This window comes from Lentzea miocenica (genome assembly GCF_033949945.1).
GTDB lineage: Bacteria > Actinomycetota > Actinomycetes > Mycobacteriales > Pseudonocardiaceae > Lentzea > Lentzea miocenica.
The window spans coordinates 115,344-171,435 of record NZ_JAXAVW010000002.1 but is presented as its reverse complement, the minus strand read 5'-3'; the positions used below and the strand labels follow the sequence as shown (position 1 = coordinate 171,435).

Here is a 56,092-nt window from a genome sequence, read left to right as displayed (position 1 = left end):
TCGCTCGACCCGAGGATGCGCATCGGCCAGTCGATCGCCGAGGCGATGCCGAGGGGCACAGACCGCAAGGCAGAGGTCGCGAGGCTGCTCGAACTGGTCAACCTCGACCCCGGCCGCGCCACCTCGCTGCCCTCACGGCTGTCCGGCGGGCAGCGGCAACGGGTCGCACTGGCCCGCGCGCTCGCCGGGCAGCCGAAGGTGATCATCGCGGACGAGATCACGTCCGCGCTCGACGTGTCCGTGCAGGGCGCCGTGCTGAACCTGGTGCGGGACCTGCAACGGCAACTCGGGCTGTCGATGCTGTTCATCTCGCACAACCTCGCCGTCGTGCGGTACGTGAGCGACCGCATCGCGGTGATGCAGAACGGCAAGATCGTGGAAGAGGGGCCGGCCGAGCAGGTGCTCACCGACCCGCGGCACCCGTACACGCGAGAGCTGCTCGATGCCGCACCACAGCGGCACACCAGGCTGGAGGCTTCATGATCGACGACCTGCACGGGCGCAGCGTTGTCGCGGACACGCACAACGACCTGCTGGACGCGATCGCGCATCGGCCAGTCGAGCGGTGGGTGCCGCACTTCCGCGAGCAGTGGTTGCCGCAGCTGCACGCGGGCGGGGTGAACCTGCAGGTGCTGCCGGTGTTCATCGACGACGTGTTCCGGCCGGAAGGCGCGCTGCGGCAGACGCTCCGGATGATCGAGGCCGCCCACCGCGTCGCAGAGGGCAACCCGGACACCGTGCGGCTCTGCCTCAACGGCACCGACATCGACGCCGCGCTCGCCGACGACCGCATCGCGCTCGTGCTGGCCCTGGAGAGCGCGCCGGGCGTCGGTGAAGACGTCGAACTGCTGGAAACCCTGTACCGGCTCGGGGTGCGCATCGCCTCGCTCGCGCACTTCGGCCGCACGGCATTGGCCGACGGCAGCGGCGAGGACGCCACCGGCAGCAGGCTCACCAGGGCGGGCGTCGCCGCGTTCGCCGAGATGGAACGCCTCGGCATGATCTTCGACGTCAGCCACCTGAGCGCGGCCGGCGTCGACCACGTGCTGGAGATGGCGACCCGTCCGGTGATGGCGACGCACTCGTCGGCACGGGCGTTGCGCGACCACCACCGCAACCTGACGGACGCGCAGCTGAAAGGCATCGCGGACAACGGTGGCGTGGTGTGCGTGAACTTCTTCGCGCCGTTCCTGCACGAGTCCGACTTCCGCATCGAGCGGTTGATCGACCACATCGAGCACATCGCGGGCGTCATGGGCGTGCGGCACGTCGGCCTCGGCCCGGACTTCGTCAAAGAGGTCCTCGAGGACGTCACGCCGCCGTGCTGTGAAGCCCAGTTCATCGAAGGCGTGCCCACGGACCAGTTCCTGCCAGGGTTGGAGGGCCCGGCCGGGTTGCCGCTGGTCACTGAGGCACTGCGGAAGCGCGGCTGGCCGGACGACGACATCGCCCTGGTGCTGGGCCAGAACGTGCTCGACCTGTTCCGTTCCGAGCTGACGAGGGGATCCGCATCGTGACCACCATCGAGGACCTGTACGGCTTCGCGCTGCCGGAGCAGCCCGCGATCTCGCCGGACAGCACCGAGATCGTCTACGTGTTGCGCACGACGGACCGCGAGGACGACCGCGACGAACGGGCGCTGTGGCGGATCGCGGACGACAAGCCGAAGCAGCTGACCAGAGGGAAGTCCGACCAGGCTCCGGCGTGGTCACCGGACGGCAGCCGCATCGCGTTCCTGCGCGCCCAGGACGGTCCGCCGCAGGTCTGGCTGCTGCCCGCCGACGGGGGCGAGCCGGAGCAGGTGACGTCGTTGCCGCTCGGTGCGGGTGCGCCGGTGTGGAGCGAAGACGGCACGAAGCTCGCGTTCTCCGCGCCCGTCGACATCGCGGACGCCAAGGCGCCGATCGTCACGGATCGCCTCGACTACAAGTCCGACGGCTCCGGCTACCTGCGTTCCGTCCGCGCCCACCTGCACGTGCTCGACCTGGAAAGCGGTGAGGTCAAGCAGATCACGGACGGCGACTGGCACGCCGGTTCGCCCGCGTGGTCACCGGACGGCACCAAGCTCGCGTTCCCGGGAGCGCTGGACGAGGACGCCGACCTGACCTTCCGGGTGCCGGTCCACGTCGTCGACGTCGCCGGCCGCGGAAAGCCTGAGCTCGTCGGGCTCGCGGAGGGTCAGGTCGCGACCGTCACCTGGGCCGCGGACGGGTTGCTCGTCACCGGCCGGACCAGCGCGGACAGCGGGCACTTCAGCCTGCTGCACATCCCGTTCGACGGTGAGGTGCGCAACCTCTCGGTCGCGCTGGACCGCAACGTCATGCCCGGCATGTCCGGCTACCCCGGCGGCCTCCCCACCCTCACCGCGGACGGCCGCACCGTGCTGTTCTGCGCACGCGACCGCGGCTGCACCCAGCTGTACGCGGCAGACCTCGAAGGTGACGGGCCGCGACTCGTTCTCGGCGGCGATTCCCGTGTCGTGTCAGGGCTTTCGGTGGGCAACGGCGTCGCCGCGATCGTGCTGAGCAGCCCCACGTCGTACGGCGAGATCGCCACGGTCGACCTCACGAGCGGCGACGTGACCGTCCACACCGAACACAACAGGACCAAGCTGTTCGTCCGCGAAGAGCGCGAGTTCACCATCTCGGACGGCACGGTCGTGCACGGCTGGCTGGTCCGCGACCCCGCCCGCACCGGCCCGTTGCCGCTGCTGCTGGACATCCACGGCGGCCCGCACAACGCGTGGAACGGCACCGCGGACCCGATCCACCTCTACCACCAGGTGCTGGCCGAACAGGGCTGGGCGATCCTGCTCCTCAACCCGCGCGGCAGCGACGGCTACGGCGAGGACTTCTACACGGCGGCGCTCGGCGCGTGGGGCAAGGCCGACGCCAAGGACTTCCTGGAGCCGCTCGACCAGCTCGTGGCGGAGGAACTCGCCGACCCGGACAAGCTGACCGTCACCGGCTACAGCTACGGCGGCTTCATGACGTGCTACCTGACCAGCCGCGACGACAGGTTCGCCGCCGCGGTCGCCGGTGGTGTGGTCAGCGACCTGAGCAGCATGGCCGGCACGTCCGACGGCGGCCGCTACCTGACCGAGCTGGAACTGGGCGGCCCCGGCGAGCACATCGCCGAACTGTCCCCGCTGACGCTCGTCGACCAGGTCCGCACGCCCACGCTGATCTACCAGGGCGCCGCCGACGACAGGTGCCCGGTCGGCCAGGCCGAGCAGTGGTTCATGGCACTGCGCCAGAACGACGTGCCGGCCAAGCTGGTGCTGTACCCCGACGAGTCGCACCTGTTCATCCTCAGCGGCAAGCCGTCGCACCGCGAGGACTTCAACCGCCGCGTCGTCGACTGGGTGCGCGAGCACGCGGAAAAGCGCGTACCGCTGGACGCGAAGCATTGGCAGCGCAGGCTTTCCGCGCTCGCCACGAAGCACGGACTCCCCGGCGCGGCGCTCGGCATCCTCAAGGACGGCGAGATCGTCCAGGCGCACCACGGGGTGCTGAACACGGCGACCGGTGTCGAGGTCACCGACGACTCGGTCTTCCAGATCGGCTCGATCGGCAAGGTGTGGACGACGACCGTGGTGATGCGACTCGTCGACGAGGGCCTGCTCGACCTCGACGCGCCGATCACCGACGTGCTGCCCGAGTTGAAGCTCGCGGATCCCGTGGTCACGCAGAAGGTGACGATGCGGCACCTGCTCACGCACACCAGCGGCATCGACGGTGACATCTTCACCGACACCGGCCGCGGCGACGACTGCCTGGAGCGCTACACCGAGCTGCTCGTCGAGGCCAGGCAGAACCACCCGCTCGGCGCGACGTTCTCCTACTCCAACTCCGGTTTCGTGCTGGCCGGCCGGGTGATCGAGAAGCTCACCGGCAGCACGTGGGACGCGGCGATGCGGGAGAAGCTCTTCGCCCCGCTCGGTCTCACCCGCACCGGCACCCTGCCGGAGGAGGCGCTGCTGCACCGCGCCGCCGTCGGCCACGTCACGCAGGACGAGAAGAAGCAGCCGGCACCGGTCTGGACGCTGCCGCGCTCGGTCGGCCCCGCCGGAACGATCTTCTCGACCACCGAGGACGTGCTGGCGTTCGCCCGGATGCATCTCGACGGCGGGCTGGCACCGGACGGCACGCGGGTGCTGTCGGAGGCGTCCGCGCGGGCCATGACCGAGAAGCAGACCGACGTGCCCGACCCGAACACGCTGGGCGACTCGTGGGGCATCGGCTGGATCCGGTTCGGGTGGGACGGGCAGCGGCTGATCGGCCACGACGGCAACACCATCGGGCAGTCCGCGTTCCTGCGCCTGCTGCCGGAGCACGGCCTCGCGGTCACGTTGCTGACCAACGGCGACGGCGCGCGCGAGCTGTACCTGGACCTGTACCGGGAGATCTTCGCCGAACTGGCCGGCGTCGCCACGCCCGCCCTGCTGGAGCCGGCCGCCGAGCCGCCCGCCGTGGACCACGCGCGCTACACCGGGCGCTACGAAAGGGCTTCCGCGATCCTCGACATCACCGAGGGCGAGAACGGGCTGCGGCTGAAGATGACGGCCACCGGTCCGCTGGCGGGACTCGTGCCCGATCCGCCGGAGATCGACCTCGTGCCGGTCGACGACTCGCTGTTCCTGTACCGGATGTCGGAGAAGGAGAGCTGGGGCTCTCTCGTGTTCTACGCGTTGCCCACCGGTGAGCAGTACGTGCACATGGGTGTCCGCGCCACGCCGAAGGTGTCCTGAAATGACCCTGCTCCACGACATCGAGCGGCTCGTGACCTGCGAGTCGCCGTCCACCGACCTGGCGGCGGTCGCCCGCAGCGCGGACGTCACCGCCGAGGTGGGCGCGGCGCTGCTCGGCGCGCCGCCGGAACGGATCGTGCTCGACGGCCGCACGCACCTGCGCTGGCGGCTGGGCTCGGGGCCGCGCAAGGTGTTGCTGCTCGGGCACCACGACACGGTGTGGCCGATCGGGTCGCTCGCGCGGATTCCGTTCGAGGTGCGCGACGGCGTGCTGCGCGGGCCCGGCTGCTTCGACATGAAGACCGGGCTGGCGATGATCTTCCACGCCGTGGCGTCGCTGGATTCCCCGGACGGCGTCACGGTTCTGGTCACCGGCGACGAGGAGATCGGGTCGCCGTCGTCGCGCGGGCTGATCGAGACGGAGGCGCGGGAGCACGCGGCCGTGCTGGTCACCGAGGGGTCGGCGGACGGCGGCGCGTTGAAGACCGAGCGCAAGGGCACGTCCATGTACGAGGTCATCCTGCACGGCCGTGCGGCCCACGCCGGGCTTGAGCCCGAACGCGGTGTCAGCGCGACGATCGAGGCAGCGCACCAGGTTCTGGCCGTCGCGAGGCTGGGTGACGTTGCCGCCGGCACGACCGTCACGCCAACCGTGTTGTCCTCCGGCACGACGACGAACACCGTTGCCGCGCAAGGGAGGTTCATGGTGGACGTGCGTGTGCGGAACCTCGCCGAGCAACTGCGGGTCGACGAGGCGATGCGCGCGCTCCAGCCGGTGCTCGACGGGGCGAAGATCGAGGTGACCGGCGGCCCGAACCGCGCGCCGATGGAGCTGGAGATGTCCGCCGCGCTGTTCGACCTGGCGTCGGGCATAGCCGCGGAGATGGGCCTCGGCCTGTCCTCGGCCGCGGTCGGCGGGGCGTCCGACGGCAACTTCACCGCGGGAGTGGGAGTTCCGACGCTCGACGGGCTCGGCGCGGTCGGCGGTGGAGCGCACGCGGAGAGCGAGCACGTGCTGGTGTCGGAACTCGTGCCGCGCACCACGCTGCTGGCCGCTCTGGTGAGGGAGCTGACATGACAGTCGTGACGCAGGTCGTCGTCCGTCAGCTCGTTGCTGTCGATGAACTCGTTGCCACGCAACAGCTGTATGAGTCGATCTGGCGAACGAACGGCAACACTCCCCCGGTCACCGCCGAGCTGTTGCGGGCGATGACCAAGGCGGGCAGCTACGTCGCGGGCGCGTTCGACGGCTCCAACCTGATCGGTGCGTGCATCGGGTTCTGCTCGCCGCCCGCTCTCGGCACGTTGCACAGCCACATCGCCGGGGTCGCGGCGGGCGCGCGGGGCCGCAACGTCGGCTACGCGTTGAAGCTCGACCAACGGGCGTGGGCGCTCGAACGCGGGCTGAGCGAGGTCACCTGGACGTTCGACCCGCTGGTGCGCCGCAACGCCTACTTCAACCTGGGCAAGCTCGGCGCCGACGCGACGGAGTACCTGCCCGACTTCTACGGCCACATGCACGACGACATCAACGGCGGCGGCGAGAGCGACCGGCTGCTGATCAGCTGGCGCGTCTCGGCACCCGAGGTGGTCGCCGCGTGCTCGGGGCAACCGCGAGTGGTCGCCGCGAGGGGCGCCGTCGCGTTGGGGATCTCCGACGACGGGATGCCGCTGCGGGGAGTTGCCACCGGTCAGACCGTGCTGGTCGCGGTGCCGCCGGACATCGAGACGCTGCGGGCCACGAACCCGGCCGCGGCGAGCGAGTGGCGTTACGCGGTGCGGGACGTGCTCGGCGGGCTGCTCGCCGCGGGCGCCCGCGTGACCGGGTTCGACAGGTCCGGGTGGTACGTCGTGGAGAGGAACGAGTCGTGAAGCTGACCGGGGTCGAGCTCCGCTGGGTCGAGATGCCGTTGAAGTCGCCGTTCCGGACTTCGTTCGGCACCCAGACCGTGCGCATGCTGATGCTGCTGCGTGCCGTCACGGACGAGAGCGAGGGCTGGGGCGAGTGCGTCGCGATGGCCGACCCGGTGTACTCGTCCGAGTACCTGGAGGGCTGCGCGGACGTGCTGCGGCGGTTCCTGATCCCGGCCCTGACCGGACCTGTCGACGGGGTGTCGGTGGCGCCGCGACTGGCTCGGTTCCGCGGGCACCGGATGGCCAAGGGCGCGCTGGAGATGGCCGTGCTCGACGCCGAACTGCGCGCGCGTGGCGTGTCGTTCGGCCGTGAGCTGGGCGCTACCCGCGACCGCGTGCCCTGCGGGGTGTCGGTCGGGATCATGAACTCGATCCCCGAACTCCTTGACGCGGTCGGCGGCTACGTCGACGAGGGCTACGTCCGGATCAAGCTGAAGATCGAGCCCGGCTGGGACGTCGAGGCGGTGCGCGCGGTCCGCGAACGGTTCGCCGACGTCCCGCTGCAGGTCGACGCCAACACCGCCTACACCCTTGCCGACGCCCGGCACCTGGCCCGGCTCGACCCGTTCGACCTGCTGCTGATCGAACAGCCGCTGGACGAGGAGGACGTCCTGGCGCACGCCGAACTCGCGAAGGTGGTCAAGACGCCGATCTGCCTGGACGAGTCGATCACCTCGGCCCGCTCGGCCGCCGACGCGATCAAGCTCGGCGCCTGCCAGATCGTCAACATCAAGCCCGGACGCGTCGGCGGTTATCTGGAGGCACGGCGCATCCACGACGTCTGCGCGGCGCACGGGATCGCGGTGTGGTGCGGCGGGATGCTCGAAACGGGCATCGGCCGGGCAGCGAACGTGGCGCTGGCGGCGTTGCCGGGGTGCACGCTGCCCGGCGACACTTCGGCTTCTGACCGGTACTACGCGATGGACGTCACCGAGCCGTTCGTGCTGGACGACGGGCATCTCGCGGTGCCGACCGGGCCGGGGCTGGGCGTGACGCCGCTGCCGGACGTGCTGGACGCCGTTACCGTGAAGACGGAGTGGATTCCGGTGTGACCGGCCCGCGTCCCCGCTGGATTCCTCTGTAGACGGTTGGCAGGGTGGTGGCATGAGTCCGCGAACAGGCCTCGCCCGCGTCCTGGACGACCTCGGCACCACGCTGATCGACCTGGTCCGCGGCGATCCGGCAACGGCCGTCGACATCGGTGGCGTGGTGATCCACGACCCGGACGACGACCAGGTGCTGCCGCCGTCCGCGCTGGTGCTGGGCGTCGGCGTGCGGGAACCGGCGGAGATCCTCGGCGAACTCGGCAAGCACGGGGCCGCGGGCCTGGTCGTCCGCGGCCCGGTCGAGGTCACCGACGACATCGCGGACGCCGTCGACCGGTCCGGCGTGGCGCTGCTCGGCCTGGCACCTGGCGCGTCGTGGACCCAGCTCGCCGCGATGCTCCGGTCGTTGCTGGCCGAGGGCGAGGTGGACCCGTCCGAGACGCTCGGCGGCGTGCCGGCCGGCGACCTGTTCGCGCTGGCCAACGCCGTGGCGTCGCTGATCTCCGCGCCGGTGACGATCGAGGACCGCAGCTCGCGCGTCCTCGCCTTCTCCGGCCGCCAGCACGAGGCCGACTCGTCCCGCGTCGAGACGATCCTCGGCAGGCAGGTGCCCGCGCGCTACTCCCAGATGCTGGAGGCGCGCGGGGTGTTCCAGCAGCTCTACCGCAGCGATCAACCCGTCTACATCGAGGGCCTGCCCGCCGACGACGGCACCCTGTGCCTGCCCAGGGTCGCGGTGGCGGTGCGCGCGGGCGACGAGTTCCTCGGCTCGATCTGGGCGGCGGTCCGCAAACCGCTGGCCGCCGACCGGTCACAGGCGTTCTGCGACGCGGCCAAGCTCGTGGCGTTGCACATGATGCGCCAACGGGCGGGCGCCGACGTCGAACGCAGGCTCCGCGCCGACCTCGTCTCCACCGCGGTGGAAGGCGGGGCGGGCGCGGCGGAGGCCGTGCGGCGGCTCGGGCTGGCGGACCAGTCCTGTGTGGTCCTCGCGCTGGCACTGGCCCACTCGCACGGCGACGATCCCGCCGGCCACGCCCGCCTGCTCGCCGAACGGCAGCAGATCGCGGACGCGTTCGCCATGCACCTGACCGCCGTGCACCCACGTGCCGCCGCCGCGCTGATCGGTGACGTCGCCTACGCGATCCTGCCCGCGGAGTCGGAGGACCGGGCGTTGCGCATCGCCACGGACTTCCGCGGCCGCATCGGGAACCACGTGCTCGTGGGCGTCGGGCAGGTGGCGGACGGGCTGACGCTCTCACGCTCCCGGACGGGCGCCGACCTCGTGCTGCGCGTGTTGCGCGCGGGTCGTGCGCGGCACTCGGTGGCGCGAGTGTCCGATGTGCACAGTGAGGGGTTGTTGCTGGAGCTGTCGGATCTGATCGCCGAGCGCGGTGACACGTTGAGCGGACCGGTCGCGCGGCTGATCGCGTACGACCGCAAGCACAGCAGCTGCCTGGTGGAGACGCTCAACGCGTGGCTGGACGCGTTCGGGGACGTGGCGGCCGCGTCGGCTGCGGTTTTCGTGCACCCCAACACGTTCCGCTATCGGCTGCGGAGGTTGTCCGAGGTCGGGGAGATCGATCTCAGCGACCCGGACGCACGGTTCGCGGCGATGCTCCAGCTGCGGTTGTGGCGGCCGGACGACCGCTAGCGTGATTCGCTAGGCGATTCGCGCGAACCACAATCCGCCCGTCGAACGTTGATAGCTGCGCACGCAGTCGGAAGCGTTGCCTTCGATGGTGGTGAAACCGCTGCCGTTGACCGACAACACCCACCCGATGTGCGCGCCGCCCTCGCCGAACAAGTCACCCTGGCGCGGCCGGTTGACCAGCTTTCCGTGTGCCGACGCCCATCCGCGCACCGATTCGACCCAGCCGGGGTTCGGCCACGGCACGCGACGGTTGCGATCCGTCGCGTTGTCCCAGCACCAGGAGACGAAGTACGCACACCACGGGCCGCGCGGCAGGTTGCTGCCGAACCACTGGACGTACCGCGTGTACGGGACACCGCCGTTGTCACCGGTCTCGCACACCCCGCGCCGCAACTCCGCGCCCGCATAGCGAAGGGCTTCGGCGACGCGTGGATCAACGGCCGCGGCGACCGCGGGCCACAAGGGTTCCGCGGCGACATCGGGCACTTCGGCCTCGGGGACGCCGGCGAAGAGGTCGGCGTGCGGACGCTCCTGGACGGCGTCGAACAGCGGCTCCACATCGGCGACGGAGTGCTCCGGCATGGTGTTCTCCCTTGAACGGCCGACCGTGCGGCGGATATGTCGGCCGTCTGGAGCAGCGCGTTACGCGCGGTGGAGGTGCTGCCGAGCCAGCGCGACGAACGCCGCCGTCGACGGATGCGCGGCGGGTGACGGCCATGCCAGGTGCACGGTGATCGGTTCGGCGTCGGTCAGCGGCAGGTAGGTGATGCCGGGGTGCGGGTGGTGATGAACCGTGCCGGCCGCCGTCACGCCGACCGTCGTCCCGGTCGCGATCGACGTCAGCCACTCGACCACGCCGGGCACGTCCACGGTGCGCGGGCGGGCGCCGGACGGCCACAGGTCAGCGGAGGTCGTCGCGGCCGTTTCGCACACGGCGACGCATTCGTTGACCAGGTCGTCGAGCACAAGTGCGTCGCGGCTCGCCAACGGATGATCGTCCGCGATCGCCGCGACGCGGGGTTCCTCGATCAACGCCACGTGGTCGATGCCTGCTTCGGCGGGTTCGGTGCGCAGGACCGCGATGTCCGCCTCACCGCGCCGCAGCGCTGCTTCCGGGTCGTCGGCCTGCCGGATGCGCACGAGCACGTCCGGGTGTTCCGCCCGCCACGAGCGCAGGAACGGGATGGTGAACCGGCCGAGCGCGGCCCAGGCGAAGGTCATGCGCAGGGGTTGCGGCTGGACGGCCTCGGCCAGGGCGGTGTCGAGCGAGGTGAGGATGCGGTGGCTGTGCTCCCACAGCCGGTGCCCGGCGTCGGTCAGGGCGACGTGGCGCGTGGTCCGTTCGACCAGGAGCACACCCAGACGGCGTTCCAGTTGCTCGAGCGTGCGCGAGAGAGCGGGCTGCGTGACGTGCAACGCCTGTGCGGCCGCGGTGATCGACCGGTGGTCCCCGATCGCGGCGAGTGCCCGCAGGTGCCGCAGCTCGACATTCATGACCGCTGATTATAAGTGCTGCACGAACGGCATTTCACAGCCACTGATCGCGCGCCTAGCGTCAACGGCATGAGGATTCTGCTCGTAGGAGCCACCGGCACGCTGGGCACCGCCGTGCACCAGGAGCTCGTCGCACGCAAGCACGACGTCGTGACCGTCGCCCGAAGTGGAGGCGACCTCCAGTACGACGTGACCGACCCGGCCCAGGTGGCCGACCTGTACAAGACCGTCGGCCAGGTGGACGCCGTGGCCAGCGCGGCCGGCAGCGTTCCGTGGCGGCCGATCGAAGAGCTCACGATCCAGGACTACCAGGACGCGGTGACCGGCAAGGTCCTGTCCCAGGTCGCGCTGGTCAAGGAAGGGCTCACGCACGTCACCGGGTCGTTCACGCTGATCACCGGCGTGCTCACGCGCGAACCGGTCGTCACCGGCGCCGCGGCCTCACTGGCGAACGGCGCGGTCGAGGCGTTCGTGCGCGCCGCGGCCATCGAGATCGCACCGCTGCGCATCAACGCGGTCAGCCCGACGGTCTTCACCGAGTCGCTCGACGTCTACGGCGACTTCTTCCCCGGCATGAAGCCGGTGCCGCTGGCCGACGTCGCGCAAGCCTACGTCCGGTCGATCGAGGGACGGCAGACCGGGCAGATCTACACCCCCTGAACCCCTACGTTCCCTGCACCCGCACGCGGCTGAGCAGGCGGTCGACGAGGTCGGGCAGCTGCTGCTCCCCCGCGCCCTCCAGCCACAGCGCGATCCCGGTGCGCACGGTGGCCAGGAACGTCGCCGCCATCAGCCGGGCGATCTCGGCGTCCGGTTCGCGCAGGATCAGCACGGCGGTCAGGTCGCGTTCGAGCGCGACCTGGTCGCCCTGCCGCCGCAGGTGCAGACCATCGTGCACACCGTCTACGGCGACGCGACGGCGCACATCTTCCTGATCTCCGCGGCGGTCGGCGTCGTCGGCGTCATCGCTGCACTGCTCCTCAAGCCGATCACCCTGCGCACCACGATCGACTTGGAGAAGAAGGAAACGGACACCGCGGCAGTGCGCTAGACCAGGGGGCCCATCATGAGCGGCACGGACGTCAACGTCTTCGAATCCACAGTGGACTCGTACGGCCCCCGCCCGGAACCGGCCGCGCGCACCATCCTGGCGGGCGTGGACGGCTCGGACACCGCGATGCGGGCGGCGGCCTTCGCGTTCGGCATGGCCCGCCGCCAGGGCGCGCGGCTGGTCGTCACCTTCGTGGCCTGCCACTCGTCACTGGCCGCGCTGAGCCCGGCGGTGGCGTCGGTGCTCGAGCACGAGGCGACCGTGCGGCTGCACGCCGAGCTGCGCGACCAGATCCGCTCGGCGGCGGAGGAACTGGACGTGCCGGTGACGTTCGTGAAGACGTTCGGCGATCCGTACACGACCCTGCGGGACTCGGCCGACCAGTGCCAGGCCGACATGGTGGTGGTCGGGGCGTCGCGGCAGGCGGGACACCGGTTCGCGGGGTCTGTCGCGACTCGGCTGATCAGGTCGGGCCACTGGCCAGTGCTCGTGATCCCCTGAGGCAACACCTCGGACGACAACGCTCCCACCCTCGGCAGGCGGGAGCGCTCTCCAGCTCTCTACCAGCAGTAGACCGAACGGCATCCACCTCGATCCGTTGCCATAGGTCGGAGCACTGCTACGGTATGCGCGGGCGCAGGGATTACTAAACTTAATTTAGTATTTATTCTTGACGCGCTCGGGTGACCCACGCATGCTGTGGCCACTCGACGACGAGAGGTACGGGTAATGCCGAGAACCCTGCTGACCGTGGCCACCATCGCTTTGACGCTGCTGGCGCCCACCGCTGCCGCCGCGCCCACCACCCCGACAGAACACGCGGGTGTCGACCAGGGCGCGCCCACCTACTACGACTCCGGCATCGCACGCACCCCGTACATGGGGTGGAACTCCTACTTCGCCGTTGGTGCGGCGTCGGAGGAGAAAGTGCTCGGGGTCGCTGACTTCCTCGTCAGCAGCGGGCTGGCGAAGGCCGGTTACAACATCGTGTGGATCGACGGCGGGTGGAACGCCAGCCCGCCGCGGGACGGGAAGGGCTCGCTGCTGCCCGACCCCGCGCGGTTCCCGTCCGGGTTCACGAAGCTCGTGGACACGTTGCACGACAAGGGTCTCAAGGCAGGCATCTACACCGACGCCGGTGCGTCGGACGGCAAGAACTGCGCGGCCGGCAGCGGTGGCGGGTACTACGAGGCGGACGCGAGGCAGTTCGCCGGGTGGAAGTTCGACGCCATCAAGATCGATTTCCTGTGCGGCATCGCGCAGAACATGGACCCGGCGGTCGCCTTCACGCAGTTCTCGGCGGCGGTGCAGAAGGCCGGGCGCAAGATGATCCTCAACCTCTGCAACCCGGTCACCGACGAGTGGAGCGTGCCGCACCGGTGGGACCAGACCGCTTACGTGGCCTACACCTACGGCCCGCGCGTCGGTGACTCGTGGCGCACCAGCACGGACGTTGCGTTCGGCACGCCGTACGAGGGCATCTGGCGTGACGTTCTCCGGAACATGGACCGGAACCTGTACCGGCCCGCCGCGCAGGGGCCCGGCCACTACAACGACCCGGACTACCTGATCCCCATGCGCAGGACGGAACAGGGCACGTACGAGCTGAACGAGGAAGAGTCGACCTCCCAGCTCGTCATGTGGTCGGTCATGGCCTCGCCGCTGATCATCGGTTCGGACCCGCGCACGCTGCCGCCGTCGATGATCGACACGCTGAAGAACCCGGAGATCCTAGCGGTCGACCAGGACCCGCTGGCCATCCAGGGCGTCCGGGTCGCGGGCTCGAACAACGTGGACGTGTACAGCAAGGTGTTGTCCGGCAAGGGCGAACGCGCCGTCGCGGTGCTCAACCGCAACGACCAGCCCGCCGAGTTCACCGTGAACCTCGCGGACACCGGCCTCAAGGGCACGGTCTCCATCCGCGACCTGCGGGCGCGCGCCGACCGCGGCACCGCGACCGAGAAGTACACCGTCACGGTTCCCGCGCACGGAACCGCGTTCCTGAAGCTGCGTGGCGAAACGGCTGTGCCCGGCACCGACGTCGGTGGCGAGACCTCGGCGAGCCCGGCGCTCGTGCGGTGGGACGACCAGAACATGGCGGCGTTCGCCCGCGACAAGTACGGACGGCTCCAGCAGCGGTCGATGGTCAACGGCGAGTGGCGCACCTGGGTCACGCTCGGCGGCCCGAAGAACGGCCAGATCCTCGGCCAGCCGTCGGCGTTCGCGAGCCCGAACGGCCGGATCGACCTCTTCGTCCGCGGCACCGACAACGTGGCCTACCAACGGACTTACGCGAACAACAAGTGGGGCGGCTGGACGTCGCTCGGCGGCACCCTGACCGACTCGGTCTCGGTGGCGTTCACCGGACCGGACAGCTGGAGCCTGTTCGGCCGCGGCGCCGACGGTCGCGTGTGGACGCGCGACAAGAACAACAGCACCTGGACCTCGGTCGGCTCGCCCGGCAACCAGCAGATCTACGGCAGGCCGTCCGCCGCGACGGTGTCCGCCGGCACGTTCGTCACGGTCCGGCTGCAGGACGACTCCGCCTGGTACCGCCGGCGCACCGCGAACGGCTGGTCCGCGTGGACCTCGCTCGGCGGCGTGATCAGCGGCAGCCCGACGGCGGTGGCCAACGGCGACCGGGTCAACGTCTTCGTCCGCGGCAGCGACTACACGCTGTGGCAGCAGGACCTCGTCGACGGCGCGGGCACCTGGTGGTTCAAGCGCGACCAGTTCGTCAGCAACGCGCTCACCGGCGCGGTCGGCGCGGCGGCGGGCGCGAACGGGTCGACCTGGGTCGCCGTGCGCGGTCCGGACAACACCGTGCACGTGTCCACGCTCACCGCCCCCTGACCCGCCTGGCGCAAGGAACACGAACCCATGACAACCCGCCACGCCCTCCCCAAGACCGCCGACCCGACCGGAACACCACGCAAGACAACCCGCCACGCCCTCCCCAAGACCGCCGGCCCGGCCGGAACACCACGAATGACAACCCGCCACACCCTCCCCAAGACCGCCGGCCCGGCCGGAACACCACGAATGACAACCCGCCACGCCCTCCCCGAGTCCGCCGGCACCGCTGGAGCCCACCGATGACCACCCGTCGCGATTTCCTCAAAGCCTCCGGCGCGCTGGGACTGGGCGCCATGGTCCTTCCGACCTTCATCGCACACGCCGAACCCCAGCGACCGAGCGGAAATCCCCTGAACAGCAACCCCACCACCCTCTGGTACCCGGCTCCCGCCGACGAGGCGAAGATCATCGAGCAGGGCCTGCCCATCGGCAACGGGCGCCTCGGCGCGCTCGTCGGCGGTGGCGTCGAGAAGGACTTCCTGTACCTGACCGACGTCACGATGTGGACCGGCGAGCTCAACGACGCGCTGGAGGGCGACGGCCAGCTGCCGTACGACCCGACGCACTTCGGCACGTTCTCGTTGCTGGCCAAGCTCTACATCGAGCTGCCGGGCCACGCCGGTGCCACCGGGTACCGCCGCGCGCTCGACCTGAGCAACGGCATCGTCACCACGAGGTACACGCACGGCGGCAAGCAGTACCGCCGCGAGATCTACTCGAGCCACCCCGACGACGTGGTGATCGTCCGGCTCGTCGGCCCGAACCAGACCGGCACGATCTCACTGGTCGGCGCGCACGGCGAACCGTCCGTCGGCGACGCACCGCACACCGCCGCGCTGTTCACCGGCTCGTTCGCGAACCGGTTGGCGTACAGCGGTGTCGTGACCGCGTTCAGTCCTGATGGGACGGTCGAGGTCGAGGGCGCCACGCTGTCGTTCACCGGCTGCTCGGACCTGGTGATCGTGTTCTCCGGCGGCACGAACTACGTCCCGGACGCGTCCGCCGGGTTCCTCGACCCGCTGGTCGAGCCGGCCAGGATCGCGCTCGACAAGGCGAAGGTCCGCGCGACGGGCGATTCCCTGCTGCGCACCCACGTCGCCGACTACCGCGCGAAGTACGACCGGCAGAAGGTCGATCTCGGCAGGTCGACGGACGCTCAGCGGGCGCTGGACACGTGGGCACGGCTGCAGAACCGGGCGTCGAGCGGTCAGCCCGACCCGGAGCTGGAGGCGAGCTACCTCCAGTTCGGCCGGTACCTCACGATCACCGGGTCGCGCGACAACCTGCCGATCAACCTGCAGGGTCTGTGGCTGTCGAACAACAATCCCGACTGGTACAGCGACTACCACACCGACATCAACATCCAGATGAACTACTGGCTCGCGGACCGAGCCGCGCTGTCCGACACCTTCGAGGCGTTCGCGAACTACTGCGTGGCACAGCTGCCGGCGTGGACGAACACCACGCAGTCGGTGTTCCAGGACCCGCGCAACAGGTTCCGCAACACCAACAACCGCGTGGCCGGGTGGGCGGTCGCCTTCTCCACCAACATCTACGGCGGCAGCGGCTGGTGGTGGCACCCCGCCGGCAACGCGTGGCTGTGCATGTCGTTGTTCGAGCACTACGAATACACGCTCGACCGCGACTACCTGGCCAAGATCTACCCGTTGCTCAAGGGCGCCTGCGAGTTCTGGGAAGCACGGCTGGTCGAGACCCCGCAGGGGCTGGTCGACGACTACGACTGGTCGCCCGAGCACGGCCCGCAGGACGCGCGCGGCATCACGTACGCGCAGGAACTGGTGCACAACCTGTTCGGCAAGTACCGGACCGCGACCGACGTGCTGCGGCGGGACCAGGCGTACGGCCGCAAGATGTCGGGGCTGCGCGACCGCCTGTACCTCCCGGTCGTCAGTCCGAAGACCGGCATGCTGCAGGAGTGGATGTCGCCGGACGACCTCGGCGAGACCACCCACCGGCACCTGTCGCCGCTGGTCGGCTTCTTCCCCGGTGACCGCGTCAACCGCGACGACTCCCCCGCCGCGCTGCTGGACGGGGTGAAGCAGCACCTGATCACCCGCGGCATGGAGAGCTTCGGCTGGGGTCTCGCGTGGCGGGCGGCGTGCTGGGCGCGGCTGAAGGACGCGGACCGCGCCTACGAGCTGCTGACCAAGGTGATCCGGCCGTCGATCGACCACGCGAACGGCACGGCGCCGAACTTCTTCGACATGTACAGCTTCGGCGACCGTTCGATCTTCCAGATCGACGCGAACCTCGGCGCTCCGGCGGCGATGCTGGAGATGCTGCTGTACGCCAGGCCGGGTGTGATCGAACTGCTGCCCGCGCTGCCGTCGGCGTGGAAGTCCGGCTCTGTCACCGGAATCGGTGCCCGTGGCGGCTTCTCCGTCGACCTGGCGTGGCGCGACGGCAAGGTCACCAGCGTGACCGTGCGCAGCGTCGGTGGCACCGAGACCGAGGTGCGCTTCGGCCGCTGGTCGAAGCGGATCAAGCTGAGGAAGGGGCAGTCGGTCACGCTCCGACCCTGATCCAGCCGGTTCGTGGTCACCAGCGCTCTAAGATCGGCTGGTGACCGCGAACCCTGCCGAAGTCGTCCTGACCAGCCGGAAGTCCGCGAAGGTCCAACGCGCGCTCGCCGGGGTCTCGATCGTCGCAGCGCTGGCGGGCGGGGTCGCGCTGGTCTTCTCCGATCAACCGTGGTGGGCGATCGTGCTGTGGGAGCTGGGCATCCTGTTCACCGTGCTCTTCCTGCTGGCGATCTGGTCCTCCGCCGCAAGCGACGCGCAGGAGACCGCCGCGTTGGTCGCCGCCGGGACCAAGGTGCTCGGCGAGGTCGTCGACAACACCCGGTACGACGAGACTGACACCGTTTACCACCTGCTCACGGTTTGGATTCCGTTGCGGGACGGTGGTTTCCAGGCACGTCACCGGTGCGGCCAGGCGGAGTGCACCTCTCTCGAACCGGGCGGACGGCTCACCGTGCTCGTCGACCCCGCGGCTCACACCTGGGCCGTGCTGCACTAGAGAGCAGCGGTCGAGTCCCGGACGATCAACGTCGTCGCCAGCTCGATGTGCAACGCCTCCGGCCGGTGGCCGTCGAGCACGCGCATCAACTGAGCGACGGCGATCCTTCCCATCTCCTGCAACGGTTGCCGCACGGTCGTCAGCCGCGGATCGGTCGCCTCGGCGAGGTCGATGTCGTCGAACCCCGCCACGGACAGGTCTTCCGGCACGCGCAGGCCCCGTTCCCGGGCGGCCTGCAGCGTGCCCACCGCGACTTTGTCGTTGAAACAGACGATCGCGGTCGGGCGAGGTGTGAGATCCAGCAGTTCGGCGGCCGCCTGCCTGCCCTGCGCGGTCGTGGGTTCGACGTGCCGCAGGCGATCGGACGTCAGCAGGACACCGGCTTTCGACAGCGCTGCGCGATGTCCGGCCAGGCGTGCGTCGCCGGCCAGCCATTCCTCCGGTCCGGCGATCACGGCGATGTCGCGGTGCCCGAGGCTGATCAGGTGGTCCGCGACGGCCCGTGCCCCGGACGAGTGCGCGGCCGAGACGGCGGCGATGTCCGGTGGCGGCGGGGTGCGGGGATCGACCACGACGAACGGGAAGCCCTCCAGGGACAGCGCGACCAGCTCGTCGCCTTCCTCCGGCGGCAGGATGAGGATCGCGGCGTCCACGTCGGCCTGGCGCGGCAACGCCTTGAGCGCGTCGCTGTGCTGGCCCGACTCCCCCGCGTCCAGCAGCAGGCGCAGGCCGTGCAGCTTCAGCGTCTCGGCGATGGACGAGACGATCAGGCCGAAGTAGTCGGTGAGCACGTACGGGCAGCGGACGTACACGGTCCTGAGCTTCGTGGGCGTCTCCTGCCGATGCCGTTCGACGGCCTGAAGGACCAGGTCACGGGTCCGTGGAGCCACGTTCACGTGATCGTTCAGCACACGGGAGACGGTCGCGATCGACACACCCGTCTCCGCCGCGATGGCACGGAGACTCGCGCGCTGTTTCACGTGTTCGATCCGGCGTTCCACCAGGTCAATGTACCGGAACTCATCCAGACCATTGACCGTCGCCACGCCCGGGTGTTTCATCCTGAAAGCTGATGTTTCACAGTGATGAACGGGTGTTACATGAGACGAACCGCGATCGTGGCCCTGGTCCTCGGCCTCACCGCCGTACCGACCGCTGAAGCGTCCAGCGCGCCGGAAGCAAGCGTGTGGGTCACCACGCCGGACCGAGTGGAGTTGATGCACGAACGCCCGCGCGTCGCGTTCGGCACCACGCCCTCGACGCATCCGACGATCGTGGTCGACCCGGACCGGAGTTATCAGACCGTCGACGGGTTCGGCGCGTCGATCACCGACTCGTCCGCGGAGGTGCTCGCGGGCCTGTCCCCCGCCGTCCGCGCGGACACCATGCGCAAGCTGTTCGACCCGGTGCGCGGCATCGGCGTGAGCTTCCTGCGCCAGCCGGTCGGTTCGTCCGACTTCACGGCCGCCGCGGAGCACTACACCTACGACGACGTCCCGGCCGGGCAGACCGACTTCGCACTCGAGCACTTCAGCGTCGCGCACGACGAGGCGAAGATCCTTCCGTTGCTGCGGGAGGCGAAGCGGCTCAACCCGAAGCTCAAGGTCATGGCCACGCCGTGGAGCCAGCCGGCGTGGATGAAGACCAACGACTCACTCGTCGGCGGTCAGCTCAAGGACGACCCCAGGATCTACGACGCCTACGCGCGTTACCTGGTGAAGTTCGTACAGGCGTACGCGAAGGCAGGCGTGCCGATCGACTTCCTGTCCGTGCAGAACGAGCCGCAGAACCGCAAGCCGGACGCCTACCCCGGCACGGACATGCCCGTCGCGGCACAACTGAAGGTGATCGAGGCCCTCGGCCCGAAGCTGCGGATCGCCAGCCCCCGCACGAAGATCCTGGGCTACGACCACAACTGGGCCACGCACCCCAACGACGGCACGGCGGAAGCCGACTACCCGTACCAGATCCTGCGCGACAAGGCCGCGAAATGGCTCGCCGGCACCGCCTACCACTGCTACTACGGCGACCCGAGCGCGCAGACCGCGTTGCACAACGCCTTCCCGGACAAGGGGATCTGGTTCACCGAGTGCTCGGGTTCCAAGGGCGCCACCGATCCGCCGGCCAAGGTCTTCAGCGACACGCTGAGGTGGCACGCCCGCAACGTCGTCCTCGGCACCACCCGCAACTGGGCGCGCAGCGCGGTGAACTGGAACATCGCGCTCGACAGCACCGGCGGCCCCCACAACGGCGGCTGCGGCACCTGCACCGGCCTGGTCACCGTGCGGCCGGACGGGTCGGTGGTCACCGACGCCGAGTACTACACCATCGGGCACCTGTCGAAGTTCGTGAAGCCAGGAGCGCGCCGGATCGCCAGCACGTCGTTCGGCACCACCGGCTGGAACGGCCAGATCATGGACGCCGCGTTTCGCAACCCGGACGGTTCCACGGCTCTGGTGGTGCACAACGAGAACGACGACCCGCGCACGTTCGCTGTCAACGTCGGCAACCGGACCTTCGAGTACACGCTGCCCGGCGGCGCACTCGCGACGTTCACCTGGACCACCCAGCACAAGAGCAGGCTCGACCTCGTGCCGCTGACCGGCGCGACCGCCTCCCCTGACGGCGCGCTCGCGATCGACGACGACGCCTCGACGCGCTGGTCCAACAACGCCGCGCAGGCCCCCGGCCAGTACCTGCAGGTGGATCTGGGGCGGCGCAAGGACTTCCGCCGGGTCGCGATCGACAGCGGCGGCAACCTGGGCGACTACGCCCGCACCTGGGAGCTCTCGGTCAGCGACGACGGCACGTCCTGGCGCCCTGTCGCGTCCGGCCGAGGTGTCGGCCAGCTGACCAACATCGACGTCCGCCGCACCAGCGCGCGGTACGTCCGCATCACGTCCACCGGTGCCGCGAGCAACTGGTGGAGCATCGCCGATTTCCGGCTCTACAACTGAAAACCAGCTAACGGGCGCCCGAACCCCTGCAAGGAGCGCTTATGTCAATGACGACAAAACGCCTGCGCGGCATCGCCATCGCGGCCGCCGTCGTGACGGCGGGAAGCACCCTGGTGTCTCCCGCCGCCACCGCGGCGACCAACGCGAGCGTGTGGCTCACCACCGCCGACCGCTCGAACCTCCTGCGCCAGCAGGGAGACGTGACGTTCGGCTCGGGTGGCAGCGGTCCGACGATCACCGTGAACCCGAACTCCACCTACCAGTCCATGGTCGGCTTCGGTGCGTCGTTCACCGACGCGGCGGCGTGGAACATCTTCAACTCGCCGCGCCGCAACGAGATCATGAGCAACCTGTTCAACAAGAGCACCGGCATCGGCATGAGCTTCATCCGCCAGCCGATCGGCGCGACCGACTTCTCGCGCAGCTTCTACACCTACAACGACGGCGTGGCGGACCCGGCGCTCTCGCGGTTCTCCATCGCGCACGACAACGCTTACATCATCCCGCTCCTGCAACAGGCCAAGCAGCTCAACCCGCAGCTCGCCGTGATGGCCACACCGTGGAGCGCGCCGGCCTGGATGAAGAACAACAACAGCCTCATCCAGGGCTCGCTCAACGACAGCCGCATCGGTGTCTACGCCGACTACCTGGTCAAGTTCGCGCAGGCGTACAAAGCCGCGGGCATTCCCATCGACTACATGAGCGTGCAGAACGAGCCGAACTTCGAACCGCCGGGCTACCCAGGCATGAGGATGTCGGCACAGCAGCAGATCAACGTCATCAACACCCTGGTGCCGAAGCTGCGGGCGGCCGGTGAGCAGGCACGTCTGCTGGGCTACGACCACAACTGGGACGACACGAACTACCCGCAGACCGTCAACAACGGCGCGGGCGGCAACGTGATCGGCTCGGCGTGGCACTGCTACGGCGGCAACCCGAGTGGTCAGTCCGTCGTGAAGAACAACCAGCCCGGCAAGGACATCTTCTTCACCGAGTGCTCCGGCACGAAGTCGGGTGACGACGCGGCGACGTTCCGCGACACGTTGCGCTGGCAGGGCATCAACCTCGCGATCGGCGCCACCCGCAACCACGCGCGTTCGGTGGCGATCTGGAACATGGCGCTGGACCAGAACAACGGCCCGGTGATCGGCAGCTGCACCAACTGCACCGGTGTCGTCTCGACCATCGGCGGCAACGTCACCTACAACGCCGAGTACTACGTCCTCGGTCACCTGTCGAAGTTCGTGCAGCCCGGCGCGGTCCGCATCGACTCGACCGGCTACGGCGAGGGCGGCATCCAGAACGTCGCTTTCCGCAACCCGGACGGCCGGATCGTGCTGGTGGCCCTCAACTCCGGCGGCCAGCAGACCTTCCGCGTCTCCTACGGCGGCCAGACGTTCGGCTACACCCTCCCGGCCGGCGCGATGGCGACGTTCACCTGGCCCGGCACGCTCGACCCCGGCCAGCCCGGCCGGACCGGCGCCATCACGGGCCTGGGCGGCAAGTGCCTGGACGTCACCAACGGCTCGACCACGAACGGTAACCAGCCACAGCTGTGGACCTGCTTCGGCGGCCCGAACCAGACGTGGACCCTCGCCGCTGACGGCACCGTGCGCGGACTCGGCAAGTGCCTCGACGTGACCGGCAACGGCACCGCGGACGGCACAGCCGTACAGCTGTGGGACTGCTTCGGCGGTGGCAACCAACGGTGGACCGCGTCGAACGGGACGTTGGTGAACGTGGGCAGCAACAAGTGCCTGGACGTGATCGGCAACAACACGGCCGATGGCGCGAAACTGCAGATCTGGACGTGCACAGGTGGGGCCAACCAGAGGTGGACCGTTCCGGCGTAGTCGTTGATGGCCGGTGTCCGAAGACGGCGGACGCCGGCCATCACCCCCGCACGGTCAGGCCCTTGTTCATCAGGGCGCCCAGCGGGAACTTGTCCAGTTCGCTGCCCTTGTCCCCCGTCGCCGGCCGGATGCGGATCTCGGCCTGGTCCCTCAACCGCGCCAGTTCGTCCGGCAGTGAGGACTGGATCTCGTGCGGAGCGCAGTTCACCGTGACCGCCAGCCAGCGGCCGGATTCCCGCGCACCCGGAACGCGCTTGCCGCGCCGGACAATCGGGCCGGTTCAGCGCGACTCGCTCGGGTAACCGTGCGACATGACCGATCCGATCAACCCCGAAGCGCCGCACTCCCCCGGCACTCCCAGCCTCGACGATCTCGACACCGAGGAACCGGAAGTGCCGCCGGACGCCACTGACGACGACCCGAGCGAGCCGCCGGACTGACCTGCCGCACTTCGTTCGCCAGGCAAGGCCACCGGCAGCCGGGGGCATCCTCTGCCTCCGTCGGCGAGAACCCGGCGGACCTGCCGGATCAGGCGCGCGCGGAAACCGCGGCGGCCGGGAAGAAACCCGTCCGCCGCGGCCAGCAGCCCGCTCCCACGCTGGGGCTGCTCGGGGGGGTAGTTCCGACGCCTCGTCCTCGGTCGGCGGAGCTATCCGGTCACGTCACTGTCCGGAGACCCGCTGACCGGACTCGCGGGCGTGACCGCCGACGTCCTGCGCGGCCTCCCTGGCGTGTTCCGCCGTGGTCTGCGCAGCCTCCGACGCGACCTGGCGCACCTCGCCGGCGGCGTCGCTCACCGAGGACTTCGCGCTCTCCTTGAGGTGCTGTGCCGACTCGGTCATCGCCTCCTTGGCCGGTTCCACCACGTCGCTGAAGCTGTCGGACAGCTGCCGCACCGCCTGCTGTTCGGCATCGGTGCGGGGCAGCACCGCCGCCAGCAGCAGACCACTGCCGAACGCGATCAGTCCGGCCGCGAGCGGACTGCCCTGCGTCTGCCGCGCCACCTGGTGCGGCACGTCCTGCACCGCCTGCGCGGCGTGCTCCGCTCGTTCGGCGACGGCGTGTCCCGTCTCCTGTCCCTGTTCCCGCACGGTCGACGCGGCCTGTGTGGTGGTGCCCATCACTTGCTCCTTCAGCGCGACCAGTCCCCGCCGCACGCCGCGGACACGCCGCTGCGCGATCCTGCGCGGACTGGTGTGGTCGACCAGACGATTGGCGTCGTCCCGCAGCTCCGCGCGGGTCACCTCGATGTCACGCCTTATTTGGTCGGGTGTTTCGCCCATTCCGCGTCCTCCTTCAGCGTTTCGACCGTGCGTTCGGGTTTCGGGTTCACCGTGCGCAGCCTCGCGCGCCCGGTGGAGTACAGGACCGCGCCGGCGATTCCCCACAACACGGCGACGATCAGCGCGGCCCAGCCCAGCGGCATGACCGCGCCGAGCGCGAACACCAGCGCGAGGCTGAGCAACACCGTGGTCAGGTAACCGGCGAACCCGGCGGCCGCGAGCATTCCCGTCGCCTTGCCCGCCTTGGTGGCCTCCTGCCGGAGCTCGGCCTTGGCCAGCTCCAGCTCCTGCCGCATCAGCTTGGACAGGTCACCGGTCAGCTCGCTGACGAGATCGCCCAGCGACTCACCTGCCGGGTCCACTCGCGACGGTGGTGCCTCAGGGTTCGACATGCGGCACCCCCGCGGAGGGAGCGGCGGGAGACGCGCTCGGCGTCAGCGGTGCGCCGTAGGCCGGCGTCGGCGGCTGCTGCTCATAGGACGGTGTCGGCGGCTGCCCGTACTCCGATGCCACGTCGGTGCGTTCGGAGGCCACCGGCACGACACGCCCCTGCGAACCAGGCCCGCCCTGGCCCTGGCTTCCGCCGGCCGCACTCTTGGCGACCCGGCCGACCAGGAACCCCGCCACCGCGGCACCCAGCAGGAACGTGCCGGGCTTGCGCCGGGCGTAGTCCCGCGCCGAGTCCAGCAGCCCCTGGGCGCCCCGTTCGTCGAGGAACCGCGCAGCCTGCCTGCTCGTGTCAGCGGCGCTCTGGATCGCTCCCGCGGACATCGAACCCGAGGGCGCGCTACCTGCCATCTCGCCCAGCTCGTCGGCGAGCCGGCCAAGCTGCTTCGACACCCGCGTGGCTTGCTGTTCCGCTTCCGCCGCAACACGTTCCCGCACGTCCCCGACGACCCGGCGCGCCTGGCTCGCGGCTTCCCGCGTCACGTGCGAGGCCTGGTCCGCGACGGTGTCTCCCACCTGTCCGGCTGCCTCCCTGGCGTGCTGCGCGACCTCGACACCCTCGTCCCGGGCCGCCGTGCGCACTCCACCCATCTGGTTTTCGGTCACGGCTGACTCCTCAGCTCATAGGCATTTCCTGGCCTACGAGCTACCCGGCGAAACGCGCCGCAAACAGATCCGTTTTCCGCGAAGTCCGTGCAGCACCACCAGGATGGACGCACTCGGGCCAGGAATGGATCGGGTTCTGCGGGGTAGTCGGGCGCTGCGCGGCGCCCGGCCGCGTTTCGCGAAGGGGAAGCCATGACCACGCTGAAGCCCGTCCCGGTCGTCGCGCACCCGATCGCACGCGGCCGGAAGGGTTCCGCGTTCCTGAAACTCCTCGACACCACCGATCACGAACTGATCGGGATCATGTACCTGGCGACGTCGTTCGGCTTCTTCATGATCGGTGGCGTCATGGCGCCGCTGATGCGCGGCGAACTGGCCCGGCCGGGTCCGGGGACGCGGAACGCCGGCGTGCCGTCGCCGGCTGGGTGGCGGAAACGCGGTGGCGCGGGCCTGCTCTACGTGGCCACCCGCAAGGACGCCGAGCGGTATGCCTGCAACGGTTCCTGACGCTGTCGCTTTCCGCGATCCGCGAGTCCGGGGCCCTGGCTCAGGCGGAGGAGCAGCCGGCAGCGGGGCCGTCGGAGACCGAGTAGTCGGGAAGTCCCGCGGAGGCGCTGCCGGCGCCATCGTGCTGTTACGAGAAGTCGTTCCCGCGCGGCGACGGCACGAACGCGGCGAAGTCCCGGTTCGAGACCCTCTCGGCCTGCTCGGTGTGCAGCAGGCCCTGCACCCAGCTCACCACCGCGGCGGGCGCGGCGTGCGGGTCGCCGCCCAGCCGGGCGACCTCGACCAGCTCGCCGAAGCGGTCCTCGACCGCCGCCGACCAGCCGCTCCGCTCGTCCCACACCAGAGCGACGTCGTGGTCGGGGAAGTCGGGCAGCCGGCCGTCGAGCGCCACGTACGCACCGGCGTGCGGTTCCACCTCCACGAACGAGCTGTCACCACGCAGCCCCAGACCTGCGACGACGTCTCCCACGTAGCGCCGGACGCCGCGCGCCACCGAGTCGTCGAAATCAATGTCGAGATCAATGTCGAAGTCAATGGTCGAGTCGCGGTCCATGCCAGCAGTGCCTCCGTCAGCCGAGCACCCTGTCGTGCGCAGCTCGGATACCCCTGCCGGGTGTCGGCGAAACCCTTCTCAGGACATGCGTACGGTGAGGCCTCTCACGGAGAGCACGGTCGACTCCGGCGACCGTGGCGACCAGCGCGTCGCCGTCCGGTGGAGCCTCAGGAGGAAACCGGTCCGGGGCCTGAAATCGATCGAGACCCCGGAACCGGACGATCATCCGCCGTAGGGGTTCGCGGCCTTGCGGGCGGCGTAGGTCAGCATCGGCTTGACCTTCGCCCAATGGCCGTCCTGGCACGCGTACTCGGGCGTGAACCCGACACAGGTGCCCTCCCAGTTGCCGATCTCCCAGGTGTAGTGCGGCACACCGAGTTCGCCGTACACCCAGTCGTCGATCGAGCCTCCCGCGGTGTAGAGCAGTTCACCGGGCTGGCCGTACCGCCAGTCCGGACCGGCGAGCTGGGCCATGTCCTTGGCCATCGCCCGCAACGGCCCGTCGTTCGGCGACGGCGTGGTGGTGTAGCCCCACGGCAGCAGCACGACGTTGAGCGCGGCGTGCATCGTGATCACCATGCCGCGGGTCTTGGGATCCGCCGGGTCGTTCAGGCCGGGGCCGCGGGTGTCCGGGTACAGCGCGCGGAAGAACTTCTCCAGCGCCCTGGTCTCCACCTCGGAGTCCGCCTTCGGGCCGCGGTAGACCTGGCTGCACGGGTCGGACGACGTGCCGTTGTCGCCCCACTGCGCGTCGAAGTTGCGGTTGACGTCGATGCCGATCTGCGCGTACGGGTCCTGCTCGGAGGTCGGGCATTCCTTGGGACCGTTGGTGTAGTTCGCGTTCTTGCGCTGGAGCTTCGGCGTGTCACCGCCGGACTGCACGATCTGCACACCGTCCGGGTTCGCGATCGGCACGACCCAGACCTCTGTCGTGTCCAGCAGCGAGGTGACCTCGCTGTCCTTGCCGTAGCCCTGCGTCAGGTGGTCGATCCACCGCCACGCCATGTCGCCGGTGGTGATCTCGCGGGCGTGGATCTGGGCCGACACGAACAGCCGCGGCTTGCGGACGTTCGGGGTCAGCTTGCAGTCGCCGGGGCTCTTCCTGGTGATGCAGATGGCCTTGAGGTCGTGGCCGCCCGCACCCTGGGTCCTGCGCCACGAGTCGCCGTAGTCGACGACGGTCGCGAGGCGCGCGTACCTGAGCGCCACCTGGTCGAGGTGCGCGTAATGCGCCTTGATCGTGCGGTAGCCGCCGTAGTACGTCTCGTTGACGCCGTGGCCCTTGGTCGTCGGCGCGAACGTGGACGGCGCCATCACCTGCTCGACGGTGCCGGTGAACCCGGCCGCGGCGAGCTTCGTGTGCACGTCCTTCGAGCCCAGCACGAACAGGTCGTCGCCGTCACGCTGTTCCAGCACGTCGAACCCGCGCGCGAGCAGGTCCTGCGCCTTCTGGCCGAGCGGTGCGGGCACGCGGTAGACGTACGTCTGCCCCTCCTGCGCGGGCGCCGGTGGCGGTGGTGCGGCCACCGACGTCCCGACGAGGAAAGCCACGCTGGCGGCGCCCGCCAGTGCGAGGCTCAGCCGTCGCTGCTTCATGTTTTGTGAACCCCCTGGAGCCATCGGGTTTTACCGATCTTGAACATAGCGATGTCCGCACGTGCGGGGAAACGCTCCCACGGGGGCCATCGCAGGTCTGGGTCTCAATTGGACTGTGGTCAGGCGCGCCACCAGTCGGCGTGGGTCGGCTCGCGGAACGCGTTGGTACCGCAGTGCACCTCGCCGAGCCCCTGGTGCAGGAACTCCCAGTCCTCGACCCACTTCACCCTGACCGGTGTGCGGGCGAGCGCCTGTTCCGCCTTGCCCTTGAACAGGTCCGCGCCGTCCACGCGAGTTCCTGGAACAGAACGAGGCGGCGGCGAAGCACATCGACACCCAGCTCGGCGTGCTGACCGGGGAGACCGGCCTCGCCGAGCGCGACCTGGTCCGCGTTCCGGTGCTGTTCCAGCAGTTCAGCGGGCAACAGCTCGACGCGGCGAGCGACCGGCTCACCGCGTCCGGGCGGGTCACCCGCGAGATGGTGACCGACCTGCGCGACCGGATGAGGACGGGTGCCGCACCGCGCGTCGTCTTCGCCGCTCACTCGGCGGGCATTCCCAACGGCGTCTCACTCGGTGGCGGGGTGTTCGGCGCACCGGACCCGCACGGCCCTCGGCTGGACGCTCATGGTCGCCGACCCGCGGCTCGCGCTCGACGTCATGCGAAAGGCCACAAAGGACGGACACGGCGGCGCGGTGCTGTTGGAGGGCACCAACGAGAAGGGCAAGCCGACCATCGACCAGGCGCTGGCCGACGCGAAGCTGCTCCGTACGGCCGCGTCCTCCTTGAGGCGACTACGCATCCGCCTGTGGTTGTGGGCCGATCGGGTGACGTAACGTTCGGATCATGCCGACATCTCCACGTCTCCTGGGGCGCGACGACGAGATCCGTTGTCTCGACGGGGTCCTGAACGCCGCTCGCGAGGGACGCGGTGGCGCGATCGTCCTGCGCGGCGAGGCGGGTATCGGCAAGAGCGCGCTGCTGGAGCACGTGCGGAACGCACCTGGATTCGTGGTGCTGGAGGCGTCGGGGTCGGAGTTCGAGGCCGAGTTACCGTTCGCGGCGCTGCATCAGTTGTGCGTGCCGTTGCTGGATCACCTGACGGAGCTCGCCGCGGGCCGCCGGGAGGCGCTGGAGGTCGCGTTCGGGCTGGCCACCGGAGCTCCCGACGTGCTGCGGATCGGACTGGCCACTTTGGACCTGCTGACCGCCGCTGCCGCCGATCAGCCGGTGCTCTGCCTGGTCGATGACGCGCACTGGCTGGATGAGGCGTCGGCGAAGGTCTTCACCTTCCTCGGGCGCCGGCTGCCCGCCGATCCGGTCGCGATGGTGTTCGCGGCCCGGCAAGCAGGAGTGCTGGACCAGTTGCCCGCGCTGGTGGTCGAGGGACTGTCCGATGCCGATGCCCGTGCGTTGCTGGCGGCGGAGCCGGTGGACGACAAGGTGCGGGAGCGGCTGCTCGCCGAGGCTCGCGGGAACCCGTTGGCACTGCTGGAGTTGCCCAGGGCGGGCGGGTTCGCGTTGCCCGAGGTGTCGTCGGCGCCCAGTGCGATCGAGGCCGGCTTTCAGCGCAGGGTCGCCGTGCTGCCCGCCGACGCGCGGTCGCTGTTGATCGTGGCCAGCGCCGACCCCACGGGTGAACCGCTGCTGATGTGGGCCGCCGCACGGAGTCTCGGCGTCGACGTGACGACCGCAGGGGCGGTGGCCGAGGCGTCCGGGCTGGTCAGCCTGTCCACTCGGGTGCGGTTCTGCCATCCGCTCGCGCGGTCGGCCGTCTACCTCGCCGCGGACGCCGCAGAGCGGCAGGCCGTGCACCTCGCCCTTGCCGCCGCCACGGACGCTCAGGTTGATCCGGATCGGCGGGTGTGGCACCTCGCCCAGGCCGGTACCGGGCCCGATGACCGGGTGGCGGCCGAGCTCGAGCGATCGGCCGCACGGGCCCGGTCCCGTGGTGGTGTGGCGGCCGCGGCGGCGTTCCTCGAACGGGCGGCGACGTTGTCGGTGGAACCCCGGCTGCGGGCCGAGCGCACGCTGGCGGCGGGTCAGGCCAAGTTCGACGCCGGAGCAGTCGACGTCGCCGCCGATCTGCTCAGCACGGTCGAGGTCGAGTTGCTCGACTCGCCGGAGCTGGCGCGGGCCGATCGGCTGCGCGGGCAGGTGGCGTTCGCCAGGAACCCCGTGAACGACGGGCCGGAGTTCGTGCTGACCGCGGCACGGCGGATGACCGGTGCCGCGGCCCGTGAGTGCGTGCTCGACGCGTTGGAGATGGGGCTGATGGTCGGACGGGCCAGCGGCGTCACGGACGTCGTCGTGCGCGAAGCCCGGTCGATGCCACCGACCCCGGACGTGCTCAACGCGTTGGTCGTGCTGTCGGCCGAAGGGCATCGGGCCGCTGTTCCGTTGCTGCGGCAGGCCTTCACCGACGACAGTCTGATGTGGACCGGACATCCGGCGCTGGCGACGATGCTCGCGGGCGAGCTGTGGGACGCCGAGGTGCACCACACCGTCACCGCGTGGCTGATGAAGACGGGACGCGCGGCCGGCTCGCCGTTCGTGCTCCGGCTCGGCCTGGCGCAGACGGCGATCATGGCCGTGCACGCCGGTGACCTCGGTGCCGCGATGTCCGCCATCGCCGAGGAGGAGGCCGTGGCGGACGCGCTCGGGGTCGCTCCCCTGCCCTACCCGCGGTTGCACCTGGCCGCGATGCGCGGGCGTCGTGACGAGCTCGCGCAGCACACCGAACACGCGACGCGGGCCGCGGCACGCCTGGCGGGACTGCTGGTGGCCAACGCGCATTGGGCTTCCGCCGTGCTGCACAACGGACTCGGCAACTATCCGGCGGCGCTGGCGGCCGCGCGGCTGGCGGTCGAGCCGGGCGATCTCTACCTCGCCGGCATCGCGTTGCCCGAGCTGGTCGAGGCGGCGGTGCGGTGCGGGGAGGAGAAGTCCGCGGTCGTCGCGCTGGAGGACCTGACCAAACGAACTGCCGCGGCCGGCACCGACTGGGGCCTCGGGGTGGCGGCGTGCTCACGGGCGCTGGTGTCCGGTTCCGAGGACGACTACCGCGAGGCTCTCGAACACCTCGAGGTCACCACCGCGAAGCCTTACCTGGCAAGGGCACATCTGCTGTACGGCGAGTGGTTGCGGCGTGCCGGACGCCGGATCGACGCCAGGGGACAGCTGCGGACGGCGCACGAGTTGTTGTCCGGCATGGGGATGGAGGCTTTCGCCGCGCGGGCGGCCCAGGAACTGCAGGCCACCGGTGAGATCGCTCGCAGCCGGTCCGCACCGGCTGCGGACGACCTCACCTCGCAGGAGCAGCACATCGCTCGTCTTGTCGCCACCGGGGCGACGTCCAAGGAGGTCGCCGCCCGGCTGTTCCTCAGCCCCCGCACGGTCGATGCCCACCTGCGGAACATCTACCGCAAGATGGGCATCAACTCACGCCGTCAGCTCAAGGAGCAGTTCAGCTGACCGGCTGGACCAGGCCGAGCTGCTGGGCGGCCCAGAGGCCGTCGGCGTTGAGCCAGTACTCCACGATCCTGCCGTCCGCCACGCGCAGGATGTCCGTGCCGTGGAAGGAGACGTCGCCGGCCTCCGCGAGCCAGCGGAGCACGTGGTACGGCTCCTGCGAGATCGGGCCGACCTCGACGGTGAACTTCAGGCCGGGCATGTTCTGGTGGGAGCCGCGGATCCACGCATCGAGCCCCTCGCGTCCGGTGTGATCCTGCGACGGTCCACCGGTGAGCGGGGCGACGTGCCAGACGAAGTCCTCGTGGACGATCGTGTCGACGAGCGGGAACTCGCCGTTCCACAGGTCGATCCAAGCGTTCGTGAGGTCGCTCATCACTTGTCTCCGTGCTGGCCGGGGGCAGCGCTGCCGGTGTACTCGCCGAGGTCGGACACGAGCCGGGTCAGCTCGGGGTCGCTGTCGTAGCGCTTCTGGTGCAGGGCCGCGATCTTCGCTCCCATCTCGGGGTCCTCGTCGTCGGTGATGTCGAACGACGCGAACTTGTCCACGAGCGGCAGGCCGACGCGGTCGGTGTTGCGGTGCGCCGGGTGGGTCAGGTACTCCCAGTAGCCGTCGAGGTCCTCGATGACGAACGTGGCGCCCCACTCGTACTCGCCGCCGAAGTCGCGACCGACCACGAAGGACTTCACGGACGGGATCACGCGGCCCTGGTTGCGCAGGCTCTCCAACGCCTCCTCGATCTGCTCGGGTGAGGCGTCCCGGCGCAGGGTGAAGCGGTTGCCGTGGTAGATCATCTCAGCTCTTCTCCTCGTGTCCCAGGGCGAGTGCCGCCCCTGCGATGGTGGTGACGACCCCGGTCCAGGTGAACGCGGCGGCGATGCCCGCCGTCTGGACCAGGGGTGCGATGACGAGTGGCGACAGGAACTGGCCGAGGAAGATCCCGGCGACCAGCCCGCTGAGCACCCGGCCGCGCTGGGCCGGTTCGGCCAGGTCGGCCAGCCGCAGGTTGAGGTTCGGCACGACCAGGCCGACGCCGAAGCCACCGATGAGGAGCCCGGCGGTGACGATCAGGACGTGGTCCGTCGTGCCGATCACCAGCCAGCCGACGCCGAGCAGCGCGACGCTGGCCGCGGTGATCCTGCCTTTCGGGAGCCTCGGAAACGCGAGCGCTCCCGCGACGCTGGTCAGGGTGCTGCCGGCGACCACCAGGCCGATCACCGCCGGTCCCGCGTTCAGGTCGCGGAGCAGGAACGGCAGCTGGGTCGGGGCCATGTAGAACACGAGCGTCGCCACCGAGGCGAGCAGGTAGATCCAGACGGCGGCCTTGGGAAATCCGGCTTGAGCGGACTTCTGAACTGTTCTCGGCTCTTCGCTCAAACCTGTCGCCGCAGCCAGCGCGACCAGTGCCGCGACGCTGTAGAGCCAGAACGGAAGTCGCCAGTCGATGCCCGCGAGCACGCCGGCCAGCGGCAGGAAGACCACGCCGCCGAGGCTCGCGAAAGCCTGCTGGAACCCGAGGAACCTGCCGCGTTCCGGACCGTCGAACCAGTCCGTGATCAACGCGCTGACCGAGGTCATGACGCCGCCGACCGCGAGACCGAGCAACGCTCTGGTGCCCAGCAGGACCGGCAGGCTGGTGACGAAGAAGCCCGCGGTGCCTGCCGCCGCGTACAGGACGAGGCCGGCGATCAGCAACGGTTTGCGACCGGCCCGGTCGGCGACCAGGCCCGCGAACGGCGCGCTGATCGCGATGGCGAGCGAGGTGATGGTGAGGGCCAGGCGGACCAGGACGCCCTCGCCGTACACCTCGCCCATCGCGGGCAGGCTCGGGGCGATGATCGCCGCGGCCATGATCGTCAGCGTGGCGGAGGCCAGGACCACCGCCCGGGCCGTTCGCGTTGGCGCGGTTCGTGTTGTCACACGGCATACCTTCGCGGCGGGCGGGGTCCGTTCGCGTCGGTAGGAGTTGCGTAGATCGGTGGCTTACGTAGAGAGGAAGTGACCAGCCAGATGCTCAGACCCCACGGACTTGGTCGCTCATCTCCCCGCGGGCACCGCACTCGCCTGCCTCGCCCGCGACCTAGCTGTCCAGCTGGTGCGTGTGGTCGAGTGCGACCGCGACCGTCTGGTCAGTGGACAGCCCCGCGCCACGCTCGATCGCCAGCCTGAACGCCCCCTCCCCCAAAGACGAGCGAACACTGTCCAGGCACGCCTGGTGCGGTGCGATGAAGTGCCGGGACCCGAACAGCGGGTATCCCACCGCGGACCACATGCGCTGTGCCGCCCCCAGCAACACCGCGGCTCGCTCGCACAACCCAGCCGCCGTGGCCGTCCACGCCAGCAACTCGACGGCGAGCACCATGCCGAGCTGGTCGTGCAACGTGTGCTTGATCCGCAGGCACGCGTCGGCATCGGCCACCGCACCGTCCAGATCACCGGCACTCATCTTCACGACACCGAGCCCGTACCTCACGTAGGCGTACGCCCAGAGCTCGCCCTTCTCCTCACAGACGACACGAATCTCCGCGCACAACGCGGCAGCGCGATCCAGGTCTCCCTGCCACATCCACGCCAGCGCCAGCTCGACGTAGCCCAGCACCACGTTGCTGTTCATCTCCCCCAACGCGGTGTAGCGGGCGCGGGCGTCCTCCAGCAGCGCCACGGCATCGCCGACGTCGTCACCGACCAATGCGTTGCATCCCAGCCGATGCACGGCATACGCAAGGCTCACCTCGTCCGGCGCCGAGTCGCGGCACTCCTCCAGCATCGCCACAGCCGGCTTGAGATCGCCCTGCAGAGTCGCGATGTAACCGTTGACCCACAACGCCTTCGCACGCTGAACCGTCGGCGCCAGGTCGACCGCCAGTGCGCGGTCCAGCCAGTGCCGTCCTTCTGCGAGGAAACCGCAGCCGACCCAGTAGAACCACAGTGCTCCGGCCAGGTGCACGCCGACCTGGCTCTCCCCCGGTGTGCTGAGGCAGAAGTCCAGCGCCTCGCGCAGGTTGGCGTGTTCCAGGCGCGTTCTCGTGAACACGGCTTCCTGCTCCGAGCCGAACCACTCGGCGTCGCCCTGCTCGGCGAGCTGGACGAAGTAGTCGCGGTGCAGCCGGCGGGTGCGGTCGTCGTCGCGGGACTCCCTGAGTTTGTCCTGCCCGTACTGGCGGATCGTGTCGAGCATGCGGAACCGGACGCAGCCGTCCTGTTCCACGCGAGCGAGCACGGACTTGTCCAGCAGCTCGTCGACGAGGTCGAGGTGCGTCGCGGACGACGACGGCTCGCAGACCGCCTTCACCGCGTCGAGGTCGAAGCTTCCCGCGAACACCGACAGCCGGGCCCAGAGCGCACGTTCCGCCGGTGTGCAGAGTTCGTAGCTCAGGTCCACCGCCGCCCGCAGCGTCTGGTGGTGAGGCCGCCCGCCGCGGCGGGCGCCCGCGAGCAGCTGGTAGCGGTCCTCCAGCCCGTCGAGGATCTGGGCGAGGCCGAGCAGCCGCGTGCGCACGGCCGCGAGTTCGATGGCCAGCGGGATTCCCTCCAGCCTGGCGCAGATCCGTTCCACCAGCGCGGCGTCGTCGGTGAAGCCCGGCTGCACGGCCGCGGCGCGGTGGCGGAACAGCTCCACCGACTCCTCCCCCACGTCGAGCGGGTCGACCACCATCATGTGTTCGCCCTCGACGCGCAGCGCGTGTCTGCTCGTCACCAGCACGCGCAGACCCGGTGCCGAGCGCAGCAACGCCGTGACCAGCGCGGCACACGCGTCGACCAGATGCTCGCAGTTGTCCAGCACCAGCAGCAGGTGCCGGTCGCGGAGGTACTTCGTCAGCACCGAGAGCGGGTCCTCGGTCGAGTGGCGGGGAATCGACAGGACGTCGGCGATGGCGTGGGGCAGCAACGCGGGGTCGTGCAGTCCGGAGAGTTCCACGAACCAGGCCGCGCCGGGGTAGGCGTGGGCGCCGCGCAGAGCCAGCCTGCTCTTGCCCACTCCACCGCCGCCGGTCAGCGTCACCAGCCGGCTCGCCGTCAGTTTGGCCGCCACCTCACCGAGTTCGCGCGTGCGACCGACGAAACTGGTGACCTCGGCGGGCAGGTTGCCCTCGGTCTCCGCGCGCAGGATCGACTCGTGCACCCCGCGCAACTCGGCCGAAGGTTCCACGCCGAGCTCGTCGACGAGCGCCGAGCGGAACCGCCGATACGTGTCCAGAGCCTCGACCTGTCGTCCCGACCTGTACAGCGCCTGCATCAGCTGACCGCGCAGGCGTTCCCGGTACGGATGTTCCTCGATCAACCCCGACAGCTCACCCACCAGCTCGGCGTGCCGTCCCAGGCCGAGGTCGAGGTCCACGCGCTGCTCGACCACCCGCAGCCACTCCTCGGCGAGCCGGGGCACCTCGTCGCGCTGCAACGACTCCGACGGCACATCCGCCAGCGCTCTGCCCCGCCACAACGCGAGCGCCTCGTGCGGCGCCCCGTTCACCGCCAGCTCGCGGAACCGGCCCAGGTCGATCCGCGTCTCCGGCACTTCGAGCTGGTACCCGCCAGGGCGTGTCCGGATGAGGTCGGCGTCGAGCAGTTGCCGCAGCCGCATCACGTACACCTGCGTGGTCGCCTTCGCCTGCCGCGGCGGACGTTCGTCCCACAGCCGCTCGATCAGTTCCTCGACGGACACCGTGTGGTTGACGCGAAGCAACAATGTCGCGAGCACAACGCGGAGCTTTCCGGTACCCAGCGGCACCCGCACACCGTCTCGAACCACCTCGATGTCACCGAGCAGCCCGAATTCCAGCGCAGCTGTCATCGTTGTCCTTCCACGCACAGTTCAGCGTACGGCTGACGCGCGTGTTGGCCGGATGTTGGCAAAACGTCAACCCGATGGAGGAACGTTCACCACGAGGCGGCTCGGATCAGCGGGGGCCATCGGGGGGATCCGAGCCGCCTCACCGGGATTGGTCGTCAAGCGAGAAGATGGTCGAGCACGAGGTTGGTGTCGAGACAGCGACATTGCCACGCAACGGAATTCGCTATCGCCGAAGCAACGTGCGAAGCGCCACGGTGATCCACGCGAGCACCAGTGCGCCGTACAGGACGACCGCGATGCCGGTGAACATCACCGAAGGCACCCGAGCCGCGAGCGCGTTCGTGCCGGTCACCAAAGTGCCGAGCGGGAAGACGAAACTCCACCACGTCAACGCGAACGGCAGCCCGCGCCGGGCCGTCCGCGCGGTGACGGTCGCCGCGATCGCCACCCAGAGCAGGGCGAATCCCCACGTGATCGTGCCGTACAGAACGCCGAACGCGCCCTGTCCCGGCAGCACGGGCACGCCGGCGAGCAGGTTCGCGGCCGTGATCGACTGCCCGAGCGGACCGAGCACGATCCACAGCGTCGGCACGGTGGACGCCGCGCCCAGTCCGTGCTGGACGAGCCGCTGCCAGATCTGCGGCACGATCACCACCGTCGCGAACAGGCTCACGCCGAACAGCGCGTAACAACCGAGCACCATGGCCTGCCGGGCTGCCCCGTCCAGGTGCTGAGCCAGCAACGCACCGGAGGCCGCCGAGACCATCGGCGGCACCACGGGCATCAGCCAGCCACCGAACGCGCGCTCTCCGCTGCCGATCATCCGGAGCGGCACCAGCACCGAGGTCGCCAGCCCGAGCAGCGTTCCGGCCGTCCACAGTGTCCAGTCGACGGCCAGCGCGGCCGGCAGCCCGATCCAGTCGCGGCCGAGCAGCAACGCACCGGTGCCGACGGTCATCAACGCCATCGGTGGCGCGCCCCAGAACTGGGCCATCACGGGATCCGCGAGTTGCTCGCGCACGGTCGCCCACGTCCAGCGCCGCAGGGCCGCGCCGACGAGGAACACCAGCAGCGCGGCGTCGAGCGCCCACACGAACGTGGCCGCGGTGTGCAGGCCGGGCATGGCAGCACCGGCGGTGGCGACGATGCCGGTCCCCATCACGGAGGCGAACAGGTTGGGGCCGAAGGGTGCCGCTCGTCGCACCTCGAGGGCACGGTGTGGTTGAGGTGCGAGAGCGGTCACGACACAACAATCCTCGCGGCCCGCACACCTCGGTAGGCGCCAATCCCCGAGGAACGCATAGGCTGCCCCTATGCCTCTGCCGTCCAGGGTCACCGACCTGACCAGCTTCGACCTGCTGCTGAGCGTGGCCGAGCTGGGCAGCATCGGCCGGGCGGCGAAAGCCCACGGCATGTCCCAGCCCTCGGCCAGCGAACGTCTCCGCACCCTGGAAGCCCGCGTCGGCGTCGCCCTGCTCGAACGCACCTCGCGCGGCGCCCGGCTCACCACCGCCGGTCAGCTGGTGGCCGGGTGGGCGGCCCCGGTGCTCGCGCGGGCGGCCGACCTCGACGCCGGCCTCACCAGCCTGCGCGCGGACCGGCAGAGCCAGCTCAAGGTCGCCGCGAGCCTCACCGTCGCCGAGTACCTGCTGCCCGCGTGGCTGATCGCGTTGCGGACGGTCAGCCCGGACACCGCGACCGTGCTGACGGCGGGCAACTCGGTGCACGTCGCCGAGCAGGTGCTGGCGGACAAGGCCGATCTGGGGTTCATCGAGTCGACCGACGTGCCCGCGGGCCTGGCCAGCCGCGTGATCGCCAACGACGAACTGGTGCTGGTCGTCGCGCCAGGCCATCCCTGGGCCAGGCGCCGCCGGGTCGCCGCCGCGAAAGCCGCCGCGACCCCGTTGGTCAGCCGGGAATCGGGCTCGGGCACCCGCCAAGCGTGGGAACACGCGCTCCGGACGGCGGGCATCACCGAGTCCGCCGGGCCGTTGCTGGAGATGTCGTCCACGACGGCGATCAAGGCGGCCGCGATCGGTGGCATCGGCCCGGCCGTGCTCAGCGTGCACGCGGTGGCGGCCGATCTGGCGACCCGCACGCTGATCCACGTCGAGGTCAGCGATCTGGACCTGCACCGCGCGTTGCGGGCGGTGTGGCCGTCCGGCAGGACACCCCGAGGGCCTGCCTCCGACCTGTTGACCATCGCGACGCGTAGTCTCACCCATCGTGCCGACCGGCGGTAGCAAACAGGTTCGCGCCGCGCGCAAGCGCAAGAAGCGCATGGCCCGCGTCACCCACGACCTCACCGACCCCCAGTGGGACGCGCTCAAGACGTCCTGGGGCGGCTGCGCGTACTGCGGTAGCGCGGAGGGCTCGCTGCAGAAGGACTGCATCCAGGCCATCTCGCGCGGCGGCCGCTACACGCTCGGGAACGTCGTGCCCGCGTGCGGTTCGTGCAACGCCAGCAAGTGCAATGCCGAGGTGACGGGCTGGCTGCGGCGAAAGAAGCTGGACGAACGCTCGTTCCTGGTGCGGCACTACGAGATCTCGACCGAGCTGACCGCCAAGTTCGCTTAGATCGTGCCGGACCTGATCGCGAACGCCACGGCGTGCGTGCGGTTGCGCAACTGGAACCGGACGAGCACGTTCTGCACCATGCTCTTCACCGTTCGCTCCGAATAGGACAACTTCTTCGCGACCTCGGCGGTGGTCCACCCGTCGGCGAACAACCGCAGCATGTCGATCTCGCGCTCGGCCATCCCCGACATGCCCAGGCGGAGTGGCATCGAGGCACGGCCCTCGTGCGCGGCCAGCACCGTCGCGACCAGACTCTCGCAGGTGAGATCCGCTCGCGGCAGGACGGCGACAACGCGGTGTTCGAGCGCGCGCGGGAGCTCTTGGGCGCGCACGTCGTCGGTCACCAGCACGGCGCACGCGGTCGTTCGTCGGGCGATCAGGTGCAGCTCGGCGGCCAGCCCGGCCCCGTCGGCGGCGACCAGCACGACCTCGGCCTGGCTCAGCGCGTGCTCGGCGACGACCTGGAGCTCCGGCCGCAGCCGCAGGTAGCCGGCGAGGCCCCAGCGGGTGACCGAATCCTTCGCGTGGATCGCGACGCGCACTCGTTGCATGGACGGAAGTCTCGGCGGGCCCTCTCCATTCGGACTCCACGCCGTCTCCACGGCGGTGCCCGATCGGGCAGACAGGGGCGGCAAGCAGGGCGGATTTCCCCAAACGGAGGCTGAGGTGTGCCTAGGTTCGCCACCTCCCTGCCAACCGGAGGTTTCTCGATGTCCGCCACCATCGATGCCCTCGACGAGCTCGCCAAGCCCGAGCACCGCCAAGATCCGTACCCGTTCCTGCACTGGTTGCGCGAACACGATCCCGTGCACCGCACACGCTGCGGTTTCTACCTGCTGAGCAACTACGACGACGTCGCGTTCGCGTTGCAGCAGAACACCGCGTTCACCGTCCCGGACGAGTCCGCGATGTGGCGCGAGATCGGGCACGGGAAACGGAGCCACCCCGCGGTCAAGAAGCTGGTCGCGGCGTTCACCGCGAAGAACCACCCCTGCTACGCCCGGCTGCGCTCGGCCATCGCCGGCGACATGACGCCCGCGCGGGTGCTCCGGCTGCGGCCGCGGATCCTCGAGCACCTCGGCAACATCTTCGACGACATCGGGCCCCGGCTCGTCGCCGGCGAAACGGTCGACCTGCACGCCGAGGTGTCGGTGCCGCTCACCCAGTACGTGTTCGCCGACCGGATCGGTCTGCCGGAAGAGGACCGGTCGTGGATCGCGGACACCATCGCGTTGATGACGCGGGCGCTCGGGACCGACGACGAGGAGGTCGTGCTGGAGGCGGATCGCGCGAGCAACTCGGTCGAGGACTACTTCCGCGCACGGGTCGCGGAACGCCGTGCGTCGCCGCGGGACGACCTGATCTCGCGGCTGGTCGCGGCGCACGACGGCGAGGACCTCCTGATCGCGATCCTGTGGATCATGTGGATGACCGGGTACGAAAGCACGATCTCCGGCATCGACCGCGCTGTGCAGGCGTTTCTGACGCACCCCGAGCACCGTTCGTGGTGCGACGACGAGCGGGTGCACCGGTTCATCGACGAGACGCTGCGGCACGACGGCGTGGTCCTCTACACGCCGATCCCGCGCATCGCACAGGACTCGGTCACGTTGGGCGGCGTCACCATCCCGGCCGGGGCGTCCGTCCGCATGGTGATCGCCGGAGCCAACCGCGACCCCCGCGTATTTCGGGATCCCGACAAGTTCGATCCCGCCCGCGATCCCCGGCGGATGCTCTCGACGGGCAACTGCTGCGGCACCACCCTCGGCCGTGCGGAGATGGCGCACGTTGTCACCGGGCTGTGGCAGCGCTTCCCGACGCTGGTCCCGGCCGGTGAACCGGTGTGGAGCCCGGCCAGCGTGGCCCGCCGGACCGTCGAGCGGCTGCCGGCGAAATTGGCCTAGTCCGCGATGTTCGGACGGGCAGTGTGTTCGTCTGAACGGGCGAATATTCTGCCCGCATGGGCAAGCTGCGTGTGGACGTGCTCGGTGATCTGCGGATCACCGTCGACGGCACGCCGCTCGTGCCCTGCCAGCCACGTCAGCGCGCGGTCCTCGCGGTGCTCGCCATGCGGTCGCCGCATCCGGTCACGCGCGCCGAGCTGATCGACGCGGTGTGGGGCGACGACCCGCCGTCCAGTGCGTCCGGCAGCCTGCACACCTACATCAGCGCGCTGCGGCGGCTGGCCGAGCCGGACCTGCCGGCCCGCGCGTGCGGAAACCTGATCATCACGACCGACAGCGGGTACGCGTGCCTGGTGGCGCCGTCCGATCTGGGCGAGTTCGAGAGCATCATCGCCGCGGCGCGCAGCGGCGGACGGTGTGAGGAGCTGCGGACCGCGCTCCAGATCTGGCGCGGGACAGCACTTTCGGACGTGCCGGGGCCGTTCGCGGAACGGCAGCGCGCGCGGTTGGAAGAGGCCCGGCTGAGCGCGGTCGAGGACTGGGCCGCCGCGGCGATCGCGAGCGGCGGGCACGGCGAGGTGATCGACGCGCTGACCCGGACCGCGGCCGATCATCCGGTGCGGGAACGGGTCGTGCAGCTGCTCATGCTCGCGCTGAGCCGGTCGGGGCGGCAGGCGGAGGCGCTGGCGGCGTTCCGGCACGTCCGGGCGGCACTCGTCGCCCAACTCGGCGTCGAACCCGGCCCCGAGCTGCAAGAACAACACGAGCGCATCCTCAAGGGCACTCCTCCGAAATCCGTGCGACCGGCCCAGACCACGCACGACACCATCGGTTTCGTCGGCCGCGAGGACGAGATCATCGAGCTGTGCGCGCGGTTGAGCGGGGCCGGACCGCGGACCGTCGTGATCTCCGCGATCGACGGGACGGGCGGGATCGGCAAGACCGCGCTCGCCGTGCACGTCGCGCATCTGCTGGTGGACCGGTTCCCGGACGGGCAGCTGTTCATCGACCTCCAGGGGTTCGCGCCGAACAGCACACCGATGCCACCGCACGAGGCGCTGCGGCGGTTGCTCGTCGGTCTCGGCGTCGACCAGAAGTCGCTGCCGGACGATCTCGACGGCCGGGCGGCGATGTACCGCAGCGTGCTCGCCGACCGCCGCGCACTTGTGTTGCTGGACAACGCTTTCAACGCCGAGCAGGTGCGCCCGCTGCTGCCGGGGGTGTCGTCCAGCGCGGTGCTGGTGACGAGCCGCAACCGGCTGAGCGGGCTGGTCGTCTCCGGTGGGGCGCATCGGGTCACCCTCGACGTGCTGCCGGCGGTCGAGGCGCTGGCGTTGTTGCGGTCGATCATCGGACGCCGCGTCGACGCCGAACCGCGGGCCGCGCTGGAGCTGATCCGGCTGTGCTGCGCACTTCCGCTCGCCTTGCGGGTGGCCGCGGAACGGGTGAGCACCGGTCCTGACAGGACACTCGCCGCGCTGGCGGAGGAACTGGCCGCGGAACGGCTCGACGTCCTCGAAGCCGACGAGACGACAGCGGTTCGAGCCACGCTCTCCTGGTCCTACCGGGCTTTGCCGTCCGAGGCCGCCCGCATGTTCCGCCTGCTCGGCCTGCACCCCGGGCCTTCACCCTCGCTCGGTGCGGCCGCCGCGCTGGCGGGTTCGCCTCCGCGCGAGGCCCGCAAGCTGCTCGACGTGCTGTGCGCAGGCCACCTCGTCGACGAGATCGCGTTGCGCCACTACAGCTTCCACGACCTGCTGCGCACCTATGCGCACGAGAAGGCGTTGGACGACGAGCCGACTCCCGACAAGGCCGTCGACCGGATGCTGTGCTGGTACCTGCACAGCGCGGACGCCGCCGACCGGCTGCTCTTCCCCGGTCGCAGGCGGATGCCGTTGCCGTCCCTGCCCGACGACGTCCACCCGGAGGAGTTCGGCGGGCGCGACGAAGCCCAGGCGTGGCTGCGATCGGAGTACGCGAACCTCATCGCCGCGATCAGGTTCGCCGCCGACAGCGGCAACACCGAGCTGGCGGCGCGACTTCCGTTGGCGCTGATGAGCTTCTTCGAGTTCGACTCGCGCTTCGACGACGGCCTCGCGATGTACCGGATCGGGCTCGGCTCGGCCGTTTCCACCGGTGATGTCCGCGCGGAAGCCGTGCTGTGCAACAACATCGGCATCCTGCACTCGGTACGCCGCGAATACGACGACGGCGAACGGTGGTTCCAGCGCTCGTTGCCGCTGTGGCAAACCATCTCCGACGAGCACGGCGAGGGCCAGGTCCTGATCAACCTCGCCGGCGTGTACGTCGGCCGCGGCACCGGAGACGCCGAGGCCGTCGCGCGACATCTGGTACGAGCGTTGGAGATCTTCACCCGCCTCGACCACCAGTTCGGCCGGATCTTCGCGATGACCCACCTCACCACCGTCTACAAACGGATGAAGCGACTCGACGACGCACTGGCGGCCGGCACCGAGGCCGCCCAGACCGCCCGCGAGATCGGCGCCGAGGTGCTCGAGGCGGCGGCCCTCAGCGACCTCGGCCGCCTGCACGAGGACCTGCGCGACCTCCCCGCGGCCCTCGCCTGCCACGAGGCGGCGCTGGAGATCCACTGCCGGCTGACCAACCAGCTCCGCGAGGCCCGCGACCGCCTGTGCGTCGCCTACGTGTGCCGCGAGATGGGCCGGTACGACCGCATGCGCGAGGAGTACGCGCGGGCGTTCGCGATGCTGGAGGAGCTCAACCCGGCCGAGGCGGAACGGGAACGGACCGCGTTCGGCCCGCTCCCGTCGTGATCATCGTGTCGCGGGCACGATCTCGCCGATTCGCTCGACCTTGAACGACATGCCCGGGTAGTGCGCCTCCAACTGCCGCACGACGTCCTTCGGCGGGTCCGTCTCCGTCCCCACGTCGAGCGCTGACCCGTCCTGTCCGAGTCCGGCTGAGTTGATCGTGATGCCGCGCGTCTTCCAGTGCTCGATGTCGTTCATGAGCCGACGCTGGTGCTCGCTCAGCTCGGCGTAGGAGTACCGGGCGTCGCGGAAGTCGATCCGCACGTTCGGGGCCGTCTTCCAGACCTCGGCCTCGAACCTCGGATTCGGCTTGCGGTAGATGACCAGCATCGGCACGTTGTCGCGGACGGTCAACCGCGAGTAGGTGGTCGCGAACTCGCCCTCCAGCAACGGCTTGAGCGCCTCCGCGGCCTTGTGCAGGTCCTCGTTGTTGAACCCCGGCGGATAGGACGTCGTGTCCGGCGGCTCGGAGTAGGTGGTGGTGGCCGGCCCAGTGGTCATCTCCTGGCCGCCGATCCCGGCGGCCTCAGGCCTCGCGCACGAGACCACCGCGACCAGCAGCAACACCGGTAAGACAACTCTTCGCATGGTTCCCCCAATGTCCGTACCAGGGTAGGACGGCACTGGGTAGGACGGCATTGGGCGCTTCGGAGGTTGCTCGCGCTAGGCGGAGTTGCGCAGGGCGTTGTAGCCCTTGAAGAGCCCGTCCCACGCCTCCTTGCAGCGGGCGTTGAGCTGCCCGTCGGCGCTCGCCCCGCCCGCCGCGAACCACGGCTCGCAGGGCGCGATGCCGGTGAGCGACCTGCGGACCTGCTCGATGGCGGAACGCCCGGTGGGAGGCAGCTTGTCGGACTGCTTCTCCACCTCGTCGACCACGCCTGTCACGTCGGGCATGAGGTGGGCGCAGTTGTCCATCTGGTCGACGGGCTCGCCCCGCAGCCTCGGGATGCAGGCGGTCAGCAGGGTGCCGATCGCGTCGAGCCGGGGTTGCAGCTCCGGCAGCGGTGAGGCGGACGACGAGGTCGGCGCGGGGGTGATCGTGGGCAGGGACGTGGTCCCGGTACTGCACCCGACCAGCACAAAAGCCAGCGCAATGGCGGAATAGCGCATGGCGAGAGCCTAGCCACAAGTGGCGGCCGCCAGAGCCGGGGTGCTCTGGCGGCCGCCGTGTTCACCCGATCAGGCGCGGATGTAGGACTGCGCGCCGTTCGGGAAGCCGAGGGCGGCCGTGTCGCGGACGTCGTCGGTCACGACGGCCGACTTGCCCTTGCAGCCCGGCTCTGACCAGATCTTCGCGGCGCCGTCGAGGGTCAGCGACTGGAAGCCGCCGCGCAGGTCGCCGCACTTGGCCTCGGGCTTCACGCCGGTGGCGAAGTTGTTGCCGCTGAAGTCGTCGAAGTTCTTGCCGGTGAAGAAGGTGATCGAACCGGCAGGCTTGGCACCGGCGGCGGGCGGCGCGGGCTGCGTGACCGGCGCCTCGGCCGGGGCGGTGGCGCGCTTGCCCTCGGGGTTGATCACGAACCACTTGTTGCCGACGTTCTGGCCCTTGATGTCACCGGGCTTCTCGTCCTTGTTGAACAGGTAGATCGGGCGGCCGCCGATCGTCACCTGCGTGGTCTTGCCGTCCTTGCGCTTGATGAAGCCGATGTTCTCCCGCTTGATGCCGGGGAAGAACAGCTTGGTGCCCTTGGCCACGGTGATCGGCGTCCACGCCTTCTCGCACTCACCGTTGCAATTGGACACTCCGCCGTTGACCGGGTCGTCGCTGAACCAGTAGATCGTGCGGCCGTTTCCGTTCACCACAGCGGGTTCCAGGCCACCGGCGTTCGCGACGCGGAGCTCCACCCACTTCAGCTTCACCTCGGGAGCCGCGGCTTCCGGTGCGCGGTCGCCGGTGTTCTTGTCGGCCTTGTTGGAGTTCGCCGAACCGCGCAGGAAGTCCACTTCGGACTCACCGGCGGCCGCCTGCGTCTCCTGGACCTGGGCCTGCTCCTGGACCGGCGTGGCCGTGCCGGACTGCGCGGAGCCCTGGCCACAGGCCGTCAGAGCGACAGCACTGACCGCGATGAGGGCAGCAACGATCCCAACTTGCTTGCGACGCATGGGTTTCTCACTCCTGAATGGACATTCCGTCAACCTGTTCGCCACTGACACGTGCGGACTCTCGGAACGGTTCAGACGAGTTCGACATGAGAGCGCGATCACATCGCCGGTTTGGCCAGCCCGGTACCGTTGGGGGCGTGCACATCAGCCTGAGCAGCGACTTCGCCGACGCGGTCCCGGAAATGGCCGTCTCCTGGGAGGCGGTCCCGGTCCCCGAACCGGAACTGCTCGCCCTCAACGAGCCGCTCGCGAAGGAGCTCGGTCTCGATTCCACCTGGCTGCGTTCTTCCGACGGCCTGTCGTTTCTGGTGGGAAACGCGGCTCCCGGATTCGCCCAGGCCTACGCGGGACACCAGTTCGGCGGCTACTCCCCCCGGCTCGGCGACGGCAGGGCCCTGCTGCTCGGCGAGCTCACCGACACCGACGGCCGGCTGCGCGACCTGCACCTGAAGGGCTCCGGCCGCACCCCGTTCGCCCGCGGCGGCGACGGACTGGCCGCCATCGGCCCGATGCTGCGCGAGTACGTCCTGAGCGAGGCGATGCACGCCCTCGGCATCCCGACGACCCGTTCGCTGGCGGTGGTCGCGACCGGCGGCGTCGTCCAGCGCGACGAGCCCCTGGCCGGTGCCGTCCTGACCCGTGTGGCCGCCTCGCACCTGCGCGTCGGCAGCTTCCAGTACGCCCGCAACACCGGCGACCACGACCTGCTGCGCCGCCTCGCCGACCACGCCATCGCCCGCCACCACCCCGGCAGCACCTACCTGGAGCTGTTCGGTCAGGTGGTAGCCGCTCAGGCATCGTTGGTCGCCCAGTGGATGCTCGTCGGCTTCATCCACGGCGTCATGAACACCGACAACATGACGATCTCCGGCGAGACCATCGACTACGGCCCGTGCGCGTTCATGGAGGCCTACGACCCGAAGACGAAGTACAGCTCCATCGACCACCGCGGCCGCTATGCCTACGGCAACCAGCCGATCATCGCCGAGTGGAACCTCGCCCGCCTCGCCGAGGCACTGCTGCCGTTGTTCGACACCGACGAGGACAAGGCGGTCGCACTGGCGGTCGAGACGCTCGGCACGTTCGACGAGCACTTCGAACGTGCCTGGATCCAGGGCATGCAGGCCAAGCTCGGCGTCTCCGGCGACGTGAAGCCGCTGCTCAAGGACCTGCTCACGCTCATGCACACCGACCACGTCGACTTCACGTCGTTCTTCCACGCGCTCAGCGGGGCGGCCCGTGCCGACGCGGAGCCGGCGCGGTCGCTGTTCCTCGACCTGGCCGGGATCGACGCCTGGATCGCGCGCTGGCGTGAACTCGGACCGGACGCCGACGCGATGGACCGGGTCAACCCCGTCTACGTGCCGCGCAACCATCTCGTGGAAGAGGCCCTCGCCGCGGGGTCCGACGGCGACCTCGGCCCGTTGGAACGCCTGCTCGACGCCGTGACGAACCCCTACGGTGAGCGCGCGGGGCTGGAGCACTACGCTTCCCCGGCACCACAGGACTTCAGCGCCACCTACCAGACCTTCTGCGGGACCTGATGAAGCTGCAGCCGATCGGCCACGTCGAATCACCGCTCACCGACCGCTCCTCCGCGCCCAAGCAGGGCGACGAGGGCGCGCCGGACGCCTGGCTCGTCTTCGCGCCGGAGTACGCGCGGGCGATGGCCGAACTCAAAGCCGGCGACGACGTCCTCGTGCTGACCTGGCTCGACCGCGCGGACCGGTCCGTGCTGACCGTCCATCCGCGCAGCGACCCCGATCGCCCGGAGACCGGCGTCTTCTCGACCCGGTCACCGGACCGGCCGAACCCCATCGGCCTGCACCGGGTCCAGATCCTCGCCGTCGACGGGTTCAAGGTGCACGTCGCCCACCTCGAAGCCCTCGACGGCACCCCGATCGTCGACGTCAAACCCGTGCTGGGCACCGAACGCTGATTCGAAGGCAGGCGAAATCTGGTGCGCGGGACCGGAAGCGGGGTACCCGGCGGGCATGAGTCAGCCAGTACCGCCTTCTGAACCGGTGCCGACGACGCCGGGTCCGGACCAGCCCCGGCCGACCGGTCCCGACCAGCCGCAGCCACCGGGACCGGACCCGGACCCCCTGCGGCCGCCAGGACCCGACCCGGATCCGTTGCCGCCGATGCCGAAACCGATCTAGCCGAAAAACGTCGCCCCAGCACGTTTGAACGGCAAACGTGCTGGGTACAAGCCTCGTGCCCCATCCGGACCGACTCTGGAGCGGACATGCTCAGCCGTCAGGAACAGCAGCGGCTCGTCGAGATCGAGCAGCGGTTGCGGGCCTCCGAACCCGACCTGGCCCGCGCACTGCGCGAGGGTCCCCGTGCGCGACGGAGCCTGTTTCAGCGGGTGATGGCCGTCCTCACCCTGTTCTTCAGGAGGCCACCGGAATCGCGTGCGTGACAGCCGCGTTCGGCGGTGCCTCCGCACGGTTCCAGTGCATGCGTGACCACGGCAGGTCCATGTCCGAGAGCGTGGTGATCTGCCGGGGCCGCAGATCCTCCGGCGCGGGCGCCTCCGCGTGCCGCGAATAGGCCGCGTCGACGTACCGATGCCCGGTGTCCGGGGCGAGCACGACCACGTGACGTTCCGGATCGAGCCGTTGCTCCCACCGTGCGGCCAGGTAGGCCGCTCCCGCCGACAGGCCGGCGAAGATCGCGTGTTCACGTAGCAGCGCCACGCTGCCGGACAGCGCGGCGTCGAAGCCGAACCAGTGCACCGTGTCGTAGAGCGTGTGGTCGACGTTCCCGAACGGGATCGAGCTGCCGATCCCGGCGATGATGATCTCCGGGTCGTGCACGTGCTCGCTGCCGAAGGTGACACTGTCGAACGGTTGCACGCCAACGAGTTCCACGCTCGGATCGGTCTCGCGGAGATAGGTCGTCAGCGCGCCGGTCGACGCTCCGGTGCCCACGCCACCCACCACGGACAGCCGGTCGCAGGAGATGTGCTCCCGGATGAGGTCGGCGATCGGCCGGTAACCGCGGTAGTGGACGTCGTCGTGGTACTGGCGCATCCAGTGGTGCCGCGGGTGGTCGCGCAGGATCTCCCGGACCCGCGCCACCCGGCGGCTCTGGTCGAGCTTCAGGCTGGCGCACGGCGGCATGGGCTCGACGGTCGCGCCGAGGATCTCCAACTGGGTGTGCAGGGTCTTGTCGACGGTCGTGGAAGCGATGATGTGGCAGTGCAGGCCGTAGCGGTGGCACGCGAGCGCCAGGGCGTGCGCGTAGATGCCGCTGGAGCTGTCGACCAGGGTGTCCCCGTGCGCGATGGTGCCGCGTTCGAGGAGGTAGCGGACGGCTTCGAGGGCCGAGGCGACCTTCATCGTCTCGAAGCGCAGGCAGAGGGTGCGGGAGTCGAGACGTACCAGGGCGGGGCGGCTGAGGGCGTCCGCGATGTGACAGTCGATGTGGTGGTCCACGTCTTCTCTCATGTTCGGGCTCGGTAGCGGTACAGCGCGGTCTCGTCGGCGCTGAACTGGGAGAACGGGAACGGTTCCGCCGAGAGCGCGGTGACCCCGGCGCCGAGGAAGTGGCGGGCGACGGCGCTCGCGGTCTGGGCGTAGACCACCAGCGGGACGTCCCTTTCCTGGCAGGAGCGCAGGATCTCGTCGAACGTGCCGTTGCCGATCGTCATGCCGGTCGCGACGACCGCGTCCGCGACGCCGAGCACGTCCCGCATGTCCGGGGTCACCGGATCGCCCCACTGGGTGGTGCGCAACGACAGGTCGCACGGCAGGCACTCGGCGCCGCGTTCACGGATGGCGGCGACCAGCGGGTTCACCACGCCGATCAACGCGACCTTGGCGCCGCGTTCGACGTCGAGCAGGCCGGCGACGGCGGCGTCCCTGGCCTTCGCCCGCTCTTCCGGGGTTCCCGCCGGGAGCACGACTCGTTCCGCGTCCGAAGTCCGGTGTGGACGGACGTGTCCGAGGTAGGCGTCGAGCGCCGCCACGCGCACCGGTGCCGGCGCCTCGGTGAGCAGCCGGGCGATCGGGGCGCCGGAGTAGTTCGCGCACACCGCCGGGTCGGCCTCGCCTTCCGCGAACGCACAGGCACCGAACGCGTCGCCGACGCGGACCAGCACGTACTGGTTGCGGTAGGTGACGTCACCGCCAGCCAGCCGAGTGCCGTGATGGACCCAGAACACGCTGGTGGCAGGCAGTTCCCCGGGATCAGGGCCGTGTCTTCCGGCCAGCACCCCCGCTGTCAGATCGTCCACAGTGGTCACGAACATCCCCCTTCTCAGCGGACCGGCTCGCGGTAGCCGACGGCCAGGTGGCCCAGGCTGTCGCGGCCGATCTCGGCGTCCACGTCGAACACGTCGCGCAGCAGCGGCGCGGTGAGCACGTCTTCCGCGAGCCCCTCCGCGACCACGGTGCCGCCGTGCATCAGGACCAGCCGGTCGCAGTAGCGCGCGGCCAGCGCGAGGTCGTGCAGCGCGACGACGACCGTTTGCGGCGTGCGGCTCGCCAGTTCCATCAGTTCGAGCTGGTGGCGCACGTCCAGGTGGTTGGTGGGCTCGTCCAGCAGCAGTCCCGCCGTGCGTTGCGCCAGCGCGCGGGCGAGGTGGGTGCGCTGGCGTTCGCCGCCGGACAGCTGTTTCCACGGCCGATCCGCCAGTTCCACGAGGTCGAGCCGGTCCAGCGCCGCCGTGACGATCTCGTGGTCGGTGGCGTCCGGGCCGCGCCACCGCGACCGGTGGACGGTGCGGCCCAGCATGGCCACCTCGGACACGCGCAAATCGCTGTCGGTGTCGGCCGTCTGCTCGACGAACGCCATCTTGCGCGCTCTCTCGCGAGCAGGCCACGACCCGATTTCCACGCCGTCGTAGCGCACCACGCCGTCGGTCGGCGTGCGCAGACCGGCAATGCACCGCAGCAGCGACGACTTGCCGGAGCCGTTCGGCCCGATCAGCCCGACGGTCTCCCCCGGCCGCACCGCCAGGCTCACGTCGCGGACGATGGTCTTGCCCGGCACGCCCCAGCTCAGCCGTTCGACGTCGATCCTCACAGCTCACCCCGCTTGCGCAGGACCAGCAGGAAGAGCGGCACCCCGATCAGCGCGGTGAACACGCCCACCGGCACCTCCAGCGGCGAGAACACGACGCGGGTGAGGGCGTCCGTCCAGACCAGGAACACCGCGCCAGCCACGGCCGAGAGCGGCAACAGCCTGCGGTGCGACGGCCCCACCAGGAACCGGACGCCGTGCGGCACGATCAGCCCGACGAACCCGACCGCTCCCACCGCGGCCACCGCGACGGCGGTCAGCACCGACGTGGTCACCAGGAGGACCGCCCTCGTGGTGCGGACGTCGATGCCGAGCGACGACGCGGTGTCGGTCCCGAACGCGAACCCGTCCAGCGCCGCGGAAGACAGCCACACCACCAGCAGGCCGGCCACCAGGACGACAGCGCACACCGCGACGGAGGTCCACCGGGCCGACGCGAGCGACCCGAGCAGCCAGTTGGTGATGGCACGGATGCTGTCGGAGTCACCGGACGACAGCAGGATCAACGACGTGAGCGCCGCGAACAGCTGACCCACGACCACACCGGTGAGCACGATCCGTGACGAGTCCAGGCCGGTGCGCCTGAGCAGCAGCATCAGCAACCCGAACGCCACCAGCGCGCCGACCAGTGCCCCGCCGGTCACGCCGAGCTGGGATCCCGCGAACCCGAGCACCACCACGACCACCGCGCCGGTCGAGGCACCGGACGACACCCCGAGCAGGTACGGATCCGCGAGCGAGTTGCGCGTGACGCTCTGCAGCACCGCGCCGCACACCGCGAGCGCCGCGCCGACGAGCGCCGCGAGCAGCACCCTCGGCAGTCTCAGGTCCCAGATCAGCGAGTCGAGCAGCCGTGGCAGCGGAACGACCGGAAGCCCCAGTCGTCCGCCGACGGACCTGCCAATCTCTGGCCAACTCGCGGACACTCCTGTGCGGACGGCGAGTACCAGCGAGACGATCAGGATCGCGAGACTCAGCACCGTCAGGAGCACGCTCTTGTCACGTCGAACGGGAGCCACCGAAACCTCGACGACAGGATCGAGGACAGCGGCCTCAGCCACGGCCGTCGATCCTGTCGAGTCCGGCGCCGAACGCCCGCAGCGCGTCGACCGTGCGGACCGACGGGTCCATCTCGATGCCGTTCAGTTCGATGATCTTGTTCTCCCGCACCGCTTTCAGCTGCGAGACGGCCGGGTGCTCGCGCATCATCGCGAGCTTCTCGGCGGCCTTGTCACCGAGGTTTCCGCGCTCGGACAGGTCGCCGATCACGATGACGTCGGGGTCGCGGCGCGCGATCTCCTCCCAGGAGGCCTCCGGCCATTCCTGGCTCAGGTCGTCGAAGACGTTGGTGACACCGGCGATCTTGCTCATCTGGCTGGGCATGCCGTCCTTGCCCGCCACGTACGGGACGCCCTTGAAGACCGAGTAGACCCAGACGACCTTGACGGGATCCCGTTTCACCGCTTGGACTTCGGCGACCGTCCTGCGTTGCTCTGCGGCGAGCTGGTTCGCCTTCCCGGTCACGCCGAAGATCTTCCCGAGGTTCTCGTAGTCGCGGAACAGCCGTTCGAACGCAGGGGTTGTGCCGTCCGGGCAGTTCACCGCGCTCACGAACGTCGGCACGCCAAGGGCTTCGAGCTCGTCGCGCGTGCCGGCACGGTCAGCGGTGAAGAGCTCTCTGAACCCCGAGACGACGACATCGGGATTGGCCGCTCGCAACGGTTCCGAGGTGAGGATCTTCGGCGACAGCACGGGGATCTTCGCGTAGGCGTCGGCGTACTTGGGCGACACCTTGGTCTTGACGTTCGCCGTTCCTGCCATGCGGTCCTGGAGTCCCAGCGCCAGCAACGTTTCCGTGGAGGACTGGTCCAGCGCCACCGCCCGCTGCGGTGTGCCGGTGAACGTCAGTTGCTTGCCGCAGCTGTCCAGCACCACCGACTGAGCCGTTGGCGCCTGGGCGCCTCCCGGGGTGGCACAGCCGGCGGCGAGCACCGCGACCAGCGCCAGGCCGAGCCGGGCGGGGTGTGACATCGGATCCTCCAGTTAGTTCTGCGAACGACCTCCGCTACTGTAACGACAATCATTTTCAAATCAACCCCGTCGAAAGGTCGAGCGCGTGGTCCACGACACAGTGCGCAGCCCGTCCGTGTTGCGCAGCACCCAGTTCCTCCGCCTCTGGACGGCGACCACCGCGTCGGGCATCGCGACCTGGGCGCTCCCGTTCGTGCTGGGCCTGGCGGTGCTCTCCCGCTCGCTGACCGCCGTCGAACTGGGCATCCTGCTCGCCGCGCGCACCGCCGGTTTCCTCGCCGCGGTCCCGATCAGCGGCGTGCTAGCAGACCGCTACGCCCGCCGCCAGGTGGTGCTGTGGTCCGGCCTGATCTCCGCGGCCGCCGCCCCGGTCCTCGCTGTCTTCGTGGGCAACTCACTGGTGCTGGCGGCGATCGCGGCCATCGCGATGGGCGCGGGCCAGGGCGCGTGCCGTCCGGCGTTCTCGGCGCTGACCGCCGAGGTGGTCGAGCCGGACCAACGCCAGCAGGCCAACGCGGCGATGACCATGTCGATCCGGGTGACAACGCTGGTGGCACCGGGTCTGACCGCGTTGCTCGCCCTCGTGGTCAACACCCAGGGTCTTCTGCTGGGCATCGGCGCCCTGTGGCTCGCGGCCGCCCTCATGCCCCCTGCCGGTACCGGAAGCGTGGCGCCTCCGAGCGGTGCGGGATTCGTGACCGAGTTCCTGGACGGCGTGCGCGAAGCCCGCAGGCACCCGTGGTTCCTGGCCGGCCTGGGCGCGCTCTCGGCGGTGATCGCCACCGGCTACTCGGCGACCGGCGTGATCCTCCCCCTGGTCAGCCGCGACCGCTACGGCACGGAAGCCGTGCTCGCGGGCGCCCTGACCGCCTACACGCTCGGCGCACTGGCCGGCGCGGTGCTGATGGCCCGCTGGCGCCCCCGCGCCGCCGGGTGGACCGGGCTCTTCGGCCTCGCGCTGTACGGGTTCGCGCCGCTGGTCCTGCTGCTGCCGGTGCACCCGGTCGTCGTGATCGCCGTGTACGCGATCGCCGGGCTCGGCATCGACCTGTTCAACGTGCCGTGGTTCACCGCGACACAGCGCGAGGTCGAGCCCTCGAAGCTCGCCCGCGTGTCCTCTTTGGACTTCCTGATGTCCTACGGCCTGGCGCCGATCGGCCTGGCGCTCATCGCTCCGGCCGTCACGGCGTACGGAGCGGGCGCGGTGCTGATCGCCTGCTCGGTGATCTGCTTCGCCGCGCCCGCTCTGGCCGCTCTGGTGCCGTCGTCCCGTGACTTCGGAACGCCTGAGAAGGCCTAGGAACCGGCCTTCTGCAGCTCGTTCTTCAACTGCTTCTTGCTCATGCTCGCCGCGTTGCTCACCCCGAGGTTCTTCGCCTGGATCAGCAGTTCCTCGCGCGTCGCCTGGCCGGGCAGCTCACCGAGGTGCTCGGCCCGGCTGCTCGCGAACCGTTCCCCGAGCTGGTGGCGGCGTTCCGCGCTGAGCCGCTTGCGCATGCCGGGAAGGACCGTCTTCTCCTCTTCCTCGACGTGGTGGGAGACCGCGTCCACGACCCTCTTCAGCGCCGTGACGTACTGCGGGGAGTCCCAGTCGCAGTCCAGGAGCTCGGCGAGCAGTCTCTCGGCCTCGGCGTGCTCCTCCTGGCTGTGCTCGACCTCGTCGGTCTCGCCTGCCTCCTTGATGGCGATCGGGTAGACCTCGGCCTCCTCGGCGCGGCTGTGGGCGACGAGCAGGCCGCACATCACCGGGGTGAGCAGTGGCCGTTTCTCCGGGTGGTTCTCGAGCTCGTCGAACAGGCGCTCGACCTCGCGGTGGTCCTGCATGATCAGGTCGACGACGTCGTACTGCACGGCGGTCCTCCTACTGGTTCCTGGGATAGCGGGTGTTGATCGGGGCGACGCCGCGTCGTCCGATCCGGCCGATGGCCACGCCGAACCCGGCGACCACGGCGACGGCCACGACGGAGCCGATGACGATCGACCACGTGAGGCCTGCGTTCAGCAGCCCCGACGCCGCACCGGCGACGGCGCCGGCGACGAGACCGTTGACGAGGTTCACGAGCCCGGCGACGGTCAGCGCGGTGCCGATCAGGCGCGGCCGCCGGGCCTTGCGCCAGCCGGTCTGGCCGGCGTCCGCCTCGACGGCCGCGGTGTCGTCGTGCACCTGACGGACGAAGACGTCCTTCGTGGACGGTTCGAGGTCGCTGTAGACATGCCGGATCCGGTTGATCCCCAGACCTGCCTGCACGTCCTCGATGACCAGCTCGACCGCGCGGAACAGCGTGGCGAGCCCGATCAGGAACAGGCTGCTGAAGATGACCAGCACCAGTGTCAGCAACACCTCGAGGGGGACCACCTGGGCGACGAAGCCAAGCGCGATCATCGACGCGGAGATCGTGGAGAGCAGGTGGCCCGCCCTGCCGGTCGCGTCGGCGATGTTCGCGGTGCGCACCATCTGGAGCGTGTAATGCTCGGTGGTGAGGATCGTCAGCGCCGAGGTCTTGTCCATTTCCGGCACGTCAGCGTCCCAGCGCGTTCGCGAGCTCCTTCTTCGTCATCGTGGAGCGGCCCTTGATGTTCTTCTTCTTGGCCTCGTTGTAGAGCTGCTCCTTCGTGGGGCCCTTCGGCCTGTTCGTGCCCGACCGCTGCCCGCCGCGCTTCTGCGGCGACGTGTCCTTGACGGACGATCGGCTGGCGGTCTTGGACTCCCCGGACTGGGCGCGGTTCTTGTTCACCGTGCGCGCGGCGATCTCCTTCGCGCGCTTCGGCGAGGCACCGCGGTCCTCGGCGGAGTCCTTGATGTGCTTGTACTGGCGTTCACGTTTCGCGTTCGATCCCGCTGGCATCACGACCTCCTGGTTCGAGCTGAACCGCGAATACCCCCGGTCACAGCGGTTCACACACCGCCTCGCATGCACACGACCCGGATGGGTGCTCGTCGGTGACGAGGACCGGAGGTGCTGGAACCGGGGTCCGCGGCCGGGCCGAGCCGCTCCGGCACCGACGAGGGTCACGAGTGGCCGGAGAACACCGGCCGCACGACGGCCGCCAACCTGCGCGCCGTCGCCCTGGCCCTGGCCGAGCGCCCGATCCGCGCCTGAGCGAACGCGACCAGCGCGCCGATGACCAGGCCTCCCAGCACGTCACTGGGCCAGTGCACGCGGGTGCGCAGACGGCTGTACGCGACGAGGAGAACCACCGGCGCCACGAACACGGCCGTTCCGCTGTCCTCCAACGCGGTGGCCGTGCCGAAAGCGGCGGCCGTCACCGCGTGCTTGGACGGGAAGGACGAGGAGTCCGGGTGTTCCGGTAAGGCCTGCCGCGCGGGCATGTTCGCGGCCTGCGGTCTCCGCCGATGCACCACCAGGCTCACCAGGTGGCCCACCGGCATCGCGACGGCCGCGGCGAGCAGCCCTCGCTTGGCCGCCTTTCCCTTGCCCGCCAGCGTGAGCAGACCGGCGACGGGCACCCACAGAGCGCCACCTCGTGCGGTGACGCTCGCCGCGATCAGGACCGGAGAAGGCCGATCCGTGGGCAGTTCCTCTTCGATCTCCTCGTCACCGTTCATCGCCAGGAAGTTCCCTCACCAGCCACGATCGCAAACTCCGGAATCGGCAGAACGGACAAATTACCCGTAAATGCGCGAATCGAATCGGGTCGGCAAAGGGGGTCTGGTTCATTCAAACAATGCCGGGGACCACCTGTGCGGCAACGGGTGCGGCTGCGACATCGCGGTCAAGGACGGCCAGCCCGCGTGCCACCCCGACATCGACCTGTGCGGTGG

The 56,092-nt window shown here is 69.8% G+C and carries 56 protein-coding genes and 2 pseudogenes (2 of these 58 only partly in view); 28 read left to right on the top strand and 30 right to left on the bottom strand.

Translation table 11 applies throughout. The features are described from left to right. The 7 genes and pseudogenes from SK803_RS03170 to SK803_RS03140 form a co-directional block, all read left to right on the top strand. Positions 1–471 (top strand): annotated as a pseudogene (locus SK803_RS03170) (ABC transporter ATP-binding protein); its annotated part reaches 258 nt to the left of the window's first position; the annotation flags it as partial. Between the two features lie 8 nt (positions 472–479). After that, a complete protein-coding gene (locus SK803_RS03165) occupies positions 480–1,517 on the top strand; it encodes a dipeptidase (RefSeq protein WP_319964194.1) in 1,038 nt (345 codons plus the stop codon). After that, positions 1,514–4,750, top strand: a complete 3,237-nt coding sequence (locus SK803_RS03160; RefSeq protein ID WP_319964193.1) for a serine hydrolase — start codon at positions 1,514–1,516, stop codon at positions 4,748–4,750. Before SK803_RS03165 ends, SK803_RS03160 begins: the two co-directional genes overlap by 4 nt. Before the next feature lies 1 nt (position 4,751). Continuing rightward, positions 4,752–5,828, top strand: a complete 1,077-nt coding sequence (locus SK803_RS03155) for a M20 family metallopeptidase (RefSeq protein ID WP_319964192.1) — start codon at positions 4,752–4,754, stop codon at positions 5,826–5,828. Next, a complete protein-coding gene (locus SK803_RS03150; protein ID WP_319964191.1) occupies positions 5,825–6,622 on the top strand; it encodes a GNAT family N-acetyltransferase in 798 nt (265 codons plus the stop codon). Before SK803_RS03155 ends, SK803_RS03150 begins: the two co-directional genes overlap by 4 nt. Then, positions 6,619–7,716, top strand: coding sequence for an o-succinylbenzoate synthase (menC, locus tag SK803_RS03145; RefSeq protein ID WP_319964190.1), 1,098 nt, complete (start codon positions 6,619–6,621; stop codon positions 7,714–7,716). The genes SK803_RS03150 and menC overlap by 4 nt, the downstream gene beginning before the upstream one ends. 52 nt (positions 7,717–7,768) lie before the next feature. Next, positions 7,769–9,364 carry a PucR family transcriptional regulator gene (locus SK803_RS03140; protein WP_319964189.1) on the top strand — a complete coding sequence of 532 codons (1,596 nt, stop codon included), beginning with the start codon at positions 7,769–7,771 and terminating at the stop codon, positions 9,362–9,364. Between the two features lie 9 nt (positions 9,365–9,373). Here SK803_RS03140 and SK803_RS03135 read toward each other — a convergent pair whose 3' ends face one another. Then, positions 9,374–9,946, bottom strand: a complete 573-nt coding sequence (locus SK803_RS03135) for a CHAP domain-containing protein (RefSeq protein ID WP_319964188.1) — start codon at positions 9,944–9,946, stop codon at positions 9,374–9,376. A gap of 60 nt (positions 9,947–10,006) precedes the next feature. Beyond that, the gene (locus tag SK803_RS03130; RefSeq protein WP_319964187.1) at positions 10,007–10,858 is read right to left on the bottom strand and encodes a LysR family transcriptional regulator; all 852 of its coding nucleotides are present in this window, start codon (positions 10,856–10,858) and stop codon (positions 10,007–10,009) included. Positions 10,859–10,927: 69 nt separating this feature from the next. On the opposite strand from SK803_RS03130, the gene SK803_RS03125 reads away from it, so the two are divergent. Next, positions 10,928–11,518: a short chain dehydrogenase gene (locus SK803_RS03125; protein ID WP_319964186.1), complete on the top strand. Its 591-nt coding sequence runs from the start codon at positions 10,928–10,930 to the stop codon at positions 11,516–11,518. A 4-nt stretch (positions 11,519–11,522) separates the two neighbouring features. On the opposite strand, the gene SK803_RS03120 is transcribed toward SK803_RS03125, so the two are convergent. Further along, a complete protein-coding gene (locus SK803_RS03120; protein ID WP_319964185.1) occupies positions 11,523–11,756 on the bottom strand; it encodes a hypothetical protein in 234 nt (77 codons plus the stop codon). Between SK803_RS03120 and SK803_RS03115 the strand changes: the two genes are divergently transcribed. From SK803_RS03115 to SK803_RS03095, 5 genes are all read left to right on the top strand, one after another. Further along, positions 11,751–11,909 carry a hypothetical protein gene (locus SK803_RS03115; protein WP_406601472.1) on the top strand — a complete coding sequence of 53 codons (159 nt, stop codon included), beginning with the start codon at positions 11,751–11,753 and terminating at the stop codon, positions 11,907–11,909. The two genes, SK803_RS03120 and SK803_RS03115, sit on opposite strands and share 6 nt — an antisense overlap. Positions 11,910–11,924: 15 nt before the next feature. Continuing rightward, positions 11,925–12,410, top strand: a complete 486-nt coding sequence (locus SK803_RS03110; protein ID WP_319964184.1) for a universal stress protein — start codon at positions 11,925–11,927, stop codon at positions 12,408–12,410. 228 nt (positions 12,411–12,638) lie between these two features. After that, a complete protein-coding gene (locus tag SK803_RS03105) occupies positions 12,639–14,762 on the top strand; it encodes a hypothetical protein (RefSeq protein WP_319964183.1) in 2,124 nt (707 codons plus the stop codon). A 242-nt stretch (positions 14,763–15,004) separates the two neighbouring features. Beyond that, positions 15,005–17,308 (top strand): glycosyl hydrolase family 95 catalytic domain-containing protein, encoded by a 2,304-nt coding sequence (locus SK803_RS03100; protein WP_319964182.1) that lies wholly within the window; start codon positions 15,005–15,007, stop codon positions 17,306–17,308. A gap of 40 nt (positions 17,309–17,348) precedes the next feature. After that, positions 17,349–17,804, top strand: a complete 456-nt coding sequence (locus tag SK803_RS03095) for a hypothetical protein (RefSeq protein ID WP_319964181.1) — start codon at positions 17,349–17,351, stop codon at positions 17,802–17,804. Here SK803_RS03095 and SK803_RS03090 read toward each other — a convergent pair. Next, positions 17,801–18,805 carry a LacI family DNA-binding transcriptional regulator gene (locus tag SK803_RS03090; protein ID WP_319964180.1) on the bottom strand — a complete coding sequence of 335 codons (1,005 nt, stop codon included), beginning with the start codon at positions 18,803–18,805 and terminating at the stop codon, positions 17,801–17,803. The two genes, SK803_RS03095 and SK803_RS03090, sit on opposite strands and share 4 nt — an antisense overlap. Before the next feature lie 99 nt (positions 18,806–18,904). Here SK803_RS03090 and SK803_RS03085 point away from each other — a divergent pair, with 99 nt between their 5' ends. Both SK803_RS03085 and SK803_RS03080 read left to right on the top strand, forming a co-directional pair. Beyond that, a complete protein-coding gene (locus SK803_RS03085; RefSeq protein ID WP_319964179.1) occupies positions 18,905–20,761 on the top strand; it encodes a discoidin domain-containing protein in 1,857 nt (618 codons plus the stop codon). A 47-nt stretch (positions 20,762–20,808) separates the two neighbouring features. Beyond that, complete coding sequence (locus SK803_RS03080; protein ID WP_319964178.1) at positions 20,809–22,614, top strand: ricin-type beta-trefoil lectin domain protein; 1,806 nt, start codon at positions 20,809–20,811, stop codon at positions 22,612–22,614. 40 nt (positions 22,615–22,654) lie between these two features. Here the strand turns inward: SK803_RS03080 and SK803_RS03075 are convergent, their stop codons facing one another. After that, the gene (locus SK803_RS03075) at positions 22,655–22,822 is read right to left on the bottom strand and encodes a hypothetical protein (RefSeq protein ID WP_319964177.1); all 168 of its coding nucleotides are present in this window, start codon (positions 22,820–22,822) and stop codon (positions 22,655–22,657) included. A gap of 103 nt (positions 22,823–22,925) precedes the next feature. Between SK803_RS03075 and SK803_RS03070 the strand changes: the two genes are divergently transcribed. Continuing rightward, the gene (locus SK803_RS03070; RefSeq protein WP_319964176.1) at positions 22,926–23,054 is read left to right on the top strand and encodes a hypothetical protein; all 129 of its coding nucleotides are present in this window, start codon (positions 22,926–22,928) and stop codon (positions 23,052–23,054) included. Positions 23,055–23,276: 222 nt separating this feature from the next. Here SK803_RS03070 and SK803_RS03065 read toward each other — a convergent pair whose 3' ends face one another. Genes SK803_RS03065 through SK803_RS03055 form a run of 3 tightly spaced genes read right to left on the bottom strand, consistent with a single transcriptional unit; the run spans position 23,277 to position 24,950 of the window. Next, positions 23,277–23,897, bottom strand: a complete 621-nt coding sequence (locus tag SK803_RS03065; RefSeq protein ID WP_319964175.1) for a DUF3618 domain-containing protein — start codon at positions 23,895–23,897, stop codon at positions 23,277–23,279. Further along, positions 23,873–24,289, bottom strand: a complete 417-nt coding sequence (locus SK803_RS03060) for a phage holin family protein (RefSeq protein WP_319964174.1) — start codon at positions 24,287–24,289, stop codon at positions 23,873–23,875. Before SK803_RS03060 ends, SK803_RS03065 begins: the two co-directional genes overlap by 25 nt. Then, complete coding sequence (locus SK803_RS03055; RefSeq protein WP_319964173.1) at positions 24,276–24,950, bottom strand: hypothetical protein; 675 nt, start codon at positions 24,948–24,950, stop codon at positions 24,276–24,278. Before SK803_RS03055 ends, SK803_RS03060 begins: the two co-directional genes overlap by 14 nt. A gap of 192 nt (positions 24,951–25,142) precedes the next feature. Between SK803_RS03055 and SK803_RS03050 the strand changes: the two genes are divergently transcribed. Then, positions 25,143–25,457: a hypothetical protein gene (locus SK803_RS03050; RefSeq protein WP_319964172.1), complete on the top strand. Its 315-nt coding sequence runs from the start codon at positions 25,143–25,145 to the stop codon at positions 25,455–25,457. A 127-nt stretch (positions 25,458–25,584) separates the two neighbouring features. Here the strand turns inward: SK803_RS03050 and SK803_RS03045 are convergent, their stop codons facing one another. The 3 genes from SK803_RS03045 to SK803_RS03035 form a co-directional block, all read right to left on the bottom strand. Further along, on the bottom strand, positions 25,585–26,010 hold the full coding sequence (locus SK803_RS03045) for a DUF6292 family protein (protein ID WP_319964171.1): 426 nt from the start codon (positions 26,008–26,010) through the stop codon (positions 25,585–25,587). A 222-nt stretch (positions 26,011–26,232) separates the two neighbouring features. Continuing rightward, positions 26,233–27,606, bottom strand: coding sequence for a M14 family zinc carboxypeptidase (locus tag SK803_RS03040; RefSeq protein WP_319964170.1), 1,374 nt, complete (start codon positions 27,604–27,606; stop codon positions 26,233–26,235). Between the two features lie 119 nt (positions 27,607–27,725). Further along, positions 27,726–27,896, bottom strand: a complete 171-nt coding sequence (locus SK803_RS03035) for a protein-arginine deiminase family protein (protein ID WP_319964169.1) — start codon at positions 27,894–27,896, stop codon at positions 27,726–27,728. Positions 27,897–27,952: 56 nt separating this feature from the next. Between SK803_RS03035 and SK803_RS46475 the strand changes: the two are divergent. From SK803_RS46475 to SK803_RS03025, 3 genes and pseudogenes are all read left to right on the top strand, one after another. After that, a pseudogene (locus SK803_RS46475) lies at positions 27,953–28,168 on the top strand (hypothetical protein); the annotation flags it as partial. Positions 28,169–28,181: 13 nt separating this feature from the next. Further along, positions 28,182–28,442 carry a protein-arginine deiminase family protein gene (locus SK803_RS03030; RefSeq protein WP_319964168.1) on the top strand — a complete coding sequence of 87 codons (261 nt, stop codon included), beginning with the start codon at positions 28,182–28,184 and terminating at the stop codon, positions 28,440–28,442. Positions 28,443–28,452: 10 nt separating this feature from the next. After that, the gene (locus SK803_RS03025) at positions 28,453–31,080 is read left to right on the top strand and encodes an ATP-binding protein (RefSeq protein ID WP_319964167.1); all 2,628 of its coding nucleotides are present in this window, start codon (positions 28,453–28,455) and stop codon (positions 31,078–31,080) included. On the opposite strand, the gene SK803_RS03020 is transcribed toward SK803_RS03025, so the two are convergent. From SK803_RS03020 to SK803_RS03000, 5 genes are all read right to left on the bottom strand, one after another. Continuing rightward, a complete protein-coding gene (locus tag SK803_RS03020; RefSeq protein WP_319964166.1) occupies positions 31,073–31,453 on the bottom strand; it encodes an ester cyclase in 381 nt (126 codons plus the stop codon). The genes SK803_RS03025 and SK803_RS03020 overlap by 8 nt on opposite strands. Continuing rightward, complete coding sequence (locus SK803_RS03015) at positions 31,453–31,872, bottom strand: Dabb family protein (protein WP_319964165.1); 420 nt, start codon at positions 31,870–31,872, stop codon at positions 31,453–31,455. Before SK803_RS03015 ends, SK803_RS03020 begins: the two co-directional genes overlap by 1 nt. 1 nt (position 31,873) lies before the next feature. Continuing rightward, the gene (locus SK803_RS03010; protein ID WP_319964164.1) at positions 31,874–32,959 is read right to left on the bottom strand and encodes an MFS transporter; all 1,086 of its coding nucleotides are present in this window, start codon (positions 32,957–32,959) and stop codon (positions 31,874–31,876) included. Positions 32,960–33,158: 199 nt separating this feature from the next. After that, positions 33,159–35,870 carry a BTAD domain-containing putative transcriptional regulator gene (locus SK803_RS03005; RefSeq protein WP_319964163.1) on the bottom strand — a complete coding sequence of 904 codons (2,712 nt, stop codon included), beginning with the start codon at positions 35,868–35,870 and terminating at the stop codon, positions 33,159–33,161. A gap of 223 nt (positions 35,871–36,093) precedes the next feature. Further along, the gene (locus SK803_RS03000) at positions 36,094–37,113 is read right to left on the bottom strand and encodes a TDT family transporter (protein WP_319964162.1); all 1,020 of its coding nucleotides are present in this window, start codon (positions 37,111–37,113) and stop codon (positions 36,094–36,096) included. Between the two features lie 70 nt (positions 37,114–37,183). Between SK803_RS03000 and SK803_RS02995 the strand changes: the two genes are divergently transcribed. Then, the gene (locus SK803_RS02995) at positions 37,184–38,113 is read left to right on the top strand and encodes a LysR family transcriptional regulator (RefSeq protein WP_319964161.1); all 930 of its coding nucleotides are present in this window, start codon (positions 37,184–37,186) and stop codon (positions 38,111–38,113) included. Continuing rightward, the gene (locus SK803_RS02990; RefSeq protein ID WP_319964160.1) at positions 38,097–38,447 is read left to right on the top strand and encodes an HNH endonuclease; all 351 of its coding nucleotides are present in this window, start codon (positions 38,097–38,099) and stop codon (positions 38,445–38,447) included. The genes SK803_RS02995 and SK803_RS02990 overlap by 17 nt, the downstream gene beginning before the upstream one ends. On the opposite strand, the gene SK803_RS02985 is transcribed toward SK803_RS02990, so the two are convergent. Continuing rightward, positions 38,444–38,998, bottom strand: a complete 555-nt coding sequence (locus SK803_RS02985; protein WP_319964159.1) for a response regulator transcription factor — start codon at positions 38,996–38,998, stop codon at positions 38,444–38,446. The two genes, SK803_RS02990 and SK803_RS02985, sit on opposite strands and share 4 nt — an antisense overlap. A 159-nt stretch (positions 38,999–39,157) precedes the next feature. On the opposite strand from SK803_RS02985, the gene SK803_RS02980 reads away from it, so the two are divergent. Beyond that, entirely contained in the window at positions 39,158–40,351 is a 1,194-nt protein-coding gene (locus SK803_RS02980; protein WP_319964158.1) for a cytochrome P450, read from the top strand. Between the two features lie 56 nt (positions 40,352–40,407). Further along, entirely contained in the window at positions 40,408–43,146 is a 2,739-nt protein-coding gene (locus tag SK803_RS02975; protein ID WP_319964157.1) for an AfsR/SARP family transcriptional regulator, read from the top strand. Here the strand turns inward: SK803_RS02975 and SK803_RS02970 are convergent, their stop codons facing one another. From SK803_RS02970 to SK803_RS02960, 3 genes are all read right to left on the bottom strand, one after another. Continuing rightward, the gene (locus SK803_RS02970) at positions 43,147–43,731 is read right to left on the bottom strand and encodes a hypothetical protein (protein ID WP_319964156.1); all 585 of its coding nucleotides are present in this window, start codon (positions 43,729–43,731) and stop codon (positions 43,147–43,149) included. A gap of 75 nt (positions 43,732–43,806) precedes the next feature. Beyond that, positions 43,807–44,253 (bottom strand): hypothetical protein, encoded by a 447-nt coding sequence (locus SK803_RS02965; protein ID WP_319964155.1) that lies wholly within the window; start codon positions 44,251–44,253, stop codon positions 43,807–43,809. Positions 44,254–44,322: 69 nt separating this feature from the next. Next, positions 44,323–45,246 carry a COG4315 family predicted lipoprotein gene (locus SK803_RS02960; protein ID WP_319964154.1) on the bottom strand — a complete coding sequence of 308 codons (924 nt, stop codon included), beginning with the start codon at positions 45,244–45,246 and terminating at the stop codon, positions 44,323–44,325. A 137-nt stretch (positions 45,247–45,383) separates the two neighbouring features. Between SK803_RS02960 and SK803_RS02955 the strand changes: the two genes are divergently transcribed. The 3 genes from SK803_RS02955 (at position 45,384) to SK803_RS02945 (ending at position 47,671) form a co-directional block, all read left to right on the top strand. Beyond that, positions 45,384–46,790: a protein adenylyltransferase SelO gene (locus tag SK803_RS02955; RefSeq protein WP_319964153.1), complete on the top strand. Its 1,407-nt coding sequence runs from the start codon at positions 45,384–45,386 to the stop codon at positions 46,788–46,790. Next, complete coding sequence (gene tsaA / locus SK803_RS02950) at positions 46,790–47,185, top strand: tRNA (N6-threonylcarbamoyladenosine(37)-N6)-methyltransferase TrmO (protein ID WP_319964152.1); 396 nt, start codon at positions 46,790–46,792, stop codon at positions 47,183–47,185. The genes SK803_RS02955 and tsaA overlap by 1 nt, the downstream gene beginning before the upstream one ends. Positions 47,186–47,494: 309 nt before the next feature. Further along, a complete protein-coding gene (locus SK803_RS02945) occupies positions 47,495–47,671 on the top strand; it encodes a DUF3040 domain-containing protein (RefSeq protein ID WP_319964151.1) in 177 nt (58 codons plus the stop codon). On the opposite strand, the gene SK803_RS02940 is transcribed toward SK803_RS02945, so the two are convergent. From SK803_RS02940 to SK803_RS02920, 5 genes are read right to left on the bottom strand one after another with little or no spacing between them, the layout of a single operon-like run. Beyond that, entirely contained in the window at positions 47,643–48,701 is a 1,059-nt protein-coding gene (locus tag SK803_RS02940) for a pyridoxal-phosphate dependent enzyme (protein WP_319964150.1), read from the bottom strand. The two genes, SK803_RS02945 and SK803_RS02940, sit on opposite strands and share 29 nt — an antisense overlap. After that, positions 48,698–49,498: a Rossmann-like domain-containing protein gene (locus SK803_RS02935; protein ID WP_319964149.1), complete on the bottom strand. Its 801-nt coding sequence runs from the start codon at positions 49,496–49,498 to the stop codon at positions 48,698–48,700. The genes SK803_RS02940 and SK803_RS02935 overlap by 4 nt, the downstream gene beginning before the upstream one ends. Before the next feature lie 14 nt (positions 49,499–49,512). After that, positions 49,513–50,280 carry an ABC transporter ATP-binding protein gene (locus tag SK803_RS02930; RefSeq protein ID WP_319964148.1) on the bottom strand — a complete coding sequence of 256 codons (768 nt, stop codon included), beginning with the start codon at positions 50,278–50,280 and terminating at the stop codon, positions 49,513–49,515. Beyond that, positions 50,277–51,338 (bottom strand): FecCD family ABC transporter permease, encoded by a 1,062-nt coding sequence (locus tag SK803_RS02925; protein WP_319964147.1) that lies wholly within the window; start codon positions 51,336–51,338, stop codon positions 50,277–50,279. Before SK803_RS02925 ends, SK803_RS02930 begins: the two co-directional genes overlap by 4 nt. Beyond that, positions 51,331–52,308 (bottom strand): ABC transporter substrate-binding protein, encoded by a 978-nt coding sequence (locus SK803_RS02920; RefSeq protein ID WP_319964146.1) that lies wholly within the window; start codon positions 52,306–52,308, stop codon positions 51,331–51,333. Before SK803_RS02920 ends, SK803_RS02925 begins: the two co-directional genes overlap by 8 nt. Positions 52,309–52,393: 85 nt before the next feature. On the opposite strand from SK803_RS02920, the gene SK803_RS02915 reads away from it, so the two are divergent. Beyond that, positions 52,394–53,608 carry an MFS transporter gene (locus SK803_RS02915; RefSeq protein ID WP_319964145.1) on the top strand — a complete coding sequence of 405 codons (1,215 nt, stop codon included), beginning with the start codon at positions 52,394–52,396 and terminating at the stop codon, positions 53,606–53,608. On the opposite strand, the gene SK803_RS02910 is transcribed toward SK803_RS02915, so the two are convergent. From SK803_RS02910 to SK803_RS02890, 5 genes are all read right to left on the bottom strand, one after another. Further along, a complete protein-coding gene (locus tag SK803_RS02910; protein WP_319964144.1) occupies positions 53,605–54,159 on the bottom strand; it encodes a hemerythrin domain-containing protein in 555 nt (184 codons plus the stop codon). The genes SK803_RS02915 and SK803_RS02910 overlap by 4 nt on opposite strands. A 10-nt stretch (positions 54,160–54,169) precedes the next feature. After that, entirely contained in the window at positions 54,170–54,817 is a 648-nt protein-coding gene (locus tag SK803_RS02905; protein WP_319964143.1) for a hypothetical protein, read from the bottom strand. A 10-nt stretch (positions 54,818–54,827) separates the two neighbouring features. Continuing rightward, on the bottom strand, positions 54,828–55,154 hold the full coding sequence (locus SK803_RS02900; RefSeq protein WP_319964142.1) for a plasmid stabilization protein: 327 nt from the start codon (positions 55,152–55,154) through the stop codon (positions 54,828–54,830). Positions 55,155–55,318: 164 nt separating this feature from the next. Further along, positions 55,319–55,876 carry a phosphatase PAP2 family protein gene (locus SK803_RS02895; protein WP_319964141.1) on the bottom strand — a complete coding sequence of 186 codons (558 nt, stop codon included), beginning with the start codon at positions 55,874–55,876 and terminating at the stop codon, positions 55,319–55,321. Positions 55,877–55,988: 112 nt separating this feature from the next. Continuing rightward, positions 55,989–56,092, bottom strand: the 3' portion of a protein-coding gene (locus SK803_RS02890; RefSeq protein ID WP_319964140.1) for a hypothetical protein. Its footprint extends 49 nt past the window's final position; 104 of the gene's 153 nt are visible here — the last part of the coding sequence; its start codon lies off the right edge, out of view — the gene reads right to left on this strand; the stop codon is at positions 55,989–55,991.

What these genes read in the sequence shown, in the direction of transcription:
- SK803_RS03165 (WP_319964194.1), top strand. Translation starts at nt 480, where the DNA reads ATGATCGACGACCTGCACGGGCGCAGCGTTGTCGCGGACACGCACAAC.
- SK803_RS03155 (WP_319964192.1), top strand. Translation starts at nt 4,752, where the DNA reads ATGACCCTGCTCCACGACATCGAGCGGCTCGTGACCTGCGAGTCGCCG.
- SK803_RS03150 (WP_319964191.1), top strand. Translation starts at nt 5,825, where the DNA reads ATGACAGTCGTGACGCAGGTCGTCGTCCGTCAGCTCGTTGCTGTCGAT.
- SK803_RS03140 (WP_319964189.1), top strand. Translation starts at nt 7,769, where the DNA reads ATGAGTCCGCGAACAGGCCTCGCCCGCGTCCTGGACGACCTCGGCACC.
- SK803_RS03135 (WP_319964188.1), bottom strand. Translation starts at nt 9,946, where the DNA reads ATGCCGGAGCACTCCGTCGCCGATGTGGAGCCGCTGTTCGACGCCGTC.
- SK803_RS03130 (WP_319964187.1), bottom strand. Translation starts at nt 10,858, where the DNA reads ATGAATGTCGAGCTGCGGCACCTGCGGGCACTCGCCGCGATCGGGGAC.
- SK803_RS03125 (WP_319964186.1), top strand. Translation starts at nt 10,928, where the DNA reads ATGAGGATTCTGCTCGTAGGAGCCACCGGCACGCTGGGCACCGCCGTG.
- SK803_RS03110 (WP_319964184.1), top strand. Translation starts at nt 11,925, where the DNA reads ATGAGCGGCACGGACGTCAACGTCTTCGAATCCACAGTGGACTCGTAC.
- SK803_RS03105 (WP_319964183.1), top strand. Translation starts at nt 12,639, where the DNA reads ATGCCGAGAACCCTGCTGACCGTGGCCACCATCGCTTTGACGCTGCTG.
- SK803_RS03100 (WP_319964182.1), top strand. Translation starts at nt 15,005, where the DNA reads ATGACCACCCGTCGCGATTTCCTCAAAGCCTCCGGCGCGCTGGGACTG.
- SK803_RS03085 (WP_319964179.1), top strand. Translation starts at nt 18,905, where the DNA reads ATGAGACGAACCGCGATCGTGGCCCTGGTCCTCGGCCTCACCGCCGTA.
- SK803_RS03080 (WP_319964178.1), top strand. Translation starts at nt 20,809, where the DNA reads ATGACGACAAAACGCCTGCGCGGCATCGCCATCGCGGCCGCCGTCGTG.
- SK803_RS03070 (WP_319964176.1), top strand. Translation starts at nt 22,926, where the DNA reads ATGACCGATCCGATCAACCCCGAAGCGCCGCACTCCCCCGGCACTCCC.
- SK803_RS03065 (WP_319964175.1), bottom strand. Translation starts at nt 23,897, where the DNA reads ATGGGCGAAACACCCGACCAAATAAGGCGTGACATCGAGGTGACCCGC.
- SK803_RS03060 (WP_319964174.1), bottom strand. Translation starts at nt 24,289, where the DNA reads ATGTCGAACCCTGAGGCACCACCGTCGCGAGTGGACCCGGCAGGTGAG.
- SK803_RS03050 (WP_319964172.1), top strand. Translation starts at nt 25,143, where the DNA reads ATGACCACGCTGAAGCCCGTCCCGGTCGTCGCGCACCCGATCGCACGC.
- SK803_RS03045 (WP_319964171.1), bottom strand. Translation starts at nt 26,010, where the DNA reads ATGGACCGCGACTCGACCATTGACTTCGACATTGATCTCGACATTGAT.
- SK803_RS03040 (WP_319964170.1), bottom strand. Translation starts at nt 27,606, where the DNA reads ATGAAGCAGCGACGGCTGAGCCTCGCACTGGCGGGCGCCGCCAGCGTG.
- SK803_RS03025 (WP_319964167.1), top strand. Translation starts at nt 28,453, where the DNA reads ATGCCGACATCTCCACGTCTCCTGGGGCGCGACGACGAGATCCGTTGT.
- SK803_RS03020 (WP_319964166.1), bottom strand. Translation starts at nt 31,453, where the DNA reads ATGAGCGACCTCACGAACGCTTGGATCGACCTGTGGAACGGCGAGTTC.
- SK803_RS03015 (WP_319964165.1), bottom strand. Translation starts at nt 31,872, where the DNA reads ATGATCTACCACGGCAACCGCTTCACCCTGCGCCGGGACGCCTCACCC.
- SK803_RS03005 (WP_319964163.1), bottom strand. Translation starts at nt 35,870, where the DNA reads ATGACAGCTGCGCTGGAATTCGGGCTGCTCGGTGACATCGAGGTGGTT.
- SK803_RS02995 (WP_319964161.1), top strand. Translation starts at nt 37,184, where the DNA reads ATGCCTCTGCCGTCCAGGGTCACCGACCTGACCAGCTTCGACCTGCTG.
- SK803_RS02985 (WP_319964159.1), bottom strand. Translation starts at nt 38,998, where the DNA reads ATGCAACGAGTGCGCGTCGCGATCCACGCGAAGGATTCGGTCACCCGC.
- SK803_RS02980 (WP_319964158.1), top strand. Translation starts at nt 39,158, where the DNA reads ATGTCCGCCACCATCGATGCCCTCGACGAGCTCGCCAAGCCCGAGCAC.
- SK803_RS02975 (WP_319964157.1), top strand. Translation starts at nt 40,408, where the DNA reads ATGGGCAAGCTGCGTGTGGACGTGCTCGGTGATCTGCGGATCACCGTC.
- SK803_RS02970 (WP_319964156.1), bottom strand. Translation starts at nt 43,731, where the DNA reads ATGCGAAGAGTTGTCTTACCGGTGTTGCTGCTGGTCGCGGTGGTCTCG.
- SK803_RS02965 (WP_319964155.1), bottom strand. Translation starts at nt 44,253, where the DNA reads ATGCGCTATTCCGCCATTGCGCTGGCTTTTGTGCTGGTCGGGTGCAGT.
- SK803_RS02960 (WP_319964154.1), bottom strand. Translation starts at nt 45,246, where the DNA reads ATGCGTCGCAAGCAAGTTGGGATCGTTGCTGCCCTCATCGCGGTCAGT.
- tsaA (WP_319964152.1), top strand. Translation starts at nt 46,790, where the DNA reads ATGAAGCTGCAGCCGATCGGCCACGTCGAATCACCGCTCACCGACCGC.
- SK803_RS02945 (WP_319964151.1), top strand. Translation starts at nt 47,495, where the DNA reads ATGCTCAGCCGTCAGGAACAGCAGCGGCTCGTCGAGATCGAGCAGCGG.
- SK803_RS02940 (WP_319964150.1), bottom strand. Translation starts at nt 48,701, where the DNA reads ATGAGAGAAGACGTGGACCACCACATCGACTGTCACATCGCGGACGCC.
- SK803_RS02920 (WP_319964146.1), bottom strand. Translation starts at nt 52,308, where the DNA reads ATGTCACACCCCGCCCGGCTCGGCCTGGCGCTGGTCGCGGTGCTCGCC.
- SK803_RS02905 (WP_319964143.1), bottom strand. Translation starts at nt 54,817, where the DNA reads ATGGACAAGACCTCGGCGCTGACGATCCTCACCACCGAGCATTACACG.
- SK803_RS02900 (WP_319964142.1), bottom strand. Translation starts at nt 55,154, where the DNA reads ATGCCAGCGGGATCGAACGCGAAACGTGAACGCCAGTACAAGCACATC.
- SK803_RS02895 (WP_319964141.1), bottom strand. Translation starts at nt 55,876, where the DNA reads ATGAACGGTGACGAGGAGATCGAAGAGGAACTGCCCACGGATCGGCCT.